This window comes from Streptomyces sp. NRRL S-340 (genome assembly GCF_000720185.1).
Taxonomy (GTDB): domain Bacteria; phylum Actinomycetota; class Actinomycetes; order Streptomycetales; family Streptomycetaceae; genus Streptomyces.
Window position 1 is genome coordinate 1 of the sequence record NZ_JOIY01000018.1, and the last position, 55,760, is coordinate 55,760.

52 protein-coding genes, 1 rRNA gene, 2 pseudogenes and 1 riboswitch (1 of these 56 running past the window's edge) are annotated in these 55,760 nt (G+C 72.8%); of the genes and pseudogenes, 36 read left to right on the forward strand and 19 right to left on the reverse strand.

Annotated features, from left to right (window positions below; genetic code table 11):
* Positions 1-39: 39 nt before the first annotated feature.
* From rrf to IG64_RS15950, 11 genes are all read left to right on the forward strand, one after another.
* Positions 40-156: ribosomal RNA gene (gene rrf / locus IG64_RS15900) — 5S ribosomal RNA — on the forward strand.
* A gap of 109 nt (positions 157-265) precedes the next feature.
* Positions 266-874, forward strand: a complete 609-nt coding sequence (locus IG64_RS15905; protein ID WP_037856433.1) for a CDP-alcohol phosphatidyltransferase family protein — start codon at positions 266-268, stop codon at positions 872-874.
* 116 nt (positions 875-990) lie between these two features.
* Entirely contained in the window at positions 991-3,486 is a 2,496-nt protein-coding gene (locus tag IG64_RS15910; protein ID WP_037856436.1) for a mannose-1-phosphate guanyltransferase, read from the forward strand.
* A 226-nt stretch (positions 3,487-3,712) separates the two neighbouring features.
* On the forward strand, positions 3,713-4,627 hold the full coding sequence (locus IG64_RS15915) for a DUF881 domain-containing protein (protein ID WP_107474267.1): 915 nt from the start codon (positions 3,713-3,715) through the stop codon (positions 4,625-4,627).
* Positions 4,624-4,956, forward strand: a complete 333-nt coding sequence (locus IG64_RS15920; RefSeq protein ID WP_003988855.1) for a small basic family protein — start codon at positions 4,624-4,626, stop codon at positions 4,954-4,956. Before IG64_RS15915 ends, IG64_RS15920 begins: the two co-directional genes overlap by 4 nt.
* 5 nt (positions 4,957-4,961) lie before the next feature.
* Positions 4,962-5,798 carry a DUF881 domain-containing protein gene (locus tag IG64_RS15925; protein WP_037856442.1) on the forward strand — a complete coding sequence of 279 codons (837 nt, stop codon included), beginning with the start codon at positions 4,962-4,964 and terminating at the stop codon, positions 5,796-5,798.
* 61 nt (positions 5,799-5,859) lie between these two features.
* Entirely contained in the window at positions 5,860-6,816 is a 957-nt protein-coding gene (locus IG64_RS38835; RefSeq protein WP_078884032.1) for an FHA domain-containing protein, read from the forward strand.
* A 39-nt stretch (positions 6,817-6,855) separates the two neighbouring features.
* On the forward strand, positions 6,856-7,593 hold the full coding sequence (locus IG64_RS15935) for a MerR family transcriptional regulator (protein ID WP_037856448.1): 738 nt from the start codon (positions 6,856-6,858) through the stop codon (positions 7,591-7,593).
* 182 nt (positions 7,594-7,775) lie between these two features.
* A complete protein-coding gene (locus IG64_RS15940; RefSeq protein WP_026253112.1) occupies positions 7,776-8,249 on the forward strand; it encodes a bifunctional nuclease family protein in 474 nt (157 codons plus the stop codon).
* Positions 8,250-8,445: 196 nt separating this feature from the next.
* A complete protein-coding gene (locus IG64_RS15945; RefSeq protein WP_078884033.1) occupies positions 8,446-9,090 on the forward strand; it encodes a MerR family transcriptional regulator in 645 nt (214 codons plus the stop codon).
* 264 nt (positions 9,091-9,354) lie between these two features.
* Positions 9,355-10,803 carry a DNA polymerase IV gene (locus tag IG64_RS15950; RefSeq protein ID WP_078884034.1) on the forward strand — a complete coding sequence of 483 codons (1,449 nt, stop codon included), beginning with the start codon at positions 9,355-9,357 and terminating at the stop codon, positions 10,801-10,803.
* A gap of 134 nt (positions 10,804-10,937) precedes the next feature.
* On the opposite strand, the gene IG64_RS15955 is transcribed toward IG64_RS15950, so the two are convergent.
* Complete coding sequence (locus IG64_RS15955) at positions 10,938-11,315, reverse strand: PRC-barrel domain-containing protein (RefSeq protein WP_037856452.1); 378 nt, start codon at positions 11,313-11,315, stop codon at positions 10,938-10,940.
* A gap of 113 nt (positions 11,316-11,428) precedes the next feature.
* Positions 11,429-11,523, forward strand: a riboswitch (glycine riboswitch).
* Between the two features lie 176 nt (positions 11,524-11,699).
* Here IG64_RS15955 and gcvP point away from each other — a divergent pair.
* Entirely contained in the window at positions 11,700-14,585 is a 2,886-nt protein-coding gene (gcvP, locus tag IG64_RS15960) for an aminomethyl-transferring glycine dehydrogenase (RefSeq protein ID WP_037856453.1), read from the forward strand.
* Between the two features lie 100 nt (positions 14,586-14,685).
* Here gcvP and IG64_RS15965 read toward each other — a convergent pair whose 3' ends face one another.
* The 3 genes from IG64_RS15965 to IG64_RS15975 all read right to left on the reverse strand — a co-directional run bounded on the left by IG64_RS15965 (position 14,686) and on the right by IG64_RS15975 (position 18,083).
* Complete coding sequence (locus tag IG64_RS15965; protein WP_037856670.1) at positions 14,686-15,081, reverse strand: TOBE domain-containing protein; 396 nt, start codon at positions 15,079-15,081, stop codon at positions 14,686-14,688.
* Positions 15,082-15,297: 216 nt separating this feature from the next.
* Positions 15,298-17,247 (reverse strand): hypothetical protein, encoded by a 1,950-nt coding sequence (locus IG64_RS15970; protein ID WP_037856454.1) that lies wholly within the window; start codon positions 17,245-17,247, stop codon positions 15,298-15,300.
* 278 nt (positions 17,248-17,525) lie between these two features.
* On the reverse strand, positions 17,526-18,083 hold the full coding sequence (locus IG64_RS15975; RefSeq protein WP_037856456.1) for a hypothetical protein: 558 nt from the start codon (positions 18,081-18,083) through the stop codon (positions 17,526-17,528).
* 350 nt (positions 18,084-18,433) lie between these two features.
* Here IG64_RS15975 and IG64_RS15980 point away from each other — a divergent pair, with 350 nt between their 5' ends.
* Positions 18,434-19,969 (forward strand): glycoside hydrolase family 43 protein, encoded by a 1,536-nt coding sequence (locus tag IG64_RS15980; RefSeq protein WP_051812963.1) that lies wholly within the window; start codon positions 18,434-18,436, stop codon positions 19,967-19,969.
* Positions 19,970-20,164: 195 nt separating this feature from the next.
* Here IG64_RS15980 and IG64_RS15985 read toward each other — a convergent pair whose 3' ends face one another.
* Together IG64_RS15985 and IG64_RS15990 are read right to left on the reverse strand one after the other, a co-directional pair.
* Complete coding sequence (locus IG64_RS15985) at positions 20,165-20,371, reverse strand: DUF5999 family protein (protein WP_030177618.1); 207 nt, start codon at positions 20,369-20,371, stop codon at positions 20,165-20,167.
* A 505-nt stretch (positions 20,372-20,876) separates the two neighbouring features.
* Positions 20,877-21,461, reverse strand: coding sequence for a hypothetical protein (locus IG64_RS15990; RefSeq protein WP_037856460.1), 585 nt, complete (start codon positions 21,459-21,461; stop codon positions 20,877-20,879).
* Positions 21,462-22,020: 559 nt separating this feature from the next.
* Here IG64_RS15990 and IG64_RS15995 point away from each other — a divergent pair.
* Both IG64_RS15995 and IG64_RS16000 read left to right on the forward strand, forming a co-directional pair.
* Complete coding sequence (locus IG64_RS15995; RefSeq protein ID WP_037856461.1) at positions 22,021-23,541, forward strand: glutamate-cysteine ligase family protein; 1,521 nt, start codon at positions 22,021-22,023, stop codon at positions 23,539-23,541.
* A 472-nt stretch (positions 23,542-24,013) separates the two neighbouring features.
* Positions 24,014-24,814 (forward strand): CPBP family intramembrane glutamic endopeptidase, encoded by an 801-nt coding sequence (locus IG64_RS16000; RefSeq protein ID WP_037856464.1) that lies wholly within the window; start codon positions 24,014-24,016, stop codon positions 24,812-24,814.
* A gap of 44 nt (positions 24,815-24,858) precedes the next feature.
* Here the strand turns inward: IG64_RS16000 and IG64_RS16005 are convergent, their stop codons facing one another.
* A complete protein-coding gene (locus IG64_RS16005; protein ID WP_037856467.1) occupies positions 24,859-25,668 on the reverse strand; it encodes a PhzF family phenazine biosynthesis protein in 810 nt (269 codons plus the stop codon).
* A gap of 281 nt (positions 25,669-25,949) precedes the next feature.
* Here IG64_RS16005 and IG64_RS38840 point away from each other — a divergent pair, with 281 nt between their 5' ends.
* The 4 genes and pseudogenes from IG64_RS38840 (at position 25,950) to IG64_RS16025 (ending at position 29,926) form a co-directional block, all read left to right on the forward strand.
* Complete coding sequence (locus IG64_RS38840; protein WP_078884036.1) at positions 25,950-26,579, forward strand: PadR family transcriptional regulator; 630 nt, start codon at positions 25,950-25,952, stop codon at positions 26,577-26,579.
* Positions 26,580-26,821: 242 nt separating this feature from the next.
* A pseudogene (locus IG64_RS16015) lies at positions 26,822-27,367 on the forward strand (Clp protease N-terminal domain-containing protein); the annotation flags it as partial.
* 391 nt (positions 27,368-27,758) lie between these two features.
* On the forward strand, positions 27,759-28,760 hold the full coding sequence (locus IG64_RS16020; protein ID WP_037856472.1) for an EamA family transporter: 1,002 nt from the start codon (positions 27,759-27,761) through the stop codon (positions 28,758-28,760).
* Positions 28,761-28,978: 218 nt separating this feature from the next.
* The gene (locus tag IG64_RS16025; RefSeq protein WP_037856476.1) at positions 28,979-29,926 is read left to right on the forward strand and encodes a DMT family transporter; all 948 of its coding nucleotides are present in this window, start codon (positions 28,979-28,981) and stop codon (positions 29,924-29,926) included.
* Between the two features lie 68 nt (positions 29,927-29,994).
* On the opposite strand, the gene IG64_RS16030 is transcribed toward IG64_RS16025, so the two are convergent.
* Positions 29,995-30,678 (reverse strand): pyridoxamine 5'-phosphate oxidase family protein, encoded by a 684-nt coding sequence (locus IG64_RS16030; protein ID WP_037856478.1) that lies wholly within the window; start codon positions 30,676-30,678, stop codon positions 29,995-29,997.
* A gap of 35 nt (positions 30,679-30,713) precedes the next feature.
* Between IG64_RS16030 and IG64_RS16035 the strand changes: the two genes are divergently transcribed.
* The gene (locus tag IG64_RS16035) at positions 30,714-32,045 is read left to right on the forward strand and encodes an aminotransferase class I/II-fold pyridoxal phosphate-dependent enzyme (protein WP_037856480.1); all 1,332 of its coding nucleotides are present in this window, start codon (positions 30,714-30,716) and stop codon (positions 32,043-32,045) included.
* An 84-nt stretch (positions 32,046-32,129) separates the two neighbouring features.
* Here the strand turns inward: IG64_RS16035 and IG64_RS16040 are convergent, their stop codons facing one another.
* The gene (locus IG64_RS16040; RefSeq protein WP_051812965.1) at positions 32,130-33,218 is read right to left on the reverse strand and encodes a DMT family transporter; all 1,089 of its coding nucleotides are present in this window, start codon (positions 33,216-33,218) and stop codon (positions 32,130-32,132) included.
* Between the two features lie 74 nt (positions 33,219-33,292).
* On the opposite strand from IG64_RS16040, the gene IG64_RS16045 reads away from it, so the two are divergent.
* Positions 33,293-34,195: a LysR family transcriptional regulator gene (locus IG64_RS16045; protein ID WP_037856481.1), complete on the forward strand. Its 903-nt coding sequence runs from the start codon at positions 33,293-33,295 to the stop codon at positions 34,193-34,195.
* A gap of 42 nt (positions 34,196-34,237) precedes the next feature.
* On the opposite strand, the gene IG64_RS16050 is transcribed toward IG64_RS16045, so the two are convergent.
* Positions 34,238-34,765, reverse strand: coding sequence for a Rieske (2Fe-2S) protein (locus IG64_RS16050; protein ID WP_037856483.1), 528 nt, complete (start codon positions 34,763-34,765; stop codon positions 34,238-34,240).
* Positions 34,766-34,913: 148 nt separating this feature from the next.
* Between IG64_RS16050 and IG64_RS16055 the strand changes: the two genes are divergently transcribed.
* The 7 genes and pseudogenes from IG64_RS16055 (at position 34,914) to IG64_RS16085 (ending at position 39,930) form a co-directional block, all read left to right on the forward strand.
* Positions 34,914-35,681, forward strand: a complete 768-nt coding sequence (locus IG64_RS16055; protein WP_037856484.1) for a HipA family kinase — start codon at positions 34,914-34,916, stop codon at positions 35,679-35,681.
* 74 nt (positions 35,682-35,755) lie between these two features.
* Positions 35,756-36,187: a DUF3037 domain-containing protein gene (locus IG64_RS16060; RefSeq protein ID WP_037856679.1), complete on the forward strand. Its 432-nt coding sequence runs from the start codon at positions 35,756-35,758 to the stop codon at positions 36,185-36,187.
* Positions 36,188-36,312: 125 nt separating this feature from the next.
* The gene (fabG, locus tag IG64_RS16065; RefSeq protein ID WP_037856487.1) at positions 36,313-37,074 is read left to right on the forward strand and encodes a 3-oxoacyl-ACP reductase FabG; all 762 of its coding nucleotides are present in this window, start codon (positions 36,313-36,315) and stop codon (positions 37,072-37,074) included.
* Between the two features lie 13 nt (positions 37,075-37,087).
* Complete coding sequence (locus IG64_RS16070) at positions 37,088-37,855, forward strand: SDR family oxidoreductase (protein WP_037856490.1); 768 nt, start codon at positions 37,088-37,090, stop codon at positions 37,853-37,855.
* Positions 37,856-38,020: 165 nt separating this feature from the next.
* Positions 38,021-38,391 (forward strand): annotated as a pseudogene (locus IG64_RS16075) (hypothetical protein); the annotation flags it as partial.
* 42 nt (positions 38,392-38,433) lie between these two features.
* Positions 38,434-39,117 carry a uracil-DNA glycosylase gene (gene ung, locus IG64_RS16080; protein WP_037856494.1) on the forward strand — a complete coding sequence of 228 codons (684 nt, stop codon included), beginning with the start codon at positions 38,434-38,436 and terminating at the stop codon, positions 39,115-39,117.
* Positions 39,118-39,402: 285 nt separating this feature from the next.
* Positions 39,403-39,930 (forward strand): tetratricopeptide repeat protein, encoded by a 528-nt coding sequence (locus tag IG64_RS16085; protein WP_037856496.1) that lies wholly within the window; start codon positions 39,403-39,405, stop codon positions 39,928-39,930.
* 10 nt (positions 39,931-39,940) lie between these two features.
* Here the strand turns inward: IG64_RS16085 and IG64_RS16090 are convergent, their stop codons facing one another.
* Both IG64_RS16090 and IG64_RS16095 read right to left on the reverse strand, forming a co-directional pair.
* Positions 39,941-40,453, reverse strand: a complete 513-nt coding sequence (locus tag IG64_RS16090; protein WP_324609577.1) for a hypothetical protein — start codon at positions 40,451-40,453, stop codon at positions 39,941-39,943.
* A gap of 203 nt (positions 40,454-40,656) precedes the next feature.
* A complete protein-coding gene (locus IG64_RS16095; RefSeq protein ID WP_037856500.1) occupies positions 40,657-41,172 on the reverse strand; it encodes a DinB family protein in 516 nt (171 codons plus the stop codon).
* A gap of 280 nt (positions 41,173-41,452) precedes the next feature.
* Between IG64_RS16095 and IG64_RS16100 the strand changes: the two genes are divergently transcribed.
* A complete protein-coding gene (locus IG64_RS16100; RefSeq protein WP_037856503.1) occupies positions 41,453-42,364 on the forward strand; it encodes a Gfo/Idh/MocA family protein in 912 nt (303 codons plus the stop codon).
* On the opposite strand, the gene lnt is transcribed toward IG64_RS16100, so the two are convergent.
* Positions 42,282-43,859 (reverse strand): apolipoprotein N-acyltransferase, encoded by a 1,578-nt coding sequence (gene lnt / locus IG64_RS16105; RefSeq protein WP_037856505.1) that lies wholly within the window; start codon positions 43,857-43,859, stop codon positions 42,282-42,284. The two genes, IG64_RS16100 and lnt, sit on opposite strands and share 83 nt — an antisense overlap.
* Before the next feature lie 274 nt (positions 43,860-44,133).
* The gene (locus IG64_RS16110; RefSeq protein ID WP_158771575.1) at positions 44,134-44,865 is read right to left on the reverse strand and encodes a hypothetical protein; all 732 of its coding nucleotides are present in this window, start codon (positions 44,863-44,865) and stop codon (positions 44,134-44,136) included.
* Between the two features lie 334 nt (positions 44,866-45,199).
* Between IG64_RS16110 and IG64_RS16115 the strand changes: the two genes are divergently transcribed.
* Positions 45,200-45,940, forward strand: a complete 741-nt coding sequence (locus IG64_RS16115; protein ID WP_037856512.1) for an SDR family NAD(P)-dependent oxidoreductase — start codon at positions 45,200-45,202, stop codon at positions 45,938-45,940.
* A 62-nt stretch (positions 45,941-46,002) separates the two neighbouring features.
* Here the strand turns inward: IG64_RS16115 and IG64_RS16120 are convergent, their stop codons facing one another.
* The 3 genes from IG64_RS16120 to IG64_RS16130 all read right to left on the reverse strand — a co-directional run bounded on the left by IG64_RS16120 (position 46,003) and on the right by IG64_RS16130 (position 48,113).
* The gene (locus IG64_RS16120) at positions 46,003-46,182 is read right to left on the reverse strand and encodes a hypothetical protein (protein ID WP_037856514.1); all 180 of its coding nucleotides are present in this window, start codon (positions 46,180-46,182) and stop codon (positions 46,003-46,005) included.
* A 100-nt stretch (positions 46,183-46,282) separates the two neighbouring features.
* Positions 46,283-47,158, reverse strand: a complete 876-nt coding sequence (locus IG64_RS16125; RefSeq protein ID WP_037856518.1) for an undecaprenyl-diphosphate phosphatase — start codon at positions 47,156-47,158, stop codon at positions 46,283-46,285.
* Between the two features lie 175 nt (positions 47,159-47,333).
* Positions 47,334-48,113 carry a TVP38/TMEM64 family protein gene (locus tag IG64_RS16130; protein WP_037856520.1) on the reverse strand — a complete coding sequence of 260 codons (780 nt, stop codon included), beginning with the start codon at positions 48,111-48,113 and terminating at the stop codon, positions 47,334-47,336.
* Positions 48,114-48,162: 49 nt separating this feature from the next.
* Between IG64_RS16130 and IG64_RS16135 the strand changes: the two genes are divergently transcribed.
* From IG64_RS16135 to IG64_RS16145, 3 genes are all read left to right on the forward strand, one after another.
* The gene (locus tag IG64_RS16135; protein WP_037856522.1) at positions 48,163-48,885 is read left to right on the forward strand and encodes a DNA alkylation repair protein; all 723 of its coding nucleotides are present in this window, start codon (positions 48,163-48,165) and stop codon (positions 48,883-48,885) included.
* A 266-nt stretch (positions 48,886-49,151) separates the two neighbouring features.
* Complete coding sequence (tuf, locus tag IG64_RS16140) at positions 49,152-50,321, forward strand: elongation factor Tu (RefSeq protein WP_037856524.1); 1,170 nt, start codon at positions 49,152-49,154, stop codon at positions 50,319-50,321.
* Between the two features lie 193 nt (positions 50,322-50,514).
* Positions 50,515-51,360 (forward strand): spermidine synthase, encoded by an 846-nt coding sequence (locus IG64_RS16145; RefSeq protein WP_037856528.1) that lies wholly within the window; start codon positions 50,515-50,517, stop codon positions 51,358-51,360.
* A gap of 85 nt (positions 51,361-51,445) precedes the next feature.
* Here IG64_RS16145 and IG64_RS16150 read toward each other — a convergent pair whose 3' ends face one another.
* A complete protein-coding gene (locus tag IG64_RS16150; RefSeq protein ID WP_037856530.1) occupies positions 51,446-52,516 on the reverse strand; it encodes a hypothetical protein in 1,071 nt (356 codons plus the stop codon).
* Between the two features lie 144 nt (positions 52,517-52,660).
* Between IG64_RS16150 and IG64_RS16155 the strand changes: the two genes are divergently transcribed.
* Together IG64_RS16155 and IG64_RS16160 are read left to right on the forward strand one after the other, a co-directional pair.
* Positions 52,661-53,098 (forward strand): DUF4442 domain-containing protein, encoded by a 438-nt coding sequence (locus IG64_RS16155; protein ID WP_037856531.1) that lies wholly within the window; start codon positions 52,661-52,663, stop codon positions 53,096-53,098.
* 349 nt (positions 53,099-53,447) lie between these two features.
* Positions 53,448-54,104 (forward strand): DedA family protein, encoded by a 657-nt coding sequence (locus tag IG64_RS16160; protein WP_037856533.1) that lies wholly within the window; start codon positions 53,448-53,450, stop codon positions 54,102-54,104.
* A gap of 299 nt (positions 54,105-54,403) precedes the next feature.
* Here the strand turns inward: IG64_RS16160 and IG64_RS16165 are convergent, their stop codons facing one another.
* On the reverse strand, positions 54,404-54,961 hold the full coding sequence (locus IG64_RS16165) for a gamma carbonic anhydrase family protein (RefSeq protein ID WP_037856536.1): 558 nt from the start codon (positions 54,959-54,961) through the stop codon (positions 54,404-54,406).
* Between the two features lie 130 nt (positions 54,962-55,091).
* On the opposite strand from IG64_RS16165, the gene IG64_RS16170 reads away from it, so the two are divergent.
* A protein-coding gene (locus IG64_RS16170) for an acyltransferase (protein WP_051812967.1) crosses the window boundary here: on the forward strand, positions 55,092-55,760 show its 5' portion. The gene runs 126 nt beyond the window's last position; only the first 669 of its 795 coding nucleotides appear in the window; the start codon lies at positions 55,092-55,094; its stop codon lies off the right edge, out of view.

A 55,760-nucleotide genomic window follows, 5' to 3' on the forward strand; every position in this document is an offset into this window, starting at 1 on the left:
CCAGGTCACGGTGTGGTGCGGTTGACAGTTTCATAGTGTTTCGGTGGTCATAGCGTGAGGGAAACGCCCGGTTACATTCCGAACCCGGAAGCTAAGCCTCACAGCGCCGATGGTACTGCAGGGGGGACCCTGTGGGAGAGTAGGACACCGCCGAACTACCTTTACAGCTCTGGCTCTTGGGCGTACAGCCCAGGAGCCAGAGCTTTTTTGCGTTGAGGTAAGGTCAGACCGTAACGCAGGCACTTTTTTCCCAGGAGGCCCCCGGGTGGAGGTCCAGGAGACCCGTGTCCAGACGGACCGGGTCCTCACCATCCCGAACATCCTCAGCATGGCGCGCCTCGTCGGTGTGCCGCTGTTCCTGTGGTTGATCCTCAGGCCGGAGTTCGGCGGTCCCAAGAGCGATGGCTGGGCCCTGCTGGTGCTTGCACTGAGCGGTGTCAGCGACTATCTGGACGGCAAACTCGCCCGTCGCTGGAACCAGATCAGCAACCTCGGCCGGCTTCTCGACCCCGCTGCGGACCGGCTCTATGTGCTTTCCACTCTGGTCGGCCTCACCTGGCGCGAGATTCTGCCGGTCTGGCTGACCGCCGCTCTGCTGGCGCGCGAATTGATGTTGCTGGTGGCCGTCTCCGTCCTGCGCCGGCACGGCTACCCGCCGCCCCAGGTGAACTTCCTCGGGAAGGCCGCGACGTTCAACTTGATGTACGCCTTCCCCCTGCTTCTGCTCAGTGACGGAAGCGGATGGATCTCGTCACTCGCTGCGATTTTCGGATGGGCGTTCGCAGGATGGGGTACAACGCTCTATTGGTGGGCAGGAGTCCTCTACGTGGTGCAAGTCCGCCGTCTTGTCCGTGCGGACGCCATGGCCGACTGATCTCGCCCATTCAGGCAGCCGCGATGGCTCCGATGGCCCGCTTCGGAAAAGTGCGGGACAATCAGGGCGGGTGAAGTCGGCTAGTTCGTCGTCTCTTGGAGGAGGACGCTTCCGACATGAAGGCCGTCGTGATGGCCGGAGGCGAAGGCACGCGCCTTCGCCCTATGACCTCGAGCATGCCCAAGCCGCTCCTGCCGGTGGCCAACCGGCCGATCATGGAGCACGTTCTGCGGCTGCTCAAAAAGCATGGGCTGAATGAGACCGTCGTCACAGTCCAGTTCTTGGCGTCGCTGGTCAAGAACTATTTCGGTGACGGTGAAGAGCTCGGCATGGAGCTCACCTATGCCAACGAGGAGAAGCCACTCGGTACCGCCGGAAGCGTCAAGAACGCCGAGGAGGCGTTGAAAGACGACGCCTTCCTGGTCATCTCCGGCGACGCGCTGACCGACTTCGACCTCACCGACCTGATCCGGTTCCACAAGGAGAAGGGCGCGATGGTGACCGTGTGTCTCACGCGCGTGCCCAACCCCCTGGAATTCGGCATCACCATCGTGGACGAAGAAGGAAAGGTCGAGCGCTTCCTCGAGAAGCCGACCTGGGGCCAGGTCTTCTCCGACACGGTGAACACGGGCATTTACGTGATGGAGCCCGAGGTCTTCGACTACGTCGAGGCCGACGTTCCGGTCGACTGGTCCGGCGACGTCTTCCCTCAGCTGATGAAGGAGGGCAAGCCGATCTACGGCTATGTCGCCGAGGGCTACTGGGAGGACGTCGGCACCCACGAGAGCTACGTGAAGGCCCAGGCCGACGTCCTGGAAGGCAAAGTCGACGTCGACATCGACGGCTTCGAGATCTCGCCGGGCGTCTGGGTCGCCGAGGGGGCCGAGGTGCACCCCGACGCGGTGCTGCGCGGGCCGCTGTACATCGGCGACTACGCCAAGGTGGAAGCCGGCGCCGAGATCCGCGAGCACACCGTCGTCGGCTCGAACGTCGTCGTGAAGAGCGGAGCCTTCCTGCACAAGGCCGTCGTGCACGACAACGTGTACATCGGGCAGCACAGCAACCTGCGCGGCTGCGTCGTCGGCAAGAACACCGACATCATGCGGGCGGCCCGTATCGAGGACGGCGCCGTCATCGGCGACGAGTGCCTGATCGGTGAGGAATCGATCGTCCAGGGCAATGTGCGGGTGTACCCGTTCAAGACCATCGAGGCGGGCGCCTTCGTCAACACCTCGGTGATCTGGGAGTCCCGGGGCCAGGCGCACCTGTTCGGCGCCAGAGGCGTCTCCGGCATCCTGAACGTGGAGATCACCCCGGAACTGGCCGTACGGCTGGCGGGCGCGTATGCGACGACGCTGAAGAAGGGCTCCACGGTCACCACCGCCCGTGACCACTCCCGCGGTGCGCGGGCGCTCAAGCGGGCCGTCATCTCCGCGCTCCAGGCCAGCGCCATCGACGTACGGGACCTGGAGAACGTGCCGCTGCCCGTCGCCCGGCAGCAGACCGCCCGGGGCAGTGCCGGCGGCATCATGATCCGTACGACGCCCGGGGTGCCCGACTCCGTCGACATCATGTTCTTCGACGGGCAGGGAGCGGACCTGTCGCAGGGCAGTCAGCGCAAGCTGGACCGCGTCTTCGCGCGGCAGGAGTACCGGCGCGCGTTCCCCGGGGAGATCGGCGACCTGTACTTCCCGTCCAGCGTCTTCGACTCGTACACCGGTTCGCTGCTGCGCAACGTCGACACGACCGGGATCGCCGAGGCGGGCCTGAAGGTGGTCGTGGACGCCTCGAACGGCAGCGCAGGTCTGGTGCTGCCCAGTCTGCTCGGCAAGCTCGGCGTCGACTCGCTGACGATCAACCCCGGCCTCGACGAGTCCCGGCCGACGGAGACCGAGGAGATGCGCCGGTCCGGTCTGGTGCGGCTCGGTGAGATCGTCGCGTCCTCCGGGGCGGCGTTCGGCGTGCGCTTCGACCCGGTGGGCGAGCGGCTGTCGCTCGTCGACGAGAAGGGCCGCATCATCGAGGACGACCGGGCGCTGCTGGTCATGCTCGACCTGGTCGCCGCGGAGCGGCGCAGCGGCCGGGTGGCGCTGCCGGTCACCACCACGCGTATCGCCGAGCAGGTCGCCGCGTACCACGGCACCCAGGTGGAGTGGACGACCACGTCCCCCGACGACCTCACCAGGGTCGGCGGCGAGGAGGGGACGATCTTCGGCGGAGACGGCAAGGGCGGGTTCATCGTCCCTGAGTTCAGCAGTGTCTACGACGGTACGGCGGCGTTCGTACGGCTCATCGGACTGGTGGCGCGGACGCAGCTCACGCTCAGCCAGATCGACGCCCGGATCCCGCGGGCGCACGTCCTCAAGCGTGACCTGGCGACGCCGTGGGCCGTCAAGGGCCTGGTGATGCGCCGTGTCGTCGAGGCCGCCGGTGAGCGCTTCGTGGACACGACGGACGGGGTGCGGGTCGTGGAGACCGACGGCCGCTGGGTGATGGTGCTGCCCGACCCCGCGGAGGCGGTCACCCACCTGTGGGCCGAGGGCCCCGACGACGCCTCCGCGCAGGCCCTGCTCGACGAGTGGGCGGCCGTCGTCGACAGCGCAGGCCGGTAGAACCCGGCAGAACCCCGACGGCAGGACACGGCCGGTGCCGGTCCGGCACCGGCCGGTCCGGCCGTCGGACCGGCGCATCCGGCGTCGGTCCGGCCGGTCCGGTCGGGAGGACGGCGACGGACCCGTAGATCGGACGGCACGCCCGCGTGCCGGACAAGCGTCCCCAAGAGGGCCGGTCCGGCACGCCGGTGGGCCCGTTCGGAGGTAGTGCCCGCGGCGTGCGACGATGTGCGGCATGCCGCAGCAACCCCCCATTCGGAGCACACCCGCGCGGCCCTCCCGTCCGGACGCCTCCATGTCGTTGATCACCAACGTCATGGACCACAGCCTCGACGACGGTTACGCCGAGGCCGCCGCACGGAAGAAGTCGGCCGGCGAGAGCGGTCTGCCGAAGACTCTGCGGGCACGGCTCGGGCTGGCCGCCGGACTGGTCCTCGCGGCGCTCGTGGTGACCGTGGGAGCGGCTCAGGCGCGCGTTGCGGCCCCCGTCGTCGCCAAGGAGCGCCAGGAGCTGATCGACCGCATCGACCGCGAGACGGCGGCGGCGGACAAGCTCGAGAGCGGCGTGGACAAGCTCCGTGACGATGTGGGCGCACGGCAGCGCCAGGCACTCAGCCGCAGCGGCGGCAACGCGCAGGCCGACCTGGCGGGGATCCTGGCCGGCGCCACGGAGGTGCACGGCCCCGGCGTGAAACTCGTCGTGAACGACGCGAAGGAAGCCGGCACGGGCGGTGGCGGCAACCCGCGCGAGACATCGGGATTCTCCGACACCGGGCGGATCCGCGACCGGGACATGCAGCGCGTCGTCAACGGACTGTGGCAGTCGGGGGCCGAGGCCGTGTCGGTCAACGGGCAGCGGCTGACCGCCCTGTCCGCGATCAGAGCGGCGGGTGACGCCATACTGGTCGACAACAGACCGCTGGTGCCGCCGTACACGGTGCTCGCGGTGGGGGACGGGAAGCGGCTGAGCACCCGGTTCCAGAACAGCCCCGACGGGCTGTATCTGAACGCCCTGCAGGACAACTACGGCATCCGGACCGGTATCTCCGTGGAGAGCGACGTCCGGCTGCCCGCCGCACCGAGTGTGATCGTGCGGACCGCACAGCCGACCAGCGAGACATCTGAGAAGGGCACATCGTGATCGCCGTACTGGGCCTCGTCGTGGGAGTCGTGGCCGGCCTGTTGGTCCGGCCCGAGGTTCCGGCGGTCGTCGAGCCGTATCTGCCGATCGCCGTCGTGGCGGCCCTGGACGCCGTCTTCGGCGGACTGCGGGCCATGCTGGACGGCATCTTCGACGACAAGGTCTTCGTGGTGTCGTTCCTGTCGAACGTGGTCGTCGCCGCGCTGATCGTGTTCCTGGGCGACAAGTTGGGTGTGGGCGCCCAGCTGTCCACCGGGGTGGTGGTCGTCCTCGGCATCCGGATCTTCTCCAATGCCGCGGCGATCCGGCGGCACGTGTTCCGGGCGTGAGAGAGATGACCGACCAGGACGAACTGCCCGGGAACAGGCTCCGCAAGGAACTGCCCGCGGAGGTGCCCGCGCAGCACCCCGCAGGCACGGGCCGCCCCCAGGAGACGCCGGTACCCGCGCCGACCGGCCGGCAGCGGCTGGTGAAGGGGCTGTGGCCGCCGCGCTTCACCCGTGCCCAACTCGTCGTCGCCGTGCTGTTGTTCGGCCTGGGCTTCGGGCTCGCGATCCAGGTCGCCTCCAACAGCGACAGCGGCAATGCGCTGCGCGGCGCCCGGCAAGAAGATCTTGTTCGCATCCTCGATGAACTGGACGACCGTACTCAGCGTCTTGAGGACGAGAAGCAGGGCCTCGAGAAGCAGCGTCAGGAGCTGGAGAACAGCTCCGACCAGGCCGAGGAGGCCCGTAGGCAGACGGTCGAGAAGGAACGGCAACTCGGCATCCTCGCGGGCACGGTGGCCGCGCAGGGGCCGGGCATCACGATGACGATCGAGGACACGAAGGGGACGGTCCAGGCGGACATGCTGCTCGACGCGATACAGGAGCTGCGCGCGGCCGGTGCGGAGGCCATCGAGGTCAACGGCGTGCGCGTGGTCGCGAGCACCTATCTGACGGACTCGGGCAAGAGCGTGGACGTCGACGGGAACAAGATCAGCGCTCCGTTCCGTTTCAAGGTCATCGGCAAGCCGCAGGATCTGGAGCCGGCGCTCAACATCCCCGGAGGCGTGGTGCAGACCCTGGAGAAGGAGCAGGCCACCGTGTCCGTCGAGCGTTCGGACAAGATCGTCGTGGACGCCTTGCGAGCGGCGAAGCTGCCTGACTACGCTCGGTCGTCCTCCCAGTGAACCGGGGGTGCATGGCGGCCGTCCGGCAGGGGCATGAGGTTGCGGGGGGTCGGCGCACCGATTGGGTGGTGCGTGGTGGAAACTGTCTGGTGGATACGGACGTTGTGAGGATGTCCGGGTCGACCGGTGTACGCAGTCAGGGTTCGTCCTGCCCCACGGGCGGGTCTGTTTCGGTCAAGGGGAATCGCCCGTGAAGTTGTTTGCGAAGTTGTTCGGCAAGAGCGCGCGAGAGAGCGGCGACAACGCGACCGCCCGTCATCGCGCCCAGCCAGGGGCCGAGGGCCAGCGCCCGCTGTTCAGGGACCAGGTCGCTGGTCAGGGCGGTGATTTCTCCGGTGGCCAGGGCGCGCCGTCGGTTGACCCTGCCCAGGCCGGCGGCATAGGTTTCGGCCAACCGTCAGCCTCATCAGGTATGGGCGGGGGGTTCGCCCCTGACCCGTACGCGTCCCATTCCCCGGCGGGGCAGCCGCGGCAGGAGGATCCGTCCATGTCGGCCCTGGTGTGTACGAGGTGCGGTAACCGCAATGCGGACAGCAGCCGCTTCTGTTCCAACTGCGGTGCGCCGCTGAGGCCCGGAGCGGTGCCGGAGCGCGCGGCGGAGACGACGTCCACGATCTCGATCTCCGGTCTGGAGGCCTACGACGCGGAGGCCACCGGCCAGACGCCGATGCTGTCTCCCGAGGCGCAGGCGGCCGTCGACGCGCTGCCGCTGGGCTCGGCCCTGCTGGTCGTGCGCCGAGGCCCGAACTCCGGCAGCCGATTCCTGCTGGACGGGGAGCTGACCACGGCCGGTCGTCATCCGCAGAGTGACATCTTCCTGGACGACGTGACGGTCTCGCGGCGCCATGTGGAGTTCCGCCGCAGCCCGGACGGCTCGTTCACGGTCGCCGACGTCGGCAGCCTCAACGGTACGTACGTCAACCGGGAGCGGATCGACGAGGTCGCGCTGGCCAACGGCGACGAGGTGCAGATCGGCAAGTACCGGCTGGTCTTCTATTCGAGCCGGCAGGGCTACTGACCTCCCCGGACGCGGTCCGGGGAACCCCAGGGAAGGTCCATGCTTCAATCACCGAGCGGCGGTGCCGGCCACGGTACCGCCGCCGCGGACAGTGGGCTGATGAGCATCGGCGCGGTGCTGAACGCGCTGCGCGACGAGTTCCCCGAGGTCACCATCTCCAAGATCCGTTTCCTGGAGTCGGAGGGACTGGTCGAGCCGCGGCGCACCGCCTCGGGATACCGCAAGTTCAGCGCGGACGACGTCGAGCGCCTCGCCCGCGTCCTGCGGATGCAGCGGGACCACTACCTGCCGCTGAAGGTGATCCGCGAGTACCTGGACGCCGTCGAGCGGGGTGAGGCGGTCCAGCCGCCCGTGCTCGGCCGGCAGCGCGGCGGCGAGACGGTGCCGAAGCAGGCCGGGGCGCCGGCGGCCGCCCGGATCGGACGGGCCGGCCTGCTCGCGGCCGCGGAGGTCGAGGACGGAGAACTCCGGGAGTGGGAGTCCTACGGGCTCGTCACCCCACTGGAGGACGGGACGTACGACGCCGAGACGGTCACCGTCGCCTCGCTCATCCGTGAGCTGGGACGTTTCGGCATCGAGCCGCGTCACCTGCGGGTGATGAAGGCGGCCGCGGACCGGGAAGCCGGTCTGGTCGACCAGGTGGTGGCCCCGCTCAGGCGTCACCGCAATCCGCAGACCAGGGTGCACGCGGAGGACCGTACGAAGGAGCTGGCGGCGCTCACGATCAGGCTGCACGCCGCTCTGGTGCAGACGGCGCTCGGGGTGCGGCTGCCCTGACAGCCCGGGTGTGGCCACGCTGGGGGTCCCGGACGGCGCTGCCGAGGTCCGGGACGGGTGCTGGTAGGCGTCGCCCACGGCCGTCCCGGGGGAGCAAACCGGGACGCCGTCCGGCGGCCGGATCGTTCGCACGTTCCCGGCCCGACTACCCAAAGGTCCCGGGCACGGCCTAGGGTTGCTGTGTGAACGAGCTCGATGTCGTAGGTGTCCGGGTCGAAATGCCCTCCAACCAACCGATCGTGCTCCTGCGTGAAGTGGGAGGCGACCGCTACCTCCCCATCTGGATCGGCCCGGGGGAGGCCACGGCGATCGCCTTCGCCCAGCAGGGCATGGCTCCCGCGCGGCCGCTGACCCACGACCTGTTCAAGGACGTGCTGGAGGCCGTGGGCCAGGAGCTGACGGAAGTGCGCATCACGGACCTGCGTGAGGGCGTCTTCTACGCCGAGCTGGTCTTCGCCAGCGGAGTGGAGGTCAGCGCCCGTCCGTCCGACGCCATAGCGCTGGCGCTGCGCACCGGTACGCCGATCTACGGCAGTGACACGGTGCTCGACGACGCGGGCATCGCGATCCCGGACGAGCAGGAGGACGAGGTGGAGAAGTTCCGCGAGTTCCTCGACCAGATCTCGCCGGAGGACTTCGGCACCAGCAGCCAGTGAAACGCCCACATATGCCACCGGCCGGCGCGACGCCCTCAAGGCCTCCGCGAGACCATTCGGCTAGCCTTTCCCCGCGGTGGGGCACGGGAAACCACTCTTAGGGTGATTATCACTCGGCGTGCCGAGTGTGGCGATCGTTGACGCACCCCTGGTGACTGCCTACCGTCGAGGAGGCAGGTCAAGGACGGAGGTCGGCGTGAGAAGCAGCGGCGACGGTACGGCTGGGGGTGCCCCCGGACGCGAAGTCGGGGGAAGCGGTCCGTACCCGCTTCACGGCAGCGCGGCCGACCAGGCTCCGCAGCGGCCGGCGGCCGTGCCCAGCAGCAGAGGGGCGGCGTCCATGGCGTCCGAGCAGATCGGCTACCGGGGGCCCACGGCCTGTGCGGCGGCCGGCATCACCTACCGGCAACTGGACTACTGGGCCCGTACCGGCCTGGTCGAACCGAGCGTGCGGCCCGCTCACGGGTCCGGCACCCAGCGGCTGTACAGCTTCCGTGACGTCGTCGTCCTGAAGATCGTCAAACGGTTCCTGGACACGGGTGTGTCGTTGCAGAACATCCGGACCGCCGTGCAGCACCTGCGGCGGCAGGGCTTCAGCGACCTGGAGCGCATGACACTGATGAGCGACGGGGCGACGGTCTACGAGTGTGCCTCGCCCGACGAGGTGCACGCCCTGCTCCAGGGCGGCCAGGGGATCTTCGGCATCGCGGTCGGCGTGGTGTGGCGCGACGTGGAGAGCGCGCTGTCGCAGCTGCACGGCGAGCGGGTCGACACGGGGGAGACCCTGGTCGGCCACAATCCCGGCGACGAACTGGCCCGGCGCCGCAACCGGGCGGTCTGAGCGGCCCGGGGGCCGAGGGACCCCCGATCGCCCGGCGGGGTGGGTGGGCGCCCGGCAGACCGGCAACCCCGTGACGCGGGCCCATGGCCCCGCTCAGGACCCCCGCCGCGGGGCGCCTGCGCCCGGTGTCCCGTCCGCGCCCATGGAACCCGGACGGAAACGCGGAGGCCGGGCGGCCTCCTGCGCCCGGGGTGACCGCAGCGTGGGCGGAGAGCGCGAGCCCGTGGTGTGGCGTTGTCAGTGGCGTGGTGCAGCATCGGAGATGTGAGAACCGCGCCCACGATCCTGCATCTCGACATGGATGCCTTCTTCGCCCAGGCGGAGCAGGCGTCCAAGCCGAGCCTGCGGGGGAAGGCCGTCGTGGTGGGAGGACTCGGACCGCGCGGTGTGGTCGCCACCGCGTCCTACGAGGCACGGGTCTTCGGCGTCCACTCCGCTATGCCGATGGCCCAGGCGCGCCGGCTGGCGCCGAACGCCGCGTACCTGGTGCCGCGCTTCGGCTTCTACCGGTCCATCAGCGAACAGGTGATGGAGCTGCTGCGGGCCCTGTCGCCGCTCGTGGAGCCGCTCAGCCTGGACGAGGCGTTCGTGGACCTGGAGGCCGGGGGAGCGGCCTGGGACGAGGCCTCCGCCCGGCTGGCGGGAGCGAGACTGCGCGCCGACATCCGTGCCGTCACCGGACTGACCGGCTCGGTCGGACTGGCCGCCTCCAAGATGCTCGCCAAGATCGCCTCCGAGCAGGCCAAGCCCGACGGTCTCGTGCTCATCGAGCCCGGCACGGAGCGGGCCCTCCTCGGTCCCCTGCCGGTGCGGACCCTGCCGGGGGTGGGGCCCGCGACGGGGGACCATCTGCGGCGGGCGGGGATCCACACCGTCGACGAACTCGCCGAGGCCGGTGAGGCCGAACTGGTACGGCTGCTGGGCAAGGCGCACGGGCAGGCACTGCACGCCATGGCTCTGGCCCACGACGAGCGGCCCGTCGTCGCCGAGCGGGAGGCCAAGTCGGTGTCGGTCGAGGACACCTACGACGTCGACATCCACGACCGGCTGCGGGTCGGCCTGGAGGTCCAGCGGCTTGCCGACCGGTGCGTCCAGCGGCTGCGCGGTTCCGGGCTCTCCGGGCGCACCATCGTGCTCAAGGTGCGGCGCTACGACTTCTCCACCCTGACCCGGTCCGAGACGCTGCGCGGGCCCACCGACGACCCGGCGGTGGTCCGGGAGGCGGCGGCCCGGCTGCTGGACTCCGTGGACACCACCGGCGGGGTGCGCCTGCTCGGCGTGGGCGTGTCAGGGCTCGCCGACTACACGCAGGAGGACCTGTTCGCGCAGGCCGCCGGGGCGGGGACGGAGAGTCCCGCAGAGGAGTCGGCGGGGCCCTCCGTCCCCGCGGCGGCCCCGCAGGACACCGCGCCCGTCGAGCGCCACTGGCCCGCGGGCCACGACGTCACGCATGCCGAACACGGTCACGGCTGGGTGCAGGGCAGCGGCATCGGCCGGGTCACCGTCCGGTTCGAGACGCCCGGCTCGCAGCCGGGGCGGGTGCGGACCTTCCGTGTCGACGACCCGGCGCTGCAACCGGCGGACCCGTTGCCGCTGGTGCGGCGAAGACCGGCGGATCCGGCCGCGCAGTCCTCGGCTGCGCCGTCTTCGGCCGCCGCGTGTACCGCCGCCGCGCCTTCCGCGGGGAGCGGGGAGGCCGGCGGCCGGAACTGAGGGAAGCGGGGGAGGGAGTGCGACCTGCGGTACTGGACGGAGGAGTCCCCGGCCGGTGGCCGGTGCGGCGGCGGTGCCGGTGTGGGTGAGTCGGCGGGTGGACCGTGCCGCGCCCGGCCGGGGCCGGGGAACCTTCAGGAATCCTCCGAGCCCGATCCCGCCAGCTTGCCGAAGTCGCGGTCCGGGAGGGCTGCGGGCGGAGCGAGGTCGAGGCCGTAGTGGTGGTAGAGCTGGATCTCCTGCTCGGGGGAGAGGTGGCGGCCGACGCCGAAGTCGGGTGCCTCCTTGATCAGGGAGCGGTCGAAGGGGATGTGGAGGGCGCCCTCGACCAGTTCACTGGGCTCCAGGGGCACGAAGGCGTCCCGGGAGAACAGTCCGGTGCGTATGGCGGCCCACTCGGGCACTCCGGTGGCGTCGTCGAGGTAGACCTCGTCCACCGTGCCGATCTTGTTGCCGTTGCGGTCGAACGCCTTGCGGCCGATCAGGTTGCGCGGATCGATCTCGGTCAGCACGGTCCCTCCACTTGGTCGCACCTCATCCGTAAGCACTACAAAAGAGCACATTCGGCGGGGCGGCCACTCGAAGGCTCCGGCTCACGGGCCGCTGGTACCCTGGCAGCGGCTGCTGACCCCGTGCGGGAGAGTCCTCCAGCACGATCGGAGGCGCCGAAGGAGCAAATCCTCCCCGGAATCTCTCAGGCCCACGTACCGCACGGACGAGGTCACTCTGGAAAGCAGAGCGGGTGTCGACGGCTTCCGCTCTCACCGACGGTGAAAACCGGGTGCCCACGGGCGGCCCGGTGAAGCTCTCAGGTTGAGATGACAGAGGGGGAGGCCGTCGGGACACCCGCGCCGTGGTGTCCCTCGAAGGTCGCGTCAGACCAGGAGGCCTCCGCAATGACCGCCCAGCGCACCCCGCTCTCCGAGCTCGAACAGGGCATCCCCTTCGAGCAGCGCCACATCGGGCCCGACCAGGAGGCGCGGGCCAAGATGCTCGCGCAGGTCGGCTACGGCTCGCTCGACGAACTCACCGCCGCCGCCGTGCCGGACGTCATCAAGAACGCCGACACCCTGGACCTGCCCGGTGCCCGCACCGAGGCCGAGGTGCTGGCCGAGCTGCGCTCCCTCGCCGACCGCAACCAGGTCCTCGGCTCGATGATCGGACTCGGCTACTACGGGACGTTCACGCCGCCCGTCATCCTGCGCAACGTCATGGAGAACCCGGCCTGGTACACGGCGTACACGCCGTACCAGCCCGAGATCTCGCAGGGCCGGCTCGAAGCGCTGCTGAACTTCCAGACCGTCGTCGCCGACCTCACCGGGCTGCCCACCTCCGGCGCCTCCCTGCTCGACGAGGGCACCGCCGCCGCCGAGGCACTGACGTTGTCCCGGCGCATGGGCAAGAACAAGAAGGGCCTGTTCCTGGTCGACGCGGACGCGCTGCCGCAGACGATCGCCGTCATCCGGACCCGGGCCGAACCGACCGGCGTCGAGGTCGTCGTCGCCGACCTCAGCGACGGCATCCCGGCGGACATCGCCGAGCGCGAGATCAACGGCGTACTCCTGCAGTACCCCGGCGCCTCCGGTGCCGTGCGCGACATCAAGCCCGTCATCGACCAGGCGCACGCACTCGGTGCCCTGGTCACCGTCGCCGCCGACCTGCTCGCCCTCACCCTGCTCAAGTCCCCCGGCGAGCTGGGCGCGGACATCGCCGTCGGCACCACGCAGCGGTTCGGTGTGCCGATGGGCTTCGGCGGGCCGCACGCCGGCTACATGGCGGTCCACGAGAAGTTCGCGCGCAGCCTGCCCGGCCGTCTGGTCGGCGTCTCCGTCGACGCCGACGGCAACAAGGCCTACCGGCTGGCCCTGCAGACGCGCGAGCAGCACATCCGCCGCGAGAAGGCCACCAGCAACATCTGCACCGCCCAGGTGCTGCTCGCCGTCATGGCCGGCATGTACGCGGTCTACCACGGCCCCGAGGGCCTGAAGGACATCGCGCGGCGCACCCACCGCTACGCGGCCGTCCTGGCCGAGGGCCTGAAGGCCGGCGGCGCGGAGCTCGTCCACGGCTCCTACTTCGACACGCTCACCGTCAAGGCCGAGGGCCGGGCCGCCGAGATCGTCGCCGCCGCCCGTGAGGGCGGGGTGAACCTGCGCCTCGTCGACGCCGACCACGTCTCGATCGCCTGCGACGAGACCACCACGCGCGCCCAGCTGCACACCGTGTGGTCCGCCTTCGGCACCTCGGGCGACATCGACGCGCTGGACTCCGCGGCCGGTCAGCCGCTGCCCGAGGCCCTGCTGCGCACCGACGCCTACCTCACCCACCCCGTCTTCCACCAGTACCGCTCCGAGACGGCGATGCTGCGCTACCTGCGCAGGCTCTCCGACCGCGACTACGCGCTCGACCGCGGCATGATCCCGCTGGGCTCCTGCACCATGAAGCTCAACGCGACCACGGAGATGGAGCCGGTCACCTGGCCCGAGTTCGGGCAGCTGCACCCCTTCGCGCCCGCCGAGCAGGCACAGGGCTACCTCACGCTCATCCGCGAGCTGGAGGACCGTCTCGCCGAGGTCACCGGCTACGACAAGGTCTCCCTCCAGCCGAACGCCGGTTCGCAGGGTGAGCTGGCCGGTCTGCTCGCCGTGCGCGGCTATCACCGGGCCAACGGCGACGAGCAGCGCACCGTCTGCCTCATCCCCTCCTCCGCGCACGGCACCAACGCCGCCAGCGCGGTGATGGCCGGGATGAAGGTCGTCGTCGTGAAGACCGCCGAGGACGGCGAGGTCGACATCGAGGACCTGCGCGCGAAGATCGAGCAGCACCGCGACCAGCTCGCCGTGCTGATGATCACCTACCCGTCCACGCACGGCGTGTTCGAGGAGCACGTCGCCGACATCTGCGCCCAGGTCCACGAGGCCGGCGGCCAGGTGTACGTCGACGGCGCCAACCTCAACGCCCTGGTGGGTCTGGCCAAGCCGGGCCACTTCGGCGGCGACGTCTCCCACCTGAACCTGCACAAGACGTTCTGCATCCCGCACGGCGGCGGCGGCCCCGGTGTCGGTCCGGTCGGTGTGCGCTCGCACCTCGCGCCGTACCTGCCCAACCATCCGCTGCAGCCGCAGGCCGGTCCCGAGACCGGCGTCGGCCCGATCTCGGCCGCTCCGTGGGGTTCGGCCGGCATCCTGCCGATCTCCTGGGCGTACGTCCGGCTCATGGGCGGCGAGGGCCTCAAGCGCGCCACGCAGGTGGCGGTGCTCTCCGCCAACTACATCGCCAAGCGCCTGGAACCGCACTTCCCGGTCCTCTACACCGGCCCCGGCGGCCTGGTCGCGCACGAGTGCATCATCGACCTGCGCCCGCTGACCAAGGCGACCGGCGTGAGCGTGGACGACGTGGCCAAGCGGCTCATCGACTACGGCTTCCACGCGCCGACGATGTCGTTCCCGGTGGCCGGAACGCTGATGATCGAGCCGACCGAGTCCGAGGACCTGGCCGAGCTGGACCGTTTCTGCGACACGATGATCGCGATCCGCGCCGAGATCGACAAGGTCGGCTCGGGCGTGTGGCCCGCCGAGGACAACCCGCTGCGGGGCGCTCCGCACACCGCCGCCGCGCTCGGCGGGGAGTGGGAGCACGCGTACAGCCGTGAGGAGGCCGTCTTCCCGGCCGGTGTCTCGGCGGTCGACAAGTACTGGCCGCCGGTGCGCCGCATCGACCAGGCCTTCGGCGACCGGAACCTGGTCTGCTCCTGCCCGCCGCTGGACGCCTACGAGGACTGAGCGGCGCGGGACGCCCGCACCGCGACCGCAGGGCTCCGCCCCGGTCCTCCCGTGAGGGGGGCCGGGGCGGAGCCCTCTCGCGTGGGCGCGGGCGGGCGGCTCAGGTCCGGTCGATGTGCACGTTCGTCGACTTCACGCGGGCGGTGGCCTCCATGCCGACCTCCAGGCCCAGTTCCTCGACGGCCTCCCGGGTCAGCAGGGAGACCAGCCGGTGCGGGCCGGCCTGGATCTCGACCTGGGCGGCGACGTCGCCGAGCTTGATGGCGGTCACGATGCCGGGGAAGGCGTTGCGGACCGAGGTGTAGGAGGGGTCCTCCTCGCCGCCGCCCGTTCCGGCCAGCTCCACCGAGAACGCGGCGAGGTCCCGTCCGTCGACGAGCCGCCGCCCGTTCTCGTCGCGGTGGGTGGCCACCCGGCCCGCGTCCGCCCACCGGCGTGCGGTGTCCGGACTGACGCCGAGGAGACGGGCGGCCTGGCCGATGGTGTAGGACTGCATGCCGGTCACGATAAGGCTCCGCGGAAAGCGCGGCGGACGCAGGGGCGCGCCCGTGGGCGGCGCCGGCGGTCAGGGCCCGCTGCGCGCTCGCCCTGGGGCTGCCGCCAGGCGTTGGGACCGCCGTCAGGGGCTCCCGGGCCGGCTCCGCGGCCCTAGCGTCGCAGCGGCCCTGCGCGGAGGCCGCCGGGCGCGAGCGGGCCGCGGCCGGGGGCGGGCTCAGGCGGTGTGGACGTGGGGCCGCTTGGCGCGGTCCGGTTCCGCCTCCCGCAGGACCTCGCGGGTGACGGGGGCGACCTCGCCCTGCCCGAAGAGGAAGAAGCGGAGGAAGTTGCGGAACGGGTTGCCCTCGGTCCACTCGAAATAGATGTGCGGGGTGTGGCCCGTCGTGTCGCGGACGTGCAGGAGCAGGGCGGCCAGGGCGTTCGGGACGGAGGAGGACTCCAGCGACAGGACGCGGTAGCGGCCGTGCAGGACCTCGCCGCGCACCTTGAGGCCCGCCTCGAACTCGGAGGGATCGGTGACCGTCACCTCCGCGAAGACGAAGTCCTCCGTGTCCGGGATGTCGTTGTCGGAGCGGATCTGTTCGATCTTGTCACGGTACTCGGCCTTGTCCCGCCGGTCGGGCTCGTTGGCGATGAACCGGATCTTGCGGCTGGCGATGTCCCTGACGAAACGTTCCGCCATGGGGTCGAGCGTCACGCTGGTCACCCGCAGCTCGAAGGCACGGGCCAGCCGGGACAGCAGCGAGACCAGGATGATCCCGGCGATGAAACAGGCACCGATCTTCACACCGTCGGGCCGCTCGATGACGTTCACGACGGTCGTGTACAGGAACACGGTGGCGATCACCGCGAACCCCACGGTCCACTTGCGCTGCCCGGCCTTGTGGGCGGCGATGGTCACGGCGATGGCCGCGGAGCTGATCAGCACGAGCACACCGGTGGCGTAGGCGCCACCCTGCTTGTCCACGTTGGCGTCGAAGATCCAGGTGACCACGAAGGCGATCAGGGTGAAGACGATGACCATGGGGCGCACCGCGCGGGCCCAGTGCGGGGCCATGCCGTAGCGCGGGAGGTAGCGCGGCATCAGGTTGAGCAGCCCGGCCATCGCGGAGGCGCCGGCGAACCACAGGATCGCGATGGTCGAGATGTCGTAGACCGTGCCGAAGGTGTTCCCGATGTAGTGGTGCGCGAGGTAGGCCAGGGCACGCCCGTTGGCCTTGCCGCCGGCCTTGAACTCCGCCGCCGGGATCAGCAGCGTGGTGATGAAGCTGGTGGCGATCAGGAAGCAGCTCATGATCAGCGCGGCCGTGGTGAGCAGCTTCTTCGTGTCCCGGATCCGGCCGGCGGGCCGCTCCTCGGTGTCGGCCGCGTCGCCCCTGACGTGCGGCATCACGGCGACGCCGGTCTCGAAGCCGGACAGGCCGAGCGCGAGCTTGGGGAAGACCAGCAGGGCCACGCCGACCATGGCGAAGACGCTGCTGTGCTGGACGGTCAGGGCGCTGGTCCAGTCGGTCACCAGGTGACCGGCGGTGATGACGTGCCACAGCCCGACGACCACCACCACGACGTTCAGGACGAGGTAGATGCCGACCAGCGCCACCGCGACGCCGATGGCCTCCAGGAAGCCCTTGAGGAACACCGCGCCCAGCAGCGCCACCAGCAGGAGCGTGATCAGCATCTGGTGGCTGTGCAGGGAGCTGGTCAGGTGCGGGTTCTCCACCAGGTGGGTCGAGGCGTCCGCGGCCGACAGGGTGATGGTGATGAGGAAGTCCGTGGCGGCGAAGCCGAGCAGGGTCAGGACGAACAGCTTGCCCTGCCAGAACGACAGCAGCCGCTCCAGCATGGCGATCGACCCCTCGCCGTGCGGGCTCTCCTCGGCCACCCTGCGGTACACCGGCAGCGCGCCCACCAGGGTGACGAGCACCAGGACGAGGGTGGCGACGGGCGACAGCAGTCCGGCGGCCAGCGCCGCGATGCCCGGCTGATAGCCCAGGGTGGAGAAGTAGTCGACACCGGTCAGACACATGACCCGCCACCAGCGCTGCCCCTTGTGCGGGGGCTCGGGTACGGCGTGCGGCGCCTGCTGTATGCCCTTGCCCATGTCGGACAGGCCCTCCAGCATCCAGGCGCGCAGACGGCTGGGAGGGTGTTCGGTGATGGCCATCGGCCCTGCTCCTGAGGTGCGGCTCAGCCCGGCGTGCGGCTCAGCGTGGGAATCCGGCCGGACCGGCGGACGGGGCCCCAGCGTATGCGGAGCGTGACGTTCGGGCCCTGTGTACCGGGGTGGGCGCGCGTCAATCTTCCGTTAATAACGACCGGGGCGCCGCGCCCGTTCACCCGGGTGCACGACCGGGCGCCCGCATCGGCGCGGTCCGTCCGGCGGCTGGTGAGCGCGGTCCGCGGGGTGCTCGGCTCACGGCCGCAGGGTGCGCGGTGCCCGGCTCATGGCTCCAGTCCCGAGATGCGGAAGACGGTGAGGGCCGTCTCGCGGTCCACCTGCTCGGCCAGGTCGCGCAGTGCGCTCCGGCCGTACCGCAGACAGCCGCTCGCCGCCGACTTGCGGGCATCCTCCTCGAGTCGGCACCACAGGGCGGGGTTGTCGACGAGGGTCCGGGGATCGATCTCGACGCGGGCGCCGAGCGCGTCCCGCAGGACCAGGCGCCGTGAGACGCCGTCCATGACCCGCACCGACACCAGCCGGTCCGTACGCACCCGTCGGTGACGCAGCGGCGCACACGCGGCGAGCCAGCCCTCACCGGCACTCACGCGGGTCGGGCAGAGCGCGCCCAAGAGGCCGGCCGACAGGGCGAGCCAGAGCACCGCGCGCCACCAGGTGAGGCCGCCGGTGCCCCCGTCGATCGACAGCAGCAGGCCGAACAGCGCCACCGCGCAGCGCACGGCGGTGCGCAGATCCCCCGTCCAGCGGCGGTCGCGGGCCACCGGGACGGAGCGCCACGCGGGCATCCCCGCCGTCGGCCGCGTGTCGGAGCAGTGCCTCATGACATCCACGCTAGGGCGCGCCCGTGGTGCGGGCGAGGCCTCTTGACACGCCTCTGACGCGGCGCCGTCCGTTCTTGACGCCCCGCCTGCGCCCTTCCGGCGCGCGGGGCGCGGGGCGCCGGGAAGCATCCGCCTCTCGCGATCTGGCCGCGATCTTGCCGGCGCTCCCGGCCGCCCTTACAGTGCGAGCGAGATCGCAAGATTCGCCGTATCCGGCGAAACATTCGTGACGGGCGAGCCGAGACGCCCGTGCGGGGCGTGTGTACGAGACGTGCGTGCGTACGGGACGCCCGTGGCGGGACGTGAGTGCGGGACATGTGGCCGAGACGTTCAGGAAGGGGCCGGCATCCATGCGGGCGTACGACAATCCGGTGATCCCCGGCTTTCATCCCGATCCCAGCGTGTGCCGGGTCGGGGAGGACTACTACCTGGTGTGTTCCAGCTTCGAGTACTTTCCCGGGGTCCCGCTCCTCCACAGCCGGGACCTGGTCCACTGGCGGCAGATCGGCAACGTCCTCGACCGGCCCGGGCAACTGCGGCTGCCGGCCGGGCTGCCCGCCTCCGCCGGCGTCTACGCCCCGACGATCAGGTACCACGAGGGCCGCTTTTACGTGATCACCACCAGCGTCGGCGGCGGCGGGAACTTCCTCGTCACCGCGGACCGCCCCGAGGGGCCGTGGTCGGACCCGGTCTGGATCGATCTGCCCGGCATCGACCCCGACCTCGCCTGGGACGACGAGGGGAACTGCTGGTGCGCCGTGGCCGGCGTGGGGCTGGCCCGTATCGACCCGGGGACGGGCAAGGCGCTGGAGGGCCCGCTGAAGGTGTGGTCCGGGACCGGGATGCGGGACCCGGAGGCGCCCCACCTGTACCGGATCGGCGACTGGTGGTACCTGCTGGTGGCCGAGGGCGGCACGGCGCACGGGCACAGCGTCTCGGTCGCCCGGGCGCGTTCGCCGCGCGGCCCCTATGAACCAGCGCCCGGCAACCCGGTCCTCTCCCACCGCAGCACCGGTCTTCCGGTCCAGTGCACCGGCCACGGCGACCTCGTGCGGGCCGCGGACGGGACCTGGTGGATGGTGCTGCTGGGGACCCGACCCCGGGGGTACTTCCCCGAGTTCCACGTGCTCGGCCGGGAGACCTTCCTGGTACCGGTGGAGTGGGTGGACGGATGGCCGCAGGCCGGGCCGGTCCAGGAGCGGCACCCGGCCCCGGCGGCCTGGCACCCGCTGCCGCCGGAACCGGTGCGGGACGACTTCGACACACCCGCTCTCGCGCCGCACTGGATCTCTCCGCGCGGCAGGGAGGACGGCTCCTGGTCGCTCGGCCACCGGCCGGGGTGGCTGACGCTGCAGGCGACCGGGGACAGCCTCGACCGGCCCGGCCACACCTTCGTCGGCCGCAGGCAGCAGCATCCGGACTGCCGCGCGCAGGCCCGCCTCGACCCGGGATCGAGCCGGGCGGGGCTGTCCGTCCGCCTGGACGAGGCGCACCACTACGACCTGGAGATCCACGGCGGGACGGCGAGCGTGATCGCCCGGATCGGGCCGGTGCGGCAGCGGATCGCCGCGCATCCCGTACCGCCGGGACCGCTCGTCCTCAGCGTCGGCATCCGCACGTCGGACGTGCCGCCGCCCACGGTCACGGCCCCGGGAGGTGCGGCACCCGGGCTGCGGTCGGGCGGCCCCGACGCGGTCGCCTTCTCGGTGGAAGGGCCGGAAGGAACGGTACGTCTGGCCGAACTCGACGGGCGGTACCTGTCCACCCAGGTCGCCACCGGCTTCACCGGCCGGGTGATCGGCATGTACGTGACCGAGGGCAGCGCGGCCTTCGACTGGTTCGCGTACGAGCCGGGGTCCCCTTCGGGGGCGGCTCACGGCGAGTGACGGGTCGCGTCTGCGGGGGAGACGCGGAGGGGCCGGGCCGCACGGGGTGTGCGGACCGGCCCCTGATGGTGCGCGGGCGGCGCTGCCGTTCGCGGCGCCGCCCGGTCGTGCTCAGCGCGGGCCCGTGCCCGATGCCCGGCCGCTCTCGTGTTCCGTGCCCGGTCGTGCTCGTGTTCCGTGCCCGGTCGTGCCCGATCAGGCGGCGGTCATCACCCGGTCGGCGCCCAGCGGGCGGTGCGGGGCGATGATCTGGCCGTCCGGCAGAAGCTCACCGGTGTCCTCGAAGAGCAGGACGCCGTTGCACAGCAGGCTCCAGCCCTGCTCCGGGTGATGCGCCACGAGACGGGCGGATTCCCGGTCGGCGGAGTCGGCTGAGGGACACGGTGGCTGGTGCTGGCACATGGGTGGGATCTCTCGTCGCGTCGTGTGGTCCGGGATGGCTGTCGTGTGTGTCCTGCGGCTGGTGGCATGCTCCATGGCCGCCCCCCGTTTGATGATGAGTCGGACTGGGTCCAGTGTTGCCCCGCGGACGTGATTCCGCAGGAATATCGCGGCACCGCCTCTCACAGATTCAGGACGCGTCACCCGCGCGAGCGGTTCACCTGCACCGCACGGTCCCTTCGGGTGGTTCGAGGGGGCCGGATGGGGCTAGTCCGGTCGGGTCACCTGGCCGTTCGGCTCCTGATCTGCTCAGGGGAGCGTGGTTTGACTCTGGTGAGCGGCCGTACGGATCGGGTGGCACGGCCCGCGGGTGCGGAGGCCGATGCCGATATGGATGTGGATACCGGACGCCGAGACAGAGAGCACCCCGCTGCCAGGTGCCCGGCAGCGGGGTGGGGGGGCGGCGGAGAGGGCTCGGGACCGCCTCAGGACTCAGGGGCCAGGCGGCGCGGGCGGATCGGGCGGCTCAGGCGGGCGACCCCATGAGCCGGATCGGCGTCACCCGGTGGGTGAGCAGGGGCAGCAGGTCGGCGACCCGGTGCGGCACGTGGGCCGGGATGCCGGGCGGGGCCGGCGCCAGCGGGACGAGCAGGTCGGTCGCGGCCGGGTGGCCGGTGGCGCCGTCGTCGGAGAGGTCGCCGTGCAGCCAGAGCGTGAGCGTGTACAGGCTGGGCATCGACAGCAGGCGCGGCTGGTAGGGCTGTGCCATGGTCTCCGCCTGCCGCAGGGCGCGCTCGGTCGAGGTGACGTACGGGCCTTCGAAGAAGTGTGAGAAGGCCCAGCCGTCGGCGGTGAGCCGGGTCTCCGCCGCGGCCACCGCATGATCACCGCAGCGGATCAGGAAACGCCACCCCGCCAGCCGGGTCGCGGAGACTCCCTCGGGAGTGATCCGGTCCAGGACGTGCACGGGCAACGGGAGTTCGGGGGTGGCCGGGTCCTGCGCGGAACGGAGGGCGGAGATCCGTGCCTCGCTCACCGCGGTGGGGGAACCGAGTGCCGTGAGGACGGAGCGGAGCGCGGGCGCGGGGGCCGGGGGGACATGCAGCGGCATGGTGGGTCGCCTCTCATTCGGCAGGCACGGTGGCGCGAGGGCGGGGCGGGGGCGGACAGCGCTGTCAGCTCTCGGGGCAGGGTGGCGGCCGGGGTCCGGTCAGCGAAGTGGGACGGAGCGCGGCCTGCCGCTTGATCCTTGACGGCACAGGTCCAGGGTCGTGGACGCCGACCTTCTGCCGTGGTGCAGAGTTTATACGACAAATGTTCAGGTGTTGTTTCGTCTACCCGTTTCCGGCGCGGACGGCAAGGGTTCATTCGGCCGGAGATATGCGGGAATCATCCCGGTTCCGAGCGGGTGACGCCGCGATGACCTCGGGTTCTGTCCGCGCGGCGGACGGCTCGTTGTCGTCGGCGTTTTTCACGAGGGCTTCGTGGGCACCCGAAACTGCTGGGTGTTCCATGCCCCGTGAATGTGCCTCCGGACACTTGAGACCAGCGTAGTCGGTGCTCGGCCGGCGCGGGACGTTATCGATCGCGTTCGCGGGGCATCATCCCACCTGACCCGGACCCCGGCGGCCCGATCCTCAAGGCCCGCCCGAGCGAGGAAGGACGCTGCGATGGGGGAGAAGGTCGTGGCAGGACGGTTCGACCTGTCCGATCGCAACCGCTACCGCGACAAGCTCAGGCGGTGCCTGACAGGGCTGGAGCGGCTGCTGGCGGAGAAGCGGTTCGACCGCCCCAAGAACCTCATGGGGCTGGAGATCGAATTGAATCTCGTGGGCTCCGACGGGATGCCGAAAATGCTGAATGGGCAAGTACTCGAGCGCATCGCCAGCCGGGACTTCCAAACAGAACTCGCCATGTTCAATCTGGAAGTGAACATCGCCCCGCACCGGCTGGGCGGCCGCGTATTCGACCGGCTCGCCGAGGAACTGAGGACATCGCTGGCATATGCCGACCGGAAAGCCGGTGAGGTCGACTCCTCCATAGCGATGATCGGTATTCTGCCGACGCTCGACCGGGACGACCTGGTCTCCTCGAACCTCTCCGACGTCGACCGTTACACGCTGCTCAACGACCAGATCGTCGCGGCCCGCGGTGAGGACTTCACCTTGGACATCGACGGGGTGGAGCATCTCGCGTGCACCTCGAAGTCCATCGTGCCGGAGGCCGCCTGCACCTCGGTGCAGCTCCACCTCCAGGTCACCCCCGGGCGCTTCGCGGACGTGTGGAACGCGGCGCAGGCGGCGAGCGCGGCACAGATCGCGGTGGGCGCCAACTCGCCGTTCCTCTTCGGACGCGAGCTGTGGCGCGAGTCGCGGCCGCCCCTGTTCCAGCAGTCCACGGACACCCGCCCGCCCGAACTCCAGGCGCAGGGCGTGCGTCCGCGCACCTGGTTCGGCGAGCGCTGGGTCACCTCGGCGTACGACCTGTTCGAGGAGAACCTCCGTTACTTCCCGGCACTGCTGCCGATCTGCGACGACGAGGACCCCTTGGAGGTGCTCGACGCCGGAGGCGTCCCGAAACTCGCCGAACTGGTGCTGCACAACGGCACCATCTACCGCTGGAACCGGCCGGTCTACGATGTCGCGGACGGCGTACCGCACCTGCGCGTGGAGAACCGCGTGCTGCCCGCCGGACCGACGGTCACGGACGTGGTCGCCAACGCGGTCTTCTACTACGGGCTGGTCCGCGCCCTCGCCGAGGAGCCGCGGCCGGTGTGGACCCGGCTGCCCTTCGAGGCCGCGGCGGCCAACTTCGACGCCGCCTGCCGGCACGGGATCGACGCCCGCTTCACCTGGCCCCGGCGCGGCCGTTCCTCGGGCACGGCCGAGATCGACGCGGTCACCCTGGTCCGCGACGAACTGCTGCCGCTGGCCGAGTCCGGACTGAACGCATGGGGCGTGGAGCCGGTGGACCGGGACCGGTACCTCGGGGTGATCGAGGAGCGGTGCCGGCGCCGGATCAACGGCGCGCAGTGGCAGGCCGCCACCTTCCACCGGGCCCGGCAGGAGCAGGGACTCGACCGGAACGCGGCGCTGGCCGCCACGACCCGGCGCTACTGCGAACTGATGCGGATGGGCGAACCCGTCCACACCTGGCCGGTCGGCCTGCCCGAGCCGGTGCCGCTGGGCTGACGGCAGCTGCCTCCCGGGGTCCCACGCGTGCCGCGCGCATGGGGCAAGAGGCGCGTGCCTGCCGTGCGCATGGGGCGAGGGGCGCGTGCCTGCCGTGCGCATGGGGCAAGAGGCGAGGAGCGTTCGGCTGCTCGGCAAGGGCCGTTGTCGCGCGGCACGGTTGCGGTGGGCTGTCGGTGGGGCACGGCCGGGGGCTGCTGCCGGAGCGGGTGCGCCCCGGCCGAGCGGCCGGGTCCCGTCTCCCGCGCGGGGGAACTCGGGCCCGGGGACCCAGAGGCTGAGGGGCGCTGGGTCGCGGAGGGAGACCCGACTGCTCGGGGGACGGTGCAGCGCCGTGTTGATCCGCACGGTGCCGGGCCGCACCGATCCGTGCCGGAACGCGCTGATCCGGGCGTCGGGCAGGGGGCGGCCGTGCCGCGACGCGGCGGATCGGGCAAGCTGTGACCTCTCAGGACGTGGACTGGAGGCGCGTGTGCAGGCGGAAGCGGGGCCCGAGGCCGATTCCTGGCCGGGCGAGCGGCTGTCGCGGCGGACCTTCCGGGACGAGACGCTGCTCGTCCTGGCGCTCTCGCTCGGCGCGAGCGGCGTCTCCGCGCTGATCAGCTTCCTCGGGTCGGTCACGAAACCCGGCGGCCTCAAGGACCAGGCCGCCACCCTCAACGCCTCCGCCGCGCCGGGCCGTCCCTGGCTCGACCTGGCCTGGCAGCTCTTCGGGATCGCCACCGCGCTCGTACCGGTCGCCCTCGTCGCGCACCTCCTGCTGCGCGAGGGACAGAGCCTGCGCACCCTCGGCTTCGACCGCTCCCGGCCCTGGCCCGACCTCGGCCGCGGAGCCGCCGTCGCGGCGGTCATCGGCAGCACCGGCATCGCCTTCTACCTGGCCGCCCGCGGCCTGGGCTTCAACCTGACCGTAGTACCGGAGGCGCTGCCCGGAGTGTGGTGGAAGTACCCCGTGCTGGTGCTGTCCGCCGTGCAGAACGCCGTCCTCGAAGAGGTCATCGTCGTCGGATATCTGCTGCGCAGACTGCGGCAACTGGGCTGGGCCCCGGGGACCGCGCTGGCCGCCAGTTCCGTACTGCGCGGCTCCTACCACCTCTACCAGGGCATCGGCGGCTTCCTCGGCAACATGGTCATGGGCGTGGTGTTCGTCTGGCTGTACCGGCGGTGGGGCCGGGTCGGGCCGCTGGTGGTGGCCCACTCACTGCTCGACATCGGCGCGTTCGTCGGCTACGCCCTGCTGGCCGGGAAGGTCGGCTGGCTTCCCACGGCCTGACCGGCCCCGCCCGCGCCGGGTGACGGGCGTGGGCCGACGCGCCCTCAGGCGTGGAGTTCGCCGTCGATGACCGTGACCGCGTGGCCGGTGAGCAGGGTGCGTTCACCGCGTACCTCGGTGCGGACCAGCCCCGAGCGCGGGGAGGCCTGGAGACCGGTGAGGGCGGAGCGGCCCAGGCGCTCGGACCAGTAGGGGGCCAGGGCGGTGTGGGCGCTGCCGGTCACCGGGTCCTCGTCGATGCCCACGTTCGGGAAGAAGCACCGGGAGACGAAGTCGTAGCCGCGGCCGGGGTCCTCGGCCCGCGCGGTGGCGATGACGCCGCGCGCCGAGCAGGCGGCCAGCGCCTTGTGGTCGGGGGCCAGCGCCCGGACCGTCTTCTCGTCCGCCAGTTCCAGCACCAGGTCGCCCACGCCCGGGCCGGTGTCGAAGGCGGTGCGCGGCTCGGCGCCCAGGGCCTCGGCTGCTCCGTCGGGCAGTTCGACCTCGGTGAGCGGGGCGGTCGGGAAGTCGAGGACGATCGCGCCGTCGTCGGCGGGCGCGGCGACGAGCACACCGCTGCGGGTGGCGAAGCGCGCCGCACCCGAGTGCGCCCCGGTGGCGTAGAGGACATGGGCGGTGGCGAGCGTGGCGTGCCCGCACAGGGCGACCTCGGTGACGGGGGTGAACCAGCGCAGCGCCCAGTCGGCCTCCCCGCCCGCGGGCAGCGGGTGCGCGAAGGCCGTCTCGGCGTGGTTGACCTCCCGGGCCACCTTCTGCAGCCAGTCGTCCTCGGGGAAGGCATCGAGGAGCAGCACCCCGGCCGGGTTGCCGGCGAAGGGGCGGTCGGTGAAGGCGTCGACGATTCGAATCCGCATCCCCCGACCGTAGGGGCACCACCGCGCGTCCGGCCAAGGCCAATTCATGTCGGGTGGCTCGTGGTCCGGGCTTTGATCGGACGCCTCCAGGGACTCACGGCCACCGGCCGCTCGACCGGCGCGGCCGGACCGGGGTCGCACGGGGAGCCGGGCAGAGCCGCCTGCGGAGGGGGAGAGACGCCTGCGGAAAGGGGCAGCGGCGAAGGGGGGTTGTCGGGCGAGCTGTTCCGATATATCGTTGAGGTATCGCGACAGATCAACGATGGAATGGAGTGGTTGCGATGCGTACCCACGGATTCGAACGTGGACACCGGCAAGGCGGCCGCCGGGGCGGCCTGGGAGGTTTCGAGGGGCGGCGGGCCGCCTTCGGTCCCTTCGGGCCGGGCGGGCCCGGCTCCGGCGGCCCTGGCTTCGGACCGGGTTTCGGACCCGGCCCCTGGGGCGGGCGAGGGCGCGGCGGGCCGCGCGGCAGGGCACGGCGCGGCGACGTACGGGCATCGATCCTGGCCCTGCTCAGGGACCGGTCCATGCACGGCTACGAGATGATCCAGGAGATCGCCGAGCGCAGCGGCGGGGCGTGGAAGCCCAGCCCCGGCTCGGTCTACCCGACGCTCCAGCTGCTGGAGGACGAAGGGCTCATCGTCAGTGAGTCCGAAGGTGGCAAGAAGCTGTTCTCGCTCACCGAGGAGGGCCGCGCCGTCGCCGGCGAAGGGCCGGAAGCGCCCTGGGAGGAGGCCTCCCGCGGTATCGACTGGGAGGTTCTCGGGGAGATCCGCCAGGCCGGATTCGGGCTGATGGAGGCCTTCGGGCAGGTCTGGAAGACCGGCACCAAGGAGCAGCGCGAGAAGGCGCTCGCCGTCATCAACGACGCCCGCAAGAAGCTGTACCTGATCCTCGCCGACGAGGACTGAGCGTCCTCGTGACGGGCGCCCCGCGGAATGGTCCGCGGGGCGCCTCCGTGCGCGCGGGGCAGGCGGCGGGAGGCGGGCGGTGCGGCGGGCGGCTGTGCGCCTCCCCGGTGAACTCTGTGCGAATTGACCTGGTCTCATCCGTAAGGAGGAGATTCCGTCCGCCCGGGTCCACTCTGCGTGGGATGCGGAAATGCTTCTGGCCGGGGATGACCGGAGCCCGCGGGACTGATGGGCTGGGGGATGTGCGACCCCGTATCCCCAGGCAGCCGGTCCCCGAGCGGGACGGCGGCCGCCCCGACGACGACGCCGGGCTCAGTGCCGAGCTGGTGGCGGTGGTAGCCGCTGCGCGCAGGAGGGCGGTCCGCGACGGGGACCGGCAGATCGACACCGCCCATCTGCTGCACACCCTCCTGGAGGCGGATCCCGAGGTGCGTGCCGTCTTCGCCGACGGGGTGCGGATCGCCCGGCTGCTCGGCTACCTCGTCCAGCGCAGCATCGGTTACGGACTGCGCTGGCAGACCAGTGTCGAGGATTCCGGGGCCCTGCCCGTGGTGAGCGTGGGCGAGTCCGTGGTCGCGGAGGCCGACGGCTGCTCACCGGCCGCGTCGGCGGCGCTGGAACACGCCCGTGCGCGCGCCGCCCGCCGCGGCGACGGCCCGGCGGGCCGCCTCGACCTCCTCGCTGCGGTCACCGCCGACCCCGGGTCGCGGGCCGTCGAGGTGCTCGCCCGCGCGGGGATCGACGCACGGGAACTGGCCGCCCGTATCGACGACGCGGACGGCGGAGGAGGCGAGCACCGGGAGCCGGCGGCGGACGCCGGGGGCGACGAGCGCCGGGAGCCGGCGGTGGCCGCCCTGGCCATGGGCGGTGAGCGCCCGGAGCGGGTGGAGAACAAGGGGCCCGGCGACCGCCGTGAGCGCGCGCAGCAGTACGCCGGCGGCAGCGGGGCCACCCGCTGACCCTGCCGCCGCCCGACACCCGCCCCCGGCAAGGGGCCGAGGTCCCACCCCGTGGCCGGACGCGCAACGCCCACTCCACTCCACCCCACCCCGCCCCGGCCGCGGATCGTGTGCCCGGGCGGCGCGGCGCCCCTTCGGCGCCCTCCGGGTGTGACGCCCGCGTCCAGCCGGTGAGACAGGTGCCAACGAGGGTGACGCTCATGTCGCCGCCTGTCATCATGTGCCGGTGGTTACGTCTGCGATCAGTCAAGGGCAGTCCGGCAAGGGCGTCGGGCTCGGTCTCGCGCTCGTTTCCGCGGTCGCTTTCGGCGGCTCCGGGGTCGCGGCCAAGCCGCTGATCGAAGCGGGCCTCGACCCGCTGCACGTCGTCTGGCTGCGCGTCACCGGCGCGGCGCTCGTCATGCTTCCGCTCGCCGTGCGCCACCGCGCGCTGCTGCGCAGCCGCCCCCTGCTGCTCGCCGGATTCGGCCTGCTCGCCGTGGCGGGCGTCCAGGCGTGCTACTTCGCCGCGCTCTCCCGTATCCCCGTCGGGGTGGCCCTGCTCATCGAGTACCTGGCACCGGCCCTGGTGCTCGGCTGGGTCCGCTTCGTGCAGCGGCGGCCGGTCACCCGGGCCGCCGCCCTCGGCGTGGTCCTCGCCGCCGGCGGGCTCGCCTGCGTCGTCGAGGTCTGGTCCGGCCTCGGCTTCGACGCCCTCGGTCTGCTGCTCGCCCTGGGCGCGGCCTGCTGCCAGGTGGGCTACTTCGTCCTGTCCGACCAGGGCGGCGACGCCGGTGACCGGGCGCCGGACCCGCTCGGCGTCATCGCGTACGGGCTGCTCGCCGGCGCCGTCGTCCTGACCGCCGTGGCCCGGCCCTGGGGCATGGACTGGACGGTGCTCGCGCACACCGCGGACATGAACGGCACGGCGGTCCCGGCCGCCGTGCTGCTGGTCTGGATCGTGCTCGTCGCCACCGTCCTGGCGTACGTCACCGGCGTGCTCTCGGTGCGCCGGCTCTCGCCGCAGGTGGCGGGCGTGGTGGCCTGCCTGGAGGCGGTCATCGCGACCGTGCTGGCCTGGGTCCTGCTCGGCGAGCACCTCTCCGCGCCGCAGGTGGCCGGCGGTGCCGTCGTCCTCCTGGGCGCCTTCATCGCGCAGTCCTCGACACCCGCGGGGGCGGCGGAACCGGCCGCGGGCGGCGGTGGCGACCGGGAGTTGTCGGCGCGCGGAACGACGGTCTAGGGTGCCGGACATGCATACGCGCGCACTCGTCGTCTCGCCGCCGGTCGCCTGACCGAGGCGGGCCTCCTTCGACGCGCCCGGCGCTCCGGCCCGATCCGCGGACGTTCCGCGGCACGGTACGCGCCCGGGCCCGCGCTGTGCTGCCCGCAGAAGAAGTCCGACGACTCCGTCGTACCGGGGTCCTCCTTCCGAACTTCTGCACTCTGCGGAGAGAACTCGTGTCGCATGCTTCTGCCGGCCTGCCCGTCGGGCGTGGCCTCCTGTACCTGATCGTCGCCGGTGCCGCCTGGGGCACCGCCGGTGCCGCCGCCTCCCTGGTCTACCGGGCCAGTGACATGGGACCGGCGGCGCTGTCCTTCTGGCGCTGCCTCGCGGGCGCCGTCCTGCTGCTCGCCGTGCGCCTGCTGCGGCCGCGCGCGCGGCCGGCGGCGCCGGTGACCCGCGGCGGTGCCCTGCTGCGGGCCGGTGCCACCGGGCTCGGGCTCGCCGTGTTCCAGACCGCCTACTTCGCCGCCGTGTCCGCGACCGGACTGGCCGTCGCGACGGTCGTCACCCTCGGCGCCGGGCCCGTCTTCATCGCGCTCGGCGCCCGCCTCACCCTCGGCGAACGGCTCGGCCGGTCCGGTACGGCCGCGGTCGCCGGGGCGCTGGCCGGGCTCGGGGTGCTGGTGCTCGGCAGCGGGGGAGCCGCCGTACGGCCGTGGGGTGTGCTGCTGGCCCTGGCCTCCGCGGCCGGGTACAGCGGCATGACGCTGCTGACCCGCAGGTGGGGCCGGAGCGGCGCCGACCAGTCCGCCACGACCGTGGGGGCGTTCGCGGTGGCCACGCTGTGCCTGCTGCCGCTCGCGGCGGTCGAGGGGCTGGTGCCGCACACCGTCGAACCGGTCCGGCTGCTGTGGCTGCTCGCCTACATCGGCACCGTGCCGACGGCCCTCGCCTACGCCCTCTACTTCGCGGGCGCGGCCGTCGTCCGCTCGGCCACCGTGTCGGTGATCATGCTCCTGGAGCCGGTCAGCGCGGCGGTGCTGGCGGTCGCCCTGCTGGGCGAGCGGCTGACGGCGGCTACGCTGGTGGGCACCGCGCTGATGCTCGGCTCCGTCGGCGGCCTCGCCGTCGCGGAGACCCGCGGCGCACGGTCCGCCGCCGAGGAACCTGCCCTGGTCTGACAGGGGAGGGGCGCCCTGGCCCCTGCGGCCTCCGGGCCGCCGGGCGCCGGCGCCCCTCTCTCCTCCGCCTACAGGCCCGCGAGGTACCCCGGGATCTCGGTGCCGGGCGCGAGGTCGGCCTCGGGAAGCGGAGCGCCGTAGGTCCTGCGCACCGGGACCACGCCGGCCCAGTGGGGGAGGGCCAGGTCCTCGGGCTCGTCGTTGGCGCCGCCCGTGCGCAGCTTGGCCGACACCTCCGTGAGGTCGAGGCGGAGGACGGCGGTCGCGGCCAGTTCCTTCGCGTTGCCGGGGCGCGAGTCTGCCGACCGGCCGGGCACCACGTGGTCGACCAGCGCGTCCAGGGCCATGCGCTTCTCGTCGGGGTCGGTGACCTGGTGGGCGGTGCCGTGCACCACGACACTGCGGTAGTTGACCGAGTGGTGGAAGGCGGAGCGTGCCAGCACCAGGCCGTCGACATGGGTGACCGTCAGGCAGACCGGCAGGCCCGGGTCGGCCTGGCCCGCCATGCGCAGGGGACGCGATCCGGTCGAGCCGTGCACGTACAGCCGCTCGCCGACCCGGCCGTAGAGCGTCGGCAGCACCACGGGCGCCCCGTCGCGGACGAAGCCCAGGTGGCAGACGTACGCCTCGTCGAGTATCGCGTGCACCAGTTCCTTGTCGTAGGACGCCTTCTGCGCGGACCGGGTGGGGACGGTGCGGTCGGTCGGCGGGTAGGTGTCGGCCGTCGGGGTCGGCTGCTGGGTCCCCTGCATTGCGGTCTCCATTGCACTAGTGCATAATCTGCTTTGTGCTAGGAGAATATCGGATCGAGGGCCGGCGTGCAGCGGAAATCGCGGCGAGCGTCGAGCGCGCGGTGGGTGCCGGCCACCTCGAACCGGGGCAACTGCTGCCCCCGATGAGGGAGTTGGCGGCCGATCTCGGCGTCAACCCCAACACCGTCGCGGCCGCGTACCGGGTGCTGCGCGAGCGCGGGGTCATCGAGACCGCCGGGCGCCGGGGCAGCCGGGTGCGGCCCGCGCCGGCCACCACCGGGCGGGACCGCATCCGTGTCGACGTGCCCGAGGGCGTGCGGGACGTGTCCGCGGGCAACCCGGACCCGGCCCTGCTGCCGGCGCTCGCACCGGCCTTCGCGGCCGCCGCGGCCGAGGGCGACCGCGCCCCCGTGCTCTACGGGGACGTGGCCGTCGACCCCGGACTGGCGCGCATCGCCCGCGCCGAGCTGCACGCCGCCGGTGTGCCACAGGGGCCGCTCGCCGTGGTCACCGGCTCGCTGGACGGCGTCGAACGGGTCCTGACCGCCCACCTCAGACAGGGGGACACGGTCGCGGTGGAGGACCCGGGCTGGGGCAGGACGCTCGACCTGGTGCCGGCGCTCGGACTGCGCACGGTGCCGATGGGCGTGGACGACGAGGGGCCGCGCGTCGACGCCGTACGCCGGGCGCTCGCGGACGGCGCGCGGGCGCTGCTCGTCACCGACCGCGCGCAGAACCCGACCGGCGCGGCGCTGAGCGCCCCCCGCGCACGCGCCCTGCGGGCCGTGCTCGCCGGGCACCCCGAGACCCTGCTCGTCGAGGACGACCACGGCCACGGCATCGTCGACCTCCCCCTGCACCCGCTCGCCGGAGCCACCCGGCACTGGGCCTTCGTCCGGTCGGTCGCCAAGGCCTACGGCCCCGACCTGCGCCTGGCCGTGCTCACCGGGGACCAGGTCACCGTCGACCGGGTGCGCGGGCGGCAGCGGCTCGGGCCCGGCTGGGTGAGCCTGCTGGTGCAGCGGGCCGTGGCGCGGCTGTGGACCGACGGCACTCTGGACACCGGTGCGGTGGCGGCGGAGTACAGCCGGCGGCGCGACCTGCTCATCGGCGCGCTGGCGGAGCGCGGGGTGGCGGCGCACGGGCGCAGCGGGATGAACGTGTGGGTGCCGGTGCCGGACGAGACGGGGGTCGTCGCCCGGCTGCTGCACGCGGGCTGGGCCGTCGCCCCGGGCGCCCGCTTCCGGCTGCACGAGCCCCCGGGAGTCCGGATCACCGTCTCGGCCCTGAGCGAGGACGAGACCGGGCAACTGGCGGACGCGGTGGCGGCGGCCCTGGGGCCGGCCCCGGAGCGGAGTTACGTCTGAGGGAGGTCTGGGGGAGGGGCCGGGCCCTTCCGGCCCGGCGCGAGGCTACGGGCCGGGGGCGGGCCTTGCGGCCCGTAGCGCGTCTTACGGGTTCGTGGTCGCGGCCGCTGCCGGTTCGGGGCGGGCGGGCCGCTCGCCGGGGCGGACGCCGGCCGGTGCGGGAGCCGGGGGCTGCGCACCGGACCGGACCGGCTGTCCCGGCGTGGTCGAGGCGGCGGCGCGGGCGCGCCGGGCGCCGTGCCCGGGCCGGGCCTGGGACAGGGCCGCCCCGGCCAGGACGATCACCGCGCCGACCGGGGTCGACCAGCTCAGGCGCTCACCCAGGACGGCGACACCGGCGCCGGCGGCGATGATCGGCACGAAGTAGGTGACCATCTGGGCGGTCGTCGGACCGACCTCGGCGACCAGGCCGTACTGCACGAGCATCGCGACGCCCGTGCCCAGCACGCCCAGCGCGGCCACCGCGAGCAGCGGGAACACGCCCACGTGGCTCGGCACGCCGGTGAACAGCGGGGTGACGACGGCCAGTTGCACCGTCGCCAGCAGCAACTGGCCCCCGGTCAGCGACAGGTGCGACTCGGCGGCACCGGCCAGGGTGCGCCGGACGTAGATCCAGCCGACCGGGTAGCTCAGCGAAGCCAGCAGCGCCATCGCCGTGCCCCGGGCGTCCAGTCCGTGGAAGCCCTGCCAGGCGCCGAGCACGGTGAGCACGCCGAGGAAACCGAGCCCGAGACCCGCCACCCGCACCCGCGTCGGCCGGTCCTCGGAGAGGGCGACCAGGGACAGCGCCATGCCCCACAGCGGCGAGGTCGCGTTGCAGATGCCCGCAAGGGTGGACGGAATGGTCAGTTCCGAGTACGCGAACAGCGAGAACGGCAGCGCGTTGAGGAAGAAACCGGCGACCGCGAGATGACCCCACGTGCGGGCACCGCGCGGCAGCCGCTCCCGCTTCACCGCCATGGCCACGGCCAGCACGGCCGTGCCGAACACCAGCCGTCCCAGCGTCACCTGGAAGGGCGCGAAGCTCCGCGTGCCCACCTTCATGAACAGGAAGCTGAACCCCCACACCAGCGCCAGGAAGGCGAATCGGACCCGCCAGTGCAGCGGGCCGCGGGCCCGGCGGCCGGGCCGGGCGGTCGGGGTCGGAGCGGAGGTTGCGGTCGCGGAACTCATGGACGTAGCGTGCCCGGACACCACGTCGTAGCACAATCGAGAATTCGCGGCCGGTACCTCGTAGTATCGCTTACATGTTGAACCTGGAGCGCCTGCGCACCCTCGACGCCCTCGCCCGGCACGGCTCGGTCAGCGGCGCGGCCGACGGGCTGCATGTGACCACCTCGGCGGTCTCCCAGCAGATGGCCAAGCTGGAACGGGAGGTGGGGCAGCGGCTCCTGGCCAGGAACGGCCGGGGCGTGCGGCTGACGGACGCCGGCCGGCTCCTCGCCGAGCACGCGGCGCGCATCCTCTCCCAGGTCGAGCTGGCCCAGTCAGACCTGGAGGCCCAGCGGGGGCAGGTGGTGGGCGAGCTGCGGCTGGCCGCCTTCCCCACCGGCGCCCGCGGGCTGTTCCCCCTCGCGCTGTGCCACCTGCGCGGCCGGCATCCGGCCCTCGGCGTCACCACCGCCGAGGTGGAACCCGCGCCCGCCGTACGGGCCGTGCTGCGCGGTGACGTCGACCTGGCCGTGGTGCTCGACTGGTACAACAAGCCGCTGCCCGTGCCCGACGGGCTCACCCGGGCGCCGATCCTCGACGACCCGGTCGACGTCGCGATGCCCGCCACGCACCGGCACGCGGACCGTGCGGAGGCCGCCCTGGAGGACTTCGCCGACGACGACTGGATCACCTGGGGCGACGACGAGTTCTGCCACGAGTGGCTGCTGGACACCCTGCGCTCCAAGGAGGTGGAACCGCGCGTCGCGCACCGCGCGCAGGAGCACGCCACACAGCTCGCGCTGGTCGCCGCAGGACTCGGCGTCTGCGTGGCGCCCCGGCTCGGGCGGGGACCGCTGCCCGCCGGGGTGCGGACGGTGCCGGTGCGGCAGGCCGTGCGCAGGCACGTCTACGCGGTGTGGCGCACCGACGCCGACCGCCGCCCCTCCATCCGCGCGGCCGTGGAGGCCCTGCGGGCGGCGGGGGAGCAGATCGGCTGAGAGCGGGGCCCGCCCGGGTGCCGGGGCGTCGTGCCGCCGTCTTCAGGCCAGTTCGATCTCGTCGCCGTGGACGGAGATCCTCCGGGCGGGCAGCGGCCGGGTCGCGGGGCCCTTGCGTACGCTCCCGTCGGTCACCGAGAACTCACTGCCGTGGCACGGGCAGCTGATCACCCCGTCCGCGATCCCGCTCACCGTGCAGCCCTGGTGGGTGCAGGCCGAGGAGAACGCCTCGAACCGGCCCTTCTCGGGCTGGGTGACGACGACGCCCCGGTCGGCGAAGATCCTGCCGCCGCCCTCCGGGATGTCGGACGCCCTGGCGAGGACCCCACCGGCACCGGCACCGGTACCCGGCGAACCGGCGGAGGACGGTCCGGGAGCCCCCGATGAACCGGAGGAGGACGGTCCGGAGGCGCCCGGCTGCGGCCCGTCGCCCGCTTCGGAGGCGCCCGACACCGGCCCGCCGTCCGCCCCGCAGGCGGTCAGCGTGACGGCGATCCCCGCCGCGCCCAGCGCCGCCACGACCGTACGGCGGGCCGGTTCCTGCTGGGGATGGTTCGATGCGCTGGTCATGCCGGCGTTCCCTTCTCGCGGACTTCGCCGCGGACTTCGCGACGGATCTGTGCGCAGGGGTACGTCCGCACGGCGCCGGGCGTTCAGATCGCGCCCGGACTCGTCCGGAGCCCACCGGAGCCGCCCGGGGCCCCAGTAACCTGGGGCGATGCTCAAGGAAGTCAACGCGACCCGCTTCATCACACCCCTGCGGGAGGGCGGCTCGCTGCCGGGACTCGTCGAGGCCGACGACCTCGGGACGTACGTCCTGAAGTTCAGCGGCGCCGGGCAGGGCCGCAAGACGCTCGTCGCCGAGGTCGTGTGCGGAGAACTGGCCCGGCGGCTGGGGTTCCGGGTGCCCCCGCTGGTGACCATCGGCCTCGATCCGGTCCTGGGACTCGGCGAACCCGACGAGCGGGTCCAGGAACTGCTGCGCTCCAGCGGCGGCGCCAACCTCGGGATGGACTTCCTCTCCGGAGCCCTCGGGTTCGACCCGCTGGCCTTCCCGGTGGACGCCGGCGAGGCGGGGCGGATCATCTGGTTCGACGCGCTCGTGAACAACGTGGACCGCTCCTGGCGCAACCCCAACCTGCTCAGGTGGCGCGGCGAACTGTGGCTCATCGACCACGGCGCGACGATGATCTGGCACCACAACTGGCCGGGCGCCGAGGCCTCCGCCGCCCGCCCCTACGACGCCTCCGACCACGCGCTCGCGCCGTTCGGCCCGGACCTCGCGGCCGCCGCCGCACACCTGGCCCCGCTCGTCACCGAGGAACTGCTCGCCGAGGTGACCGCCGAGATCCCGGACGCCTGGCTGACCGGCGAGCCCGGCTTCGGCACCCCCGGCGAACTGCGCCGCGCCTACGCCCGGCCGCTGCTCGCGCGGGCCGCCGTGATCCACGAGCGCATCCACGGAATCGAGGGGACGGCCAAGTGAGCGACCACCACGGCACCGGCCGGCAGCCGGCGGACCACCCCGTCACGGGCCGCCGGCAGACGGGCGACCACCACATCCTCGGGGGGCGGCAGGCGGGGGAGCGCCACATCATCGGCGGCCGGACGAGCGAACGGGACGTCTTCGAGTACGCCCTGCTGAGGATCGTCCCGCGGGTCGAGCGCGGCGAGCGGATCAACGCCGGGGTGCTCGTCTACTGCCGCGCCAAGGCCTACGTCGGCGCCCGCACCCATCTCGACGAGGCCCGGCTGCTGGCGCTCGACCCGCACGCCGACGTGGCGGGCGTGCGGGCCGCCCTGGCCGCCGTGGAGAGCGTCTGCGCGGGCGGCAGCGCGGCCGGGCAGGCGGCGGGCGACGACGCCGGGCGCCGGTTCCGCTGGCTGGCCGCGCCCCGCTCCACGATCGTCCAGCCCGGCCCGGTCCACACCGGACTCACCCTTGACCCGGCCGCGGAGACGGAGCGGTTGCTGGACCTTCTGGTGAGGTAATGGATCACACGCACCCGGTGTGCCGTTGACACCGGGTGCCAGGGCTTCTAGCGTCACATCCACCGAAGGTACTAAGCGGTTGCTCACCGCACACCGGGTTCTCTCAAGGGCGAGGAGAAGCAGCAATGTCCACCACTGACCAGCGGGTCGCCGTCGTCACCGGTGCCGCGCGCGGCATCGGCGCGGCAACCGCCGTACGACTGGCCGCCGAGGGCCGTGCCGTCGCCGTGATCGACCTCGACGAGGCCGCCTGCAAGGACACCGTGGAGAAGATCACCGCGGCCGGCGGGCGGGCCGTCGCGATCGGCGCCGACGTCTCCGACGAGGCCCAGGTGGAAGCGGCGGTCGCGCGCATCGCCGAGGAACTCGGCGCGCCCACGATCCTCGTCAACAACGCGGGCGTGCTCCGTGACAACCTGCTGTTCAAGATGAGTGTCTCCGACTGGGACACCGTCATGAACGTGCATCTGCGGGGCTCGTTCCTGATGACCCGCGCGGTCCAGAAGCACATGGTGGACGCGGGCTTCGGCCGGATCGTCAACCTCTCCTCGTCCTCCGCGCTCGGCAACCGGGGCCAGGTCAACTACTCCGCCGCCAAGGCCGGTCTGCAGGGCTTCACCAAGACCCTCGCCAAGGAGCTGGGCAAGTTCGGCATCACCGCCAACTCCGTCGCCCCGGGCTTCATCGCCACCGAGATGACCAAGGCCACCGCCGACCGCGTCGGCATGGGCTTCGAGGACTTCAAGGCCGCCGCGGCGACCCAGATCCCGGTGCAGCGCGTCGGCGAGCCGGAGGACATCGCCAACGCGATCGCCTTCTTCACGGGTGACGCCGCCGGCTTCGTCTCCGGCCAGGTGCTCTACGTCGCCGGCGGACCGCTCAACTAAGGACAGGCGCGACATGACTTCCGTGGTACCCCCTGAGCCGTCGGGCAAGGTCGCCCTCATCACCGGCGCCAGCCGCGGCATCGGCTACGGCATCGCCGAGGCACTGGTGGCCCGGGGCGACCGGGTGTGCATCACCGGCCGCAACGCGGACGCCCTGAAGGAGGCCGTGGACAGGCTCGGCGCCGACCGGGCCATCGGCGTCGCGGGCAAGGCCCATGACGAGGCCCACCAGGCGGAGGCCGTCGAGCGCGTCATGGAGGCGTTCGGCCGCGTCGACCACCTGATCAACAACGCCGGCACCAACCCGGTGTTCGGCCCGATCGCCGACCTCGACCTGAACGTGGCGCGCAAGGTCTTCGAGACCAACGTCGTCTCCGCGCTCGGCTTCGCCCAGCGCACCTGGCACGCCTGGCAGAAGGACCACGGCGGCGCCATCGTGAACATCTCCTCCGTCGCCGGCCTCGCCCCCTCGCCGTTCATCGGCGCGTACGGCATCAGCAAGGCCGCGATGATCAACCTGACCCAGCAGCTCGCGCACGAGTTCGCGCCCAAGGTGCGGGTCAACGCCATCGCCCCGGCCGTGGTGAAGACGAAGTTCGCCCAGGCCCTGTACGAGGGGCGCGAGGAGGAGGCCGCCGCGGCCTACCCGCTCGGCCGCCTCGGCGTCCCCTCCGACATCGGCGGCGCGGCGGCGTTCCTCACCTCTGGGCAGTCCGACTGGATCACCGGGCAGACGCTCGTCGTCGACGGCGGCATCTTCCTCAACGCCGGCGTGAGCTGAACCTCCTGGCCGGTGACACCGGCGTGAGCTGATCCCCTACCGGTGGGCCGTCCTGGACAGGGCGGCCCACCGGCGTTCTCCGGAGCGGTCCACGGACCTGCACGTTCACCGATGCCGGCAACCGCGTCCACCGCTGCGAGCCGCGCCCGGGCAAGAGGCTCGTCCGGGTGCGGCCGGTCCTCGGACTTCCCGGACGCCGGCGCTGTCATCGCCCCCTTCCCCGGACGGCAGAACGCGCTCGGCACGTCCTACCCGGCGCCCCGAATCGTCCAGGTGCTGCTGCCCGGGTCCCGGCGCGAGAGGGACCGGGCCGCGGTGGTGAAGCAGCAGGAGCAGGCGCAGCAGGTCCTGGTGGACGACGTCCGGCTGCTGCCGCTGTGGCAGGGCGGGCGGTACGTGGCCGCCGGCGACGACATCTCCGGCGGCGCGCGCTCGACCCGTCGACGATCACGACCGTGTGGGAGCTGTACCGCAAGACGGGCTGGCAGCCAGGGCGTTGCCGGGGGCGCGGGAGCGTTGTCAGTGGTCGCCTGTAGTTTCGGTGAGCAGGAAGTGACCGCACATCGTGAGGACGTGACGTGACCGACATCGCCATGCTGCCCGAGTCCTGGCGCGGGGTTCTGGGCGACGAACTGCAGCAGCCCTACTTCAAGGAGCTGACCGAGTTCGTCGAGGAGGAGCGGGCGAGGGGTCCCGTCTACCCGCCGCGCGAGGAGGTCTTCGCCGCGCTGGACGCCACGCCGTACGACCGGGTGAAGGTCCTCGTCCTCGGACAGGACCCGTACCACGGCGAGGGACAGGGACACGGCCTGTGCTTCTCGGTGCGGCCCGGCGTGAAGGTCCCGCCGTCGCTGCGCAACATCTACAAGGAGATGCACGAGGAACTGGGCACCCCCGTCCCGGACAACGGCTATCTGATGCCGTGGGCCGAGCAGGGCGTGCTGCTGCTCAACGCGGTGCTCACGGTCCGCTCCGGCGAGGCCAACTCCCACAAGGGCCGTGGCTGGGAGAAGTTCACCGACGCGGTGATCCGGGCGGTGGCGGACCGGCCCGACCCGGCGGTCTTCGTGCTCTGGGGCAACTACGCGCAGAAGAAGCTTCCCCTGATCGACGAGACCCGGCACGCGGTGGTCAAGGGCGCGCACCCCTCCCCGCTGTCGGCGAAGAGGTTCTTCGGCTCGCGTCCGTTCACGCAGATCAACGAGGCGGTGGCGCGGCAGGGGCACGAGCCGATCGACTGGCGGATTCCGGACCTGGGCTGAGTCCGTTCCGGTGCCGGAATCCGGCCCGGGTCCCGGTAGCGGTCCCAGCGGGGGCGGGGTGGCCGGTGGCGGCAGGCAGGGGCCGGGGGACGCGCCTGGTGCCGTGCCGGGTGACGCGTCCGCGGCGTCCGCCGGTGGTGCCGGGTGCCGCTGCCCCGGCCCGTATCGCCGCCGGTGTCCCGACTCGGGGTGAGACGCGGCCCTCCCGCGGGCAGCCTGAGCCGGAATGCCGGCGGGTGCCGTTAGCGTCGGGGGAGTCGGGTCGGGGACAGGGCTGGAGGGCGCGTGGCGGAGCGGCAGGAGGAGACCGCGGACGACGCCGTGCTGACGCGGATCGGGCAGAGCGTCATGCTGCACCACGCGGGTGACCGCGAGGAGGCCCGGGTCCGGTTCCTCGCCCTGTGGCGGGAGATCGGCGCGGACGGTGATCCGCTGCACCGCTGCACGCTGGCCCACTACATGGCCGACACCCAGGACGACCCCTGCGACGAACTGGCCTGGGACCTCAGAGCACTGTCGGCCGCCGAAGAACTCACGGACGAGCGTCGCGCCGGGTCCGGAGGCGCACCGGCGGCGGCCCGTGCCCTGTACCCGTCCCTGCACCTGAACCTGGCCGCCGACTACGTGAAGCTCGGCCGCAGTGAGGCCGCCCGGAGCCATCTCCGTCACGCTCGCGGCACGGCCGGCGGCCTCGCCGACGACAGTTACGGCGACGGGGTGCGCGCGGCGATCCACCGGCTGGAGCTGCGGCTGGGTGACGGCGGCCCCGGCGCCGGAGGGGATCCGGGGGGACCGCCCCGGCAGCGGTCGTAGCGGGTGGTGCTCAGCGGCCGTAGGTCTGGCCGCAGATCTTCGCCTCGGGACTGTTCGCACGCCAGCCGCCGTACTGCTTGCCGAGCGCGCAGACGCCCGGGCCGGCGGGCGGCGCGCCGTGCCCGGAAGGAGCCCGGCCCTGGCGTGCCGCGGGAGGCCGGGCCGGCGCGGGGTGGTGCGCGGGACGGCCGGACGAGTGCGGTGCCGGGTGCGGATGCCGCGCGCGCGGCACCGGGGCGCTGACCGGGGCCGCGGGTGCGGCCGGGCGCGGGGCGGCGGGCGGGCGAGGGTGCGCGGGCGGTTGGGGGGAGACGGAGGAGCCCGCGCGTTCCAGGGCCTCCCGGGCGGGAGCCTGGACGGCGCGCGACCCGGTGCCGCCCTCCGGGCGCGGGGCCGGTTCCACGGCGGAGGCGGCTCCCGGGCCCGGCCCGCCGGAAGCCGGCCGCTGGACCGTGACGCAGCCGGTCAGGGCCGAGACGGCCATGGTGATCAGGAGCGTGGCGGCGGTCGTGGTTCGATGCACCCGCGCCACTCTGCTGCGTCCGGGGCGCGCGCGGCCCGCGGACCGGCGGAGGATGCCCCGCACGGGTGATCTCCCGCCCCGTAGGGAGTCCGGGCCGTGCGAGTGGGTGACGCCCGTGCGGTCGGCGCGGCACGGGCGGGTGACGCCCGTGCCGCCGGCCGGCGTCGGCGTCCCGTCCCCGCCCCGGCTCGGGACCCGCCCCGTCAGTCGCCCGTCGCCCCGTCGAGGCGCTGGCGGATCAGGTCGGCGTGGCCGTTGTGCCGGGCGTACTCCTCGATCATGTGGGTGTAGATCCACCGCAGGCTGAAGGGCTCGTCGCTGGACCTGCTCCTGCCCTTCGACAGGTCGTCCAGGCCGACCCCGGCGGAGAGGCGGCGTGCGGCCTCGATCTCGGCCTGCCAGGTGGCGTGGGCCTCGGCCCAGGTGTCGGTGCCGGTGACGTGGAAGTCGCCGTCGGGGTCCGCCTCGTCGTAGTAGATCGGTCCGGCGTCCTCACCGGCCAGCACCCTGCGGAACCAGCTCCGCTCCACGTCCGCCATGTGCCGCACCAGGCCCAGCAGGGTCAGGTCGGACGGCGGGGTGGACGCGGTGCGCAGCTGTTCGTCGGTCAGACCCTCGCACTTCCACGCCAGGGTCTGGCGGTGGTAGTCCAACCAGCCTTCCAGCATGGTGCGTTCGTCGGCTGTCAGGGCGGGTTCGCGGCGTTCGGTCGTCGTCATGCGACGATCGTCGCTCAGGTGTGGCCCGCACACCACGGGTTTTCCCCCGCCGCGGAGCAGGCCGGCGGTTCCCCCGGCCCCGCCCGCACCTCGACGAGAGCGGGGAGCCGCGCGCCCGGCACACCGGTGAACGGGTTCGCGCTCGGGACGGGCGCGCGGGGCGACCGAGCGCCGCTGCGCGGCGTAGACGGGGCATCGCCGGCCGGCGGCCGACGCGGCGCCCGTATGCTGCCGTGCGGGCAGGAACCGCGGACGCGGGCGGAGAGGCGAGGGAGAACACGTGAAGGTCGGCTGCATCGGACTGGGCGACATCGCGCAGAAGGCGTACCTGCCGGTGCTGGGCACACAGCCCGGCGTCGACCTGCACCTGCAGACCCGGACGCCCGCCACGCTGCAGCGGGTCGCCGACAGCCTGCACCTGCCCGCCGACCGGCGCCACACCGGCCTGGACGCCCTGCTCGCGCAGGGCCTCGACGCGGCCTTCGTGCACGCCCCCACTGCCGCTCACCCGGAGATCGTCACCCGGCTCCTGGAGGCCGGCGTCCCCACGTACGTCGACAAACCGCTCGCCTACGAACTCGCCGACTCCGCCCGGCTCGTGGAACTCGCCGAGGAACGCGGCGTCTCGCTCATGGTGGGCTTCAACCGCCGCTACGCGCCCGGGTACGCGCAGTGCGCCGAGCACCCGCGCGAGCTGATCCTCCTGCAGAAGAACCGCGCGGGACTGCCCGAGGAGCCCCGCACGATGATCCTCGACGACTTCATCCACGTCGTGGACACCCTGCGGTTCCTGGTGCCGGGACCGGTCGACGACGTCACCGTGCGCGGCCGGATGCGCGACGGACTGCTGCACCACGTCGTGCTGCAGCTCGCGGGGGACGGGTTCACCGCCCTCGGCGTCATGAACCGCCTCAGCGGCTCCGCGGAGGAGATCCTCGAGGTCTCCGGGCAGGACACCAAGCGTCAGGTGGTCAACCTCGCCGAGACCATCGACCACAAGGGACAGCCGACCGTGCGCCGGCGCGGCGACTGGGTGCCCGTCGCCCGCCAGCGCGGCATCGAACAGGCCGTGCTGGCCTTCCTGGACGCGGTCCGCGCGGGAACGCTCCTCAGCGCCCGGGACGCGCTGGAGACCCACGAGCTGTGCGAGCGCGTCCTGCGGACGGTGCTGGAGCGCTCCGGCGCGGCCTGAGCAGCGCCCGCACCCCCTCCGTCACGCACAGCGCGGCCAGCACCAGCAGCGCCGCGTGCACCGGCCAGTCGCCGTAGCGGACGTAGAGGGTCGCGCCGTGCGCGGTCGGTACGTCGTACACCCGCGCCGTGTTCGCGCCGGTGCCGAGCCAGGGTCCGGCGCGCCGCCCGTCCGGGCCGTAGACGGCGGACACCCCGGTCAGCGTGGCGTGCACCATCGGGCGCCCGGTCTCGGCGGCGCGCAGCGCCCCGAGCGAGGCGTGCTGCGCGGGCGCCCAGCTGTGCTGGAACGTGGAGGTCGAGGACTGGGCCAGCAGCACCCCGGCACCGTCCCGCGCCAGATGCCGGCTCATGTCCGGGAACGCGGTCTCGAAGCAGATCAGCGGACCGATGCGCAGTCCGTGGCCGACGTCCATGACCACCTGTCCGGTGCCCCGCCTGCGGTCCTCGCCGGCCGCCTTGCCGACGGAGGTCGCCCAGCCCAGCAGCGAGCGGGCCGGGACGTACTCGCCGAACGGCACCAGCCGCATCTTGTCGTAGCGGTCGCCGGTCGGGCCGTCCGGGCCGACCAGCACGGCACTCTTGTAGATGCCGGGCCGGTCGGAGCGCCGGGCGTCCACGTCGACCAGGACGTCCGCGCCGACCTCCCGGGAGAGGGCCGCGAGCCGCCGGGCCAGGTCCGGCCGCTGCGCGAGGTCGAACCCGACGCTGCTCTCCCCCCAGACGACCAGGTCGACGTGGCGTCCCGCGAGGCCGCGGGTCAGCTGCTCCTCGCGGTCGAACCGCCGCTGCCCGCTCTCGGTCCCGCCGATCATGCCCGGCTGGACCACGGCGATGCGGACCTGACCGTCGGCCTCCGGGCGCGGTGCCCAGGCCCAGGCCGCCGAGGTCAGCGCGGCGGTGGCGGCGAGGCAGGCCACCGCGGGCGCCCGGACCCCGCGCACCGCCACGAGCACGGCGACCGCCACGTCGACGGCCACCACCAGGAAGCTCAGCAGCCACACCCCGCCGACCGAGGCCAGCCGAAGGGCGGGTGCCACCTGCCACTGGCTGGCGCCCAGCATGCCCCAGGGGCCGCCCAGGCCCTGCCAGGACCGGACGAGCTCCACGGCCAGCCAGGCCGACGGCAGCACGACGAGGGAGGCAGCGCAGCGGCCGGCGGAGGGCGTGCCGCCGAGGAACCGCCGCACCAGCCACCCCCAGGGCGCCCAGAGCGCGCCCAGCAGCGCCGCCAGCACCACCGTGAACACGTGCAGGCTCGGCAGCAGCCAGTGGTGCACGGCCAGCATGAAGCCCAGGCCGCCGCACCAGCCGTCGTACGCGGCCCGCCGCCCGGTCGGCGCGCAGCGGGCCAGCAGGATCCACGGGACGAGCGCGACGTACGCGAACCACCACAGCGCCGGTGCGGGGAAGGCGAGCATCGGCAGCGCACCGGCGAGGGCGGCGAGCACCGAACGCCGCCATGGCGAGCCGAGGAAGCGGCCTGACGTCTTCATAGGGCGCCCTCCTACCCGTGGACGGCTCCGCTTACCCGGCGATCTTCGGACGGCTTCCAGTGTGCGCGCCGCCGGCCCCCCTGCGCAGGCGGGCGACGGCGCGGACACACCGGACGCTGCGGGAACCGGCCGCCCGCTTCCGGATGTCCGGCGGTCCGTACGACCCGGGGCGGCGCGCCGGCGCCGGGCGGTCTCCGGCCGCACGGAACCCCGGCCGAACGGCCCGCGGCTGCCCGGCCCGCCCCCTGCGTCCCGGCTCAGCGGGCGACCGCCCTCACTTCGCAGCCGTGGCCTCGCCGAGCTTGGCCAGCTGGGTCCTGATGATCACGTCCGGCACGACGGCCGGGCCCTCGCCCCCGGAACCTCCGGGGCGGTGGAACGCGGAGAACATGACGACCGTCGTACCCAGCCGGACGGCCACGACGGCGTACGGAACCCGGACCGGCCGCTCGCCCTGCTCGCCGGCCGCGAGCTGGGTGAGGCGCAGAGACACGGAGGCGTCGCCGTAGCCCGGGTCGGGCCGCAGCGCGACGGCTTCGTAGCGGAAGCCCGCCTGGACGTCCTCGAAGGTCCGGCAGCGCTCGGCGGCGGTCCGCAGTGCGCCGATCACTCGTGTGGCGTCCCGCAGACCGTGCGACGACAGGGTCATGGTGGCCCCGGGGCCGTGCTCCTCGGAGAGGAACTGCCGGCCGGCGCGGGCTGTGGCGGTGAAGCCGCTGCCTGCGCCCAGGGCGTGAACGACGGGGGTGCAGGCGGCAGGGGCAGCCGTCCGGTGAGCCGCCGAGGCTGCCGTCGCCATGAACCGGACCTCGTAACCCTTGAGATCCGTGCCGGTGATCGCTGCCTGCTCCAGGGCCCGCTCGCTCAGCGGCCTGGCCGGGCCGCCGGAGGTCCCGGCGTGCCCGGGTCCTGCGCCTGTTGCGGGGGACGGTCCGGGCCCGCACGCGGTCAGCGCGGACATGGTCACGAGGACGGCCACCGCCAGTCCGGCCGTCGTACGGCGCACCACTGTCTCCCCCTGGTTCGTCGAGCACACGGAGGATCCCGCCGGCTCGGTGACATCGCGCGGACCGGCCGCTCCGGTTCACCGCGTGCGGCAGCAGAGTAGGGCGTTCGTGCCGACGGAGGGAAGGATCAGCGCCCGCGCGCGGCCGAGGTGCGCGCGTTGGGCCGGTCGGGTGAGCTGGAGGGGGCCGCCGTGCCGCTTCCGCAGCGCCGGCCGCGGTCACCGGCCGGCGAGGTGCTCCCGCGTCCGCGGGCCTAGGATGATCACATCCGGGCCGCCCGCCGGTGCGCGGCGCGGGTGCGGCAGGCAGCGGGCGAGGAGACCGGAGGTCGGTATGAAGCGTCTCGTGACGGTCGTCACCGGCGGGAGCCGGGGCATCGGCGCCGCCGTCTGCCGGCGGCTGGCGGCCGACGGGCATGACGTGGTGATCGGCTACGTCCGTGACACCGGCGCCGCGGAAGCCGTCGCGGACGAGGTGCTGGAGGCGGGGGCACGCAGTGTCACCGTGCGGGTGGACACCTCTGTCGAAGCGGACGTCGAGCGGCTCTTCGCCACGGCCGAGGAGCGGCTGGGGCCCGTGACGGGCCTGGTCAACAACGCCGGCGTGACCGGGCCGCTGGGCCGTCTCGCCGATACGGACACCGCCGACCTGCGCCGCGTCGTGGACGTCAACCTCCTGGGCACGCTGCTGTGTTCACGGCGTGCGGCCCAGCTGATGGGTCCGCGCGGAAATGGCGTGATCGTGAACGTGTCGTCCGCCGCCGCCACCCTCGGCAGCCCCGGCGACTACGTCCACTACGCGGCGACGAAGGCCGCCGTGGACGCGCTGACCCTGGGGCTGGCCAAGGAACTCGGCCCGGAGGGCATCCGCGTCAACGCGGTCGCACCCGGCATGATCGACACGGAGATGCACGCGGCGATGGGCGACCCGGACCGGGTCCACCGCGCCGCCGCCGGCATTCCGCTGCGCCGCCCCGGGCGGGCCGAGGAGATCGCCGCCGCCGTCGCCTGGCTGATGTCGCCGGACGCCTCCTACGCGTCGGGAGCGGTGCTGCGGGTCTCCGGCGGACGCTGAACACCGCGCCGCCGCCCGGCGTCCGCGGGCCGCCCGGGGACGTCAGCGGCTGCGGCGTGGCCTCACGCCGCTTCCACCACCCGGCCCCGGATGGCGGCGGCCCATTCGACCACCAGCAGCTCGTACTCCGCACGCTCCTGGGCCGACAGCGACCCGCCCGCACGCAGCCAGAGCGCCCGGATCTGCTCGTTCAGCTCGGCGGCGGACCGCACGGAACCAAGGGCCATGGAATTGGGGGACATGGGCACAAGCGTAGGGGCAAGCACTGACGCTGCGCTACCGGACGGCTACCGGAACCGTATGGAGTCGGTCACCGTCGCCGCCCCCGCACTCCCCGCCCGCTCACTGTGCCGACTCGGCCGCGTGCGGACTGAGCGCGCCGGCCGTGACCAGCCCGATGATGACGAGACCGAGTGCGATCCGGTACCAGACGAACGGCATGAAGCTCTTGGTCGAGATGTACTTCATGAACCATGCGATGACCGCGTACCCCGACGCGAAGGCGACCACCGTCGCCGACAGCGTCGGCCCCCACGCCACCTGGCCGCTCTCCATCGCGTCCTTCAACTCGAAGGCGCCCGAGGCCAGTACGGCGGGCACGGCCAGCAGGAAGGAGTAACGGGCCGCCGCCTCGCGCCGGTAGCCCATGAACAGCCCGCCGCTGATGGTGGCGCCGGAGCGGGAGACCCCGGGCACGAGCGCCATGGCCTGGCAACAGCCGTAGACGAGACCGTCCTTGACGCCCAGGTCCCGCAGGCCTTTGCGCTGCTGGGGCGCCCGGTGCCGGCCGCCCTTCTCGTCGCGCGCCGCCAGCCGGTCGGCGACGCCGATGACCACGCCGACCCCGACGAGCATGGCCGCGGTCACCCGCAGATCACGGAACGGCCCCTCGATCTGGTCCTTGAGCGTCAGGCCGAGCACCCCGATCGGCACGGAACCCACGATCACCAGCCAGCCCGTCCGGGCATCGGGGTCACGGCGCATCGAGGCGTCGAGGAGCGAGCGGGACCAGGCCGCGACGATCCGGCCGATGTCCTTGCGGAAGTAGATCAGCACGGCCGACTCCGTGCCGATCTGGGTGATCGCGGTGAAGGCGGCGCCGGGGTCCTCCCAGCCGGAGAAGGCGGCCGTCAGCCGCAGATGCGCGCTGGAGGAGACGGGGAGGAACTCGGTCAGCCCCTGGACGAGTCCGAGGACGAGCGATGCGAACCAAGACATGGAGGTACCGAGTCCAAGTGCCGGGCGGGAGCGGGCGACGGGCGCGGCGCGCACCCGGGCCGCCGTGAGCCGGGACCGCTGCGCCGAGGGGCAGCGTAGCGGGCCGACATGACGAGATCCCTACCGGGACTTTACCGACACTTTACGCCAGGGTGTGTTCCCGACGCCGGTGTCCTCAACGCCCGCGCAGATGATGCCGCTTGCGCCAGGCGATTGCCGCGCCCGCCAGTGCCGGGGCGGCGATACAGGCCATCGCGATCAGGAACGCCGGTGAGGTCGGCGTGGCGGCACGGGCCCCGGCGACCGCGTAGGCGGCGGTGTTCGGAACCGACCCGAGCGCTGTCGCGAGCAGGAACGCCGGCCAGCCCATGCGGGAGACGGCGGCGCAGTAGTTGGCCGCCCAGAACGGCACCCCCGGGAACAGCCGGGCCGCCATCATCGAACGGAACCCGTGCCGGCTCAGCTGACCGTCCGCCGCCCTCAGCAACCTGCCGCGCAGCAGCGGCCGCAGCGCGTCCTGGCCCAGCACACGCCCCAGACCGAAGGCGATCCCGGCGCCGAGGACCGTACCGGCCAGCGCCGCCCCGAGCCCGAGCGCCGAGCCGAACAGCGCGCCCGCGGCGAGGTTCAGCAACGGACGCGGCACGAACGCCACCGTGCACAGGCCGTACGCCGCCGCGAACAGCAGGGCCGCCGCGAACCCGCCGAGCTGCGGCGGCCAGCCGTGCGCCAGCAGCCGCTGCGGCTGGAAGAGCAGCACGCACGCACCGGCCGCCGCGAGCAGCGCGAGCAGCAGGGACAGCCGTGCCCAGGGCGACAGCAGGACTCTGGCGCAGCGGTCGGACGCGGTGAGGGTGAGGGGCGCGGCCGTGAGGACGGCGGCGCCCGGCTCCGTGACGGTGGCCCGGGGAGAGGCCGTGGCGGTGCCCCCAGAGCGGTTGGTGGCATCGAGCATCCGGTGACATTAACCGACAGGTGTGTCTGATCGCCGTATGGTTCGTCTCATGAGGGTCACAGACGCGGGCATCCCGGCGGTGCCGGACAGCGCTCTCGCCGACACCGTGCTGGAGCGGCTGACCACCGCCTACGCCGCCGCGGCCGACCCGCGACGGGCCCCCGCCCTGCGCGCCTACATGAAGGACGTCGCCCCCTTCCTCGGTCTGACCGCACCCGTGCGCCGCGCCCTGTCCCGCACCGTCCTCGCCGGCACGCCCCGGCCCGGCGAGGCCGACTGCACGGCGATCGCGCTGCGCTGCTGGGAACTGCCCGAGCGCGAGTACCAGTACTTCGCCGTCGACTACCTGCGCCTGCACGTGGGGCGTTGCTCCTCGGCGTTCCTGCCCGTGGCACGGCACCTGATCACCACCGTCCCCTGGTGGGACACCGTGGACCTGCTCGCGGCACACGTCGTCGGCCCGCTGGTCGCCGCCGATCCCCGGCTGGCGGCGGACATGGACGCCTGGATCGCGGACGAGGACCCGTGGGTCGCCCGCACCGCCCTGCTCCACCAGCTCCGCTACCGTCAACGCACCGACGCCGCACGCCTGTTCGCCTACTGCGTGCGCCAGGCCGGGCACCCGGACTTCTTCGTGCGCAAGGCCATCGGGTGGTCGTTGCGGGAGTACGCCAAGACGGACCCGCAGGCCGTACGGGACTTCGTGGCCCGCGAACGGGGCCGGTTCGCGCCGCTGTCGGTGCGGGAGGCGCTGCGGAACATCGGCCCCTGAACGCCGCCGGTGTCCTGGCAGGCCCGAAAACCGTTCGACGCGCGGCCGCCCTTCGGCGATGATCGACCCATGTTCCGGCACGCCTTCCTCCTCGCAGCATCCGCGGTCGCGGATGCTCCGAAGGCTGCTGTCCGGATCCTCGTCGCCGCAGTCGACGGCGCCCGAAGCTGACCCTCCCCGGATCGTCCGGCGGACCCCGCAGGGGGAGGGTCGGCACTCCTTCGGGGTCCCGCGTCACCTTCACCACCAGGCTTCGAGGTACAGCCATGCCCAAGACGGCGTACGTACGCACCAAACCGCACCTGAACATCGGCACGATGGGTCACGTCGACCACGGCAAGACCACCCTGACCGCCGCCATCACCAAGGTCCTAGCCGAGCGCGGCACCGGCACGTTCGTGCCCTTCGACCGCATCGACCGGGCTCCGGAGGAGGCCGCCCGCGGCATCACCATCAACATCGCGCACGTCGAGTACGAGACCGACACCCGGCACTACGCGCACGTCGACATGCCCGGTCACGCCGACTACGTGAAGAACATGGTGACCGGCGCCGCTCAGCTCGACGGGGCGATCCTCGTGGTCTCCGCGCTCGACGGGATCATGCCGCAGACCGCCGAACACGTGCTGCTCGCCCGGCAGGTGGGCGTCGACCACATCGTCGTCGCGCTCAACAAGGCCGACGCGGGCGACGGCGAACTGACCGACCTCGTCGAGCTGGAGGTCCGCGACCTGCTCACCCGGCAGGGCTACCCCGGCGACGCGGTACCGGTCGTGCGGGTCTCCGGGCTGAGGGCGCTGGAGGGCGACCCCCGCTGGACGGCGTCGATCGAGGCGCTGCTCGACGCGGTGGACACCTATGTGCCGGTGCCCGAGCGGTACCTCGACGCGCCGTTCCTGCTGCCGGTGGAGAACGTGCTCACCATCACCGGCCGCGGCACCGTCGTCACCGGAGCCGTGGAACGGGGCAGGGTCCGCGTCGGCGACCGGGTCGAGGTGCTGGGCGCGGAGACCGAGACGGTGGTCACCGGCCTGGAGACGTTCGGCAAGCCGATGGAGGAGGCGCAGGCCGGGGACAACGTGGCGCTGCTGCTGCGCGGGGTCCCGCGCGACGCGGTCCGTCGCGGGCACGTCGTCGCGGCGCCCGGCAGTGTGCGGCCACGGCGGCGGTTCACGGCGCGGGTGTACGTGCTGTCGGCGCGCGAGGGCGGCCGGACGACGCCGGTCGCGACGGGGTACCGGCCGCAGTTCTACATCCGCACCGCGGACGTGGTCGGCGACGTCGACCTCGGCGAGGCGGGGCTCGCGAGGCCCGGGGACACGGTCACCATGACGGTGGAACTGGGCCGCGAGGTGCCCCTGGAGCCCGGCCTGGGCTTCGCCGTCCGCGAGGGCGGCCGGACGGTGGGGGCGGGGACCGTGACCGCCGTCGACTGAGCGGGGCCGGCAGCCGGCCGCCTCCCGGATCGACGGCTGCCGGCCGTGACTCCCGGCCGGGACTTCCCGGACCGCGAGGTGCGGGTGCCGTGCCATCGGCGGTGGTCGGTGGCACGGCACCGCCGGTGCCCGCGTGCGTGCCCGCACGGCGCCTGCCTGTCCGGCGCGGGGACCGTCCCGGCACAATGGTGGAGTGACCGAGCCCATACCCGTGACCCGCGCCGTCGATCACGGGACCGCCAAACTGATGCCCGACGTCGACCGCGAGCGCGCGTGGCTGCTGACCGTGGACGGCGCGCCGCAGTCGTACGTCGATCTGGACGCGCCCACCCACCTGGAGTTCGAGTACGCGCGCAGGCTCGGGCACGTGCTGGACACCGTGGCGCGCGAGGGCCGTCCGCTGGACGTGCTGCACCTGGGCGGCGGCGCGCTCACGCTGCCCCGGTACGTGGCGGCGACCCGGCCCGGTTCACGCCAGGACGTGGTCGAGGCCGACCGGGGCCTGCTGGAACTGGTCGTCGGACATCTCCCGCTGCCCCAGGGATCGGGCATCGGCCTGCACGCGGCCGATGCCCGCGCCTGGCTGGAAACCGCCCCGGCCGACGCGGCCGACGTGCTGATCGCCGACGTCTTCGGCGGCTCCCGGGTCCCGGCGCACCTGACCTCCCTCGCCTACGCGCGTCAGGCGGAGCGCGTGCTGCGGCCCGACGGCGTCTACCTGGCCAACCTCGCGGACGCCGCGCCCTTCGCGTTCCTGCGCTCCCAACTCGCCACGTTCGCCGCGGTGTTCGAGGAGATCGCGCTCATCGCCGAGCCGGGCGTGCTGCGGGGGCGCCGCTTCGGCAACGTGGTGCTGATCGCCTCGCACCGCCCGATCGAGACGGCCGCGCTGGCCCGGCGCACCGCCTCCGACACGTTCCCCGCCCGGGTGGAACACGGCGGCGCGCTGCGGGAGTTCGTCGGGGCCGTCCGGCCGGTGCGGGACGAGGACGCCGTGGCGTCGCCCGAGCCGCCGGGCGGGGCGTTCGGCATCGGCTGAACGCCCCCCCGCGGCGCAGCAGCTGCCACTCGCAGCCGCTGTCACCCGCCGGTGCCGCTGCCGGTTCCCGTCGGCGCCGCCGCCGTCAGCCTCCGGTGGGCGTCCCGTGCAGGCGGACCGTGGCGAGGACCTTCATGACGGTCGCCTTGGGCACCTCGTCGCGGACGCCCTTCACGCCGTAGAAGTTCCACGACACGAAGTCGCCGGCGGAGTTCTTGAAGCCGAAGGTGAGCGCCTTGCCGTCGGTCGCGCACTTGCCCTTCATCGGCGTCTTCGTCGACTGGGCCCAGGCGATGCTGCCCTGGATGCCCGAGGTGGTCTTGAAGGGCTGGGCCTTCTTGTCGAAGGAGATGCTCTTCTTGTCGGGCTGGGTGAAACCGCCGTACACCCACCACGGCACCGTGTTCACCGCGACCTCGTCGGTGTTCTTCGCGCCGTCGGCGCCCTTGACGCCCATGGTGGCCAGGGACGTGTTCTCGGTGCGGCCGTCCTTGTCGTCGTCGGACGTGCACCACTTCGACTTGTCCTGGGCGAGCCCGGACATGACCGCGAGCAGCTTGCCGGTCTTGTGGTCCTCGAAACTGACGCCGATACCGGGCGGCTTGACCTCCCAGTCCGCGGGCACGTCGAAGGCGACGCCCCACTTGGGATTGACGACGACCTTCCACCCGGCGATCTGCGGCTTCTCGGTCTCGTTGCCGCGGGGGTTGTCGTCCGGGGCGGCGCCGGAGGAACCGGTGCCGGTGGAGGCGGACGCCGACGCGGTCGCGGACACCGACGGGGTCGCGCCGGAGTCCTTGGCACCGCCGTTCGCCGTGTCGTCCTTCTTCCCGCCGAGCACCAGGAAGCCGGTCACACCGGCGGCCACCACCACGGCCGCCGCCGCGACGATCGCGACGAGCTTCGTCCGGTTGCCGCCGCCACCGCCGTTCCCGCCGCCACCGCCGGCCGGCGGCTGCGGCATGCCGGGAGGCACCGGCGCGCCCCACTGCGGCTGCTGCGGAGGCTGGGCCGGCTGCTGGGCGTACGGGTTGGGCTGCTGGTAGCCGGGCTGCTGATACGGATTCGGCTGCTGGTACCCCGGCTGCTGGTACGGGTTGTTCTGCGGGTCCTGCGGGTTCTGCTCGCCCCCGGGCGGCTGCTGTCCTGGCCACATGAGCAGTAACCCTAGGGCTCCGGGGACACGATTCGGTCACCGGGCCTTGTCAGGGACGTACCGGAAAGTGGAGGGGAGGGGCACCGTCCGGTCTGGTCAGCGCGGGCTACTCGTGAGTAACCTTCGGCCATGAACGCAGATCAGATGTCGATCGGCGAGCTGCTCGCCGCCACGGTGCCGATGGTGCGCACCCTGAACCTCGAGTACCTGGAGACCACGCCGGAGCGGGCCGTGCTCGCCCTGCCGGACCAGGAGGAGTACCGCAACCACGTCGGAGGCCCGCACGCCGGCGCCATGTTCACGCTGGGGGAGTCGGCCAGCGGTGCGATCGTGCTGGCCGCCTTCGGTGACCAGCTCGCGAGGGCGGTGCCGCTGCCGGTGGACGCCCGGATCGCCTTCAAGAAGATTGCCCTCGGCCCGGTCCGGGCCACCGCGACCCTCGGCCGTCCCGCCGCCGAGGTCGTCGCCGAACTCGACGAGGGCAAGCGCCCCGAGTTCCCGGTGACCGTCGAGATCCAGCGCGAGGACGGCGCCGTCACCACCGAGATGACGGTCGTCTGGACCCTCCGCCCCAACAACTGACGGCCGGCCAGGGCGGAGGACGGGCGCGGGGCCGGGGCGGAAGCCGGCCCGTGGCCGGGGGCGGGCCGGACTGGTGCCAGGCGCTGGGGCGGCGGCGGGCTCCAGCGGCGGAGTCTCATGGGCCGGCAGACGCCGGCTCCTCCCCTCGCTGACCTTGAAGATCACCGCCCCGGCCCCGCCACCGGCCTTCGCCCAGGGCCCAGGCCGCGCTTGCCCGGTTCCCCGGCTCCGGCGTCGACGGCGCTCGTGGCACGCCGGAAGAGTGAGCCGACCCGGTACGCTTCCTGGGGGGCGCGCCTTCGCGGCGCCTTCCGTGAACGCACGGACGCGAATCGGGGAGGAACCGGCGGTGCACGTCCAGGATTGGCTCGACACGGTGCCTTCAGCCGCTGTCTACGCGGTGGTGGCACTGGTCATCGGAGTGGAGAGCCTGGGCATTCCGCTGCCCGGCGAGATCGTCCTGGTCTCCGCCGCGCTGCTGTCCTCCCAGCATTCGGGCATCAACCCCGTCGTGCTCGGCGCGTGCGCCACCGCGGGCGCGGTGATCGGTGACTCCATCGGGTACGCCATCGGCCGCAAGGGCGGCAGGCCACTGCTCGCCTGGCTCGGCGACAAGTTCCCCAGGCACTTCAGCGAGGGTCATGTCGCCACGGCCGAACGGTCCTTCCAGAAGTGGGGCATGTGGGCGGTCTTCTTCGGCCGCTTCGTCGCCCTGCTGCGCATCTTCGCGGGCCCGCTCGCGGGCGTGCTGCACATGCCGTACTGGAAGTTCCTGATCGCCAACGTCCTCGGCGGCATCTGCTGGGCGGGCGGCACCACGGCCGCGATCTACTACATCGGGGTCGTCGCCGAGTCCTGGCTGAAGAAGTTCTCCTGGCTCGGCCTGGTGGCGGCCGTGCTGATCGGCCTCGTGTCGTTCCTGGTGATCAAGCGCAAGGCCAAGAAGGCGCAGGTCGCCCACCAGCAGGAGACCGAGGCGGCGGAGCCGGTCGCGGCCGGCGAGTAACGCCGCCGCGCGCCCGCCCGGGGCGCACGCGGCCGCGCGTTCCCCCGCTGGACCGGCCTGGCACCGGCCCCGTCCGGCGGGCGGCCCCTCGGACCGTCCCCGGCGGGCCGGTCACCTGCCGTCCTTCTGCGGGCCGGTCCGCTGCCGGTCCTCGTCCGGCGGGTCGCCCGCTTGCCGTCCCTCCGCGGGCCGGTCTTCCGGCGTCCGCCGACGGATCGGCCCGCCGTCGGTCCCCGGCGGGACGGTCCGCTGTCCGTTTCCCGCGGTCGGCCCGCTACAGGCTCCCCGAGACCGGTCCGCTAGCGGTTCCCGGTCGGCGGGTGCTCCTGCGCGTGGACGTCGCGGTGCGCCCCGGCCAGTTCCGCGTACATCGTGCCGTTGAGCGTGATCCCCTGCCGTTCCTCCTCGGTGAGTTCCCGCCTGACCTTGGCCGGCACGCCCGCGACCAGCGATCCCGGCGGTACCCGCATGCCCTGCGGCACCAGAGCCTGCGCGGCCACCAGCGATCCCGCCCCGATCACCGCCCCGTTCAGCACCGTCGCGCCCATCCCGACCAGGCAGTCGTCCTCGACCGTGGCGCCGTGCACCACGGCGTTGTGGCCGATGGAGACGCGCTCACCGACGCTGACGGGGAAACCCGGGTCGGCGTGCAGCGTGCAGTTGTCCTGCACATTGCTGTGCGCGCCGACGGAGATCCGTTCCACGTCACCGCGCAGCACCGCGCCGTACCAGACGCTCGCGCCCGAGCCGAGCGTCACCTCACCGATCACCGTCGCGGTGGGGGCCACGAACGCCTCCGCGTCCACCCGCGGCTCCCGCCCGCCGATGCCCGTGATCAGCGCCTTCTGCGTCGTCATCGTCCTGCCTTCCCCTGCCGTCCGCGGCCTCGTCCGGGCCCGATACCACGGCACCGTACGTCATCCGGTGGGGTGAAGATCACAGGTGTCCGGCCGGATGGGGGCACCAGGGGCTGAGTACGGTGAGCGGGTGCCTCAGCGCAAGAACACGTTCTCGTCCCGGTCCTCCTCATGGTCGCGCCGCCTCGCGCAGCGCGCCGTCCACGCGGGCTGGGCCTGGGTGCAGCGCACGGGTTCCGTCACGGCGGAACACCCCGGGCGGCTGCGCTTCGGTGCGATGGGAACAGGTACCAGACTGGCCTTCCCGCTCGGTACGGTCTTCGGCGAACCCTGGATCCACCTCGGCGCCCACTGCATCATCGGCGAGCAGGTCACCCTGACCGCCGGGCTGATGCCCGACCTCGATCTCGGGCCGGACCCGATCCTGCGCATCGGCGACGGTGTCGTCCTCGGGCGCGGCAGCCACGTCATCGCGGACACCACCGTCACCATCGGCAGCGACTGCTACTTCGGTCCCTACGTCTACGTCACCTCCACCAACCACTCCTACGACGACCCGCACCAGCCCATCGGCAAGCAGTGGCCGCGGATGGAGCCGGTACGGATCGGCCCGGGATGCTGGATCGGCACCGGTGCGGTCGTGCTGCCGGGCGCCAGGATCGGGCGGAACGTGGTGGTCGCCGCCGGTGCGGTCGTCCGCGGTGAGGTGCCCGACCACGCGGTGGTGGCCGGGGCGCCCGCCAGGGTCGTACGACGCTGGACGCCCGACGAGGGCTGGCAGCCGCCGCTGCGGACCCCG

Excerpts from the sequence above, each read along its gene's own strand:
- IG64_RS15910 (WP_037856436.1), top strand. The coding sequence starts at position 991 with ATGAAGGCCGTCGTGATGGCCGGAGGCGAAGGCACGCGCCTTCGCCCT.
- IG64_RS15915 (WP_107474267.1), top strand. The coding sequence starts at position 3,713 with ATGTGCGGCATGCCGCAGCAACCCCCCATTCGGAGCACACCCGCGCGG.
- IG64_RS15925 (WP_037856442.1), top strand. The coding sequence starts at position 4,962 with ATGACCGACCAGGACGAACTGCCCGGGAACAGGCTCCGCAAGGAACTG.
- IG64_RS15935 (WP_037856448.1), top strand. The coding sequence starts at position 6,856 with ATGCTTCAATCACCGAGCGGCGGTGCCGGCCACGGTACCGCCGCCGCG.
- gcvP (WP_037856453.1), top strand. The coding sequence starts at position 11,700 with ATGACCGCCCAGCGCACCCCGCTCTCCGAGCTCGAACAGGGCATCCCC.
- IG64_RS15965 (WP_037856670.1), bottom strand. The coding sequence starts at position 15,081 with ATGCAGTCCTACACCATCGGCCAGGCCGCCCGTCTCCTCGGCGTCAGT.
- IG64_RS15970 (WP_037856454.1), bottom strand. The coding sequence starts at position 17,247 with ATGGCCATCACCGAACACCCTCCCAGCCGTCTGCGCGCCTGGATGCTG.
- IG64_RS15975 (WP_037856456.1), bottom strand. The coding sequence starts at position 18,083 with ATGAGGCACTGCTCCGACACGCGGCCGACGGCGGGGATGCCCGCGTGG.
- IG64_RS15980 (WP_051812963.1), top strand. The coding sequence starts at position 18,434 with ATGCGGGCGTACGACAATCCGGTGATCCCCGGCTTTCATCCCGATCCC.
- IG64_RS15985 (WP_030177618.1), bottom strand. The coding sequence starts at position 20,371 with ATGTGCCAGCACCAGCCACCGTGTCCCTCAGCCGACTCCGCCGACCGG.
- IG64_RS15990 (WP_037856460.1), bottom strand. The coding sequence starts at position 21,461 with ATGCCGCTGCATGTCCCCCCGGCCCCCGCGCCCGCGCTCCGCTCCGTC.
- IG64_RS15995 (WP_037856461.1), top strand. The coding sequence starts at position 22,021 with ATGGGGGAGAAGGTCGTGGCAGGACGGTTCGACCTGTCCGATCGCAAC.
- IG64_RS16005 (WP_037856467.1), bottom strand. The coding sequence starts at position 25,668 with ATGCGGATTCGAATCGTCGACGCCTTCACCGACCGCCCCTTCGCCGGC.
- IG64_RS38840 (WP_078884036.1), top strand. The coding sequence starts at position 25,950 with ATGCGTACCCACGGATTCGAACGTGGACACCGGCAAGGCGGCCGCCGG.
- IG64_RS16030 (WP_037856478.1), bottom strand. The coding sequence starts at position 30,678 with ATGCAGGGGACCCAGCAGCCGACCCCGACGGCCGACACCTACCCGCCG.
- IG64_RS16040 (WP_051812965.1), bottom strand. The coding sequence starts at position 33,218 with ATGAGTTCCGCGACCGCAACCTCCGCTCCGACCCCGACCGCCCGGCCC.
- IG64_RS16045 (WP_037856481.1), top strand. The coding sequence starts at position 33,293 with ATGTTGAACCTGGAGCGCCTGCGCACCCTCGACGCCCTCGCCCGGCAC.
- IG64_RS16050 (WP_037856483.1), bottom strand. The coding sequence starts at position 34,765 with ATGACCAGCGCATCGAACCATCCCCAGCAGGAACCGGCCCGCCGTACG.
- IG64_RS16055 (WP_037856484.1), top strand. The coding sequence starts at position 34,914 with ATGCTCAAGGAAGTCAACGCGACCCGCTTCATCACACCCCTGCGGGAG.
- fabG (WP_037856487.1), top strand. The coding sequence starts at position 36,313 with ATGTCCACCACTGACCAGCGGGTCGCCGTCGTCACCGGTGCCGCGCGC.
- IG64_RS16070 (WP_037856490.1), top strand. The coding sequence starts at position 37,088 with ATGACTTCCGTGGTACCCCCTGAGCCGTCGGGCAAGGTCGCCCTCATC.
- IG64_RS16095 (WP_037856500.1), bottom strand. The coding sequence starts at position 41,172 with ATGACGACGACCGAACGCCGCGAACCCGCCCTGACAGCCGACGAACGC.
- lnt (WP_037856505.1), bottom strand. The coding sequence starts at position 43,859 with ATGAAGACGTCAGGCCGCTTCCTCGGCTCGCCATGGCGGCGTTCGGTG.
- IG64_RS16115 (WP_037856512.1), top strand. The coding sequence starts at position 45,200 with ATGAAGCGTCTCGTGACGGTCGTCACCGGCGGGAGCCGGGGCATCGGC.
- IG64_RS16120 (WP_037856514.1), bottom strand. The coding sequence starts at position 46,182 with ATGTCCCCCAATTCCATGGCCCTTGGTTCCGTGCGGTCCGCCGCCGAG.
- IG64_RS16125 (WP_037856518.1), bottom strand. The coding sequence starts at position 47,158 with ATGTCTTGGTTCGCATCGCTCGTCCTCGGACTCGTCCAGGGGCTGACC.
- IG64_RS16130 (WP_037856520.1), bottom strand. The coding sequence starts at position 48,113 with ATGCTCGATGCCACCAACCGCTCTGGGGGCACCGCCACGGCCTCTCCC.
- IG64_RS16135 (WP_037856522.1), top strand. The coding sequence starts at position 48,163 with ATGAGGGTCACAGACGCGGGCATCCCGGCGGTGCCGGACAGCGCTCTC.
- tuf (WP_037856524.1), top strand. The coding sequence starts at position 49,152 with ATGCCCAAGACGGCGTACGTACGCACCAAACCGCACCTGAACATCGGC.
- IG64_RS16150 (WP_037856530.1), bottom strand. The coding sequence starts at position 52,516 with ATGTGGCCAGGACAGCAGCCGCCCGGGGGCGAGCAGAACCCGCAGGAC.
- IG64_RS16155 (WP_037856531.1), top strand. The coding sequence starts at position 52,661 with ATGTCGATCGGCGAGCTGCTCGCCGCCACGGTGCCGATGGTGCGCACC.
- IG64_RS16165 (WP_037856536.1), bottom strand. The coding sequence starts at position 54,961 with ATGACGACGCAGAAGGCGCTGATCACGGGCATCGGCGGGCGGGAGCCG.